We start from the raw sequence: 41,357 nt of genomic DNA on the forward strand, positions 1-41,357 counted from the left end.
CATTTTCATCGCCCCCTCCTACAAGGAAACCTTTTTTCTTCTTATTTGTCAAGCCTTCGATGAACCATCTCATAGCTTCCGGGAATTCTCAGGTCATTTATTGTCATTTGTCGTCATTTATCGTCATTTAAATGACGGCGAAGCCAAATGACATAATGACTACAAATGACGGCTGATCTATGGACGGCGGACAATTGGCCATAGATGCTACACTTAAGGGGAATAAAAGCGTCGTAAATAAATGCAGGAGCAAGATAATGATGAACGGATTTGGTCTTCTGATTAAACCGAGCTCTGCCGAGTGCAACATGAACTGCCTTTACTGTTTCTACCACGGCCGGCCTACCGATCCTTATGCCGGTAGAAAGGGACGTAGGATGAGCGATGAGGTGCTCAGGGAGATGATCAAACAGTACATGAACATGGTCGATATGGCCTCCCTCAGCTGGCAGGGCGGTGAGCCGCTGTTGATGGGGCTGGATTTCTTTCAGGCTGCCGTCAATTACGAGATAAAGTTCGGCAGGTCGGGACAGATCGTCGGGAACAGCGTCCAGACAAACGGCGTGCTTATAAACGCCGAATGGGCGAGATTCTTCAACAGATATAAATTCCTCATCGGACTGAGCCTGGACGGGCCGAAGGAAATCCACGATAGATTCAGGACGTATTACGACGGACGGGGAAGCTATGATGACGTGATGAGGGCGGCGGAGATCCTCAGAATGTACCGGGTCGAATTTAACGTGCTCGCTGTCGTAAACAGCTATAACGTCAAATACCCCGAGCTGCTCTTCGATTTCTTCGTCTCGGAAGGCTTTCAGTTCCTCCAGTTTATCCCCTGCACCGAAAGGGATCCCAGAACAGGTAAAATGACACCTTTTTCGGTGGGGCCGGAGGAGTACGGGGACTTCCTCTGCGCCCTGTTCGATAAATGGTACAACAACGGCAACCCGATCGTCTCCATCAGGCTATTCGACGGGATTCTCTCCTCCATGTTGGGCATGCCCCCCGGCATGTGCATGCTGGAGGATCACTGCGGCGATTATGTCGTGGTGGAATATAACGGGGATGTATATCCGTGCGATTTCTTCGTCCAGGAGGATATGTTCCTCGGCAACCTGCTCGAGACACCCCTGTCCCGGATAGTGGAGACGGATAAGTTCAAATGGTTCAGGAACCTTCGGAGGGGTGATTTCCCCGAGTGCAAGGTATGCAGGTGGAACGAGATATGTCATAACTCCTGTCCCAGATTTAGGTATGTCAACGGAGGATTCAACGAGAGAAGCTATCTGTGCGATGCGTTCAGAAGATTCTTTAAGCACAGCTATCGGAGGTTCAGGATATTGAGGGATAAGCTCAGACGCCGAGGGTTCTGAAGAGGATATCGAAGACCGGACGGTTATCAGTTCTGTAATAGATCCGCATCTCATATGTAACGATCTCTCCACCACTTTCCCGGCATTCTATCCTCACGGTGACCTCCGTCGAGCTCATAAGGGCGTCATATTGAAACACCTCAAACAGATCGAGCGATTTGGATGGCTCGATGACTACGGGTAAACTGTTGCGGGTCAGACTTGGAAAGATCCTGGCTAAGGGGGTCTCGTAGAGATGGGTGTATCTCCATCTTCTACCCACCTTCACCGCCAGTCTGCATCTGTTTATCGTGACGGGGCGCTGGTCGCTCGTGTTATAGGCCCGGAAGGAGATCAAAAACAGCGTATAACCGCCTCGGCTGAGGAAGCAATTCACGCTTTTTACAAGCGGCTCGATCCTTAGCGGGCTTTCACGCCCGATGTGCCTTTTCGATCTGGCCTCCAGAACCACCACAACCCATCTGGACAGGGCCAATCCGAAGGCCAGCAGGCTGAGGATGAAGCTCGCCAGAAGCACTTAGGAACGCCCTCTGCCGATGATCTTGCTCAGTTCTGACTCCGATATGACGGTTACCGAGATCTCCGTGCTTCGCACGGGTCTGCTCCGGGTTATCGAGTGATAGAAGAAGGGGATGACGAGGAACCACGCGAGGGTTACGATCAGAGCCGTCAGCGGCGCCATGACCTTCATGATCCTGAACTTCCACCTTGCCCTTGAGGCTTCGTACCGGACGGTGAATTTCTGGATTCGCCTCATGATCTTATCCCGCATCTCGGCGGGCGCCCTCACCTCACCCCAGGCTCTAAGCGCGAGGGAAGTCCGCTGAAGCTCGGCAACCTGCCGGGCACATTCGGGGCATCTCCTCAGATGAAATCTTATAAGCCCTATCTTCCAGATGGGTAGTTCCCTGTCGAGATATGCTGAGAGAAGCGGTTTGACCTGTTCGCATTTCAGGTTATATCCTGGCATTATACCCCTCCTCAAGCCCGTATCTCACCAGGATCTTGCGCAGGTTCTGACGCGCCCTGTGGATGATCGATTTAACGGCGCCGACCGAACATCCCAGCGCATAGGCTATCTCGTCGTACCTCAGCGACTCGTACTCCCTCATCACGATGGCCAGCCTTTGGTTTTCGGGAAGGCTCTGGATCGCGCGCTTGACCAACATCGCCCTCTCCTTCCTCTCGAAAAGCTCATCCGGCATCGGCGATGTATCTACAAATATATCGGCATTTCCTTCCGACTCGATGATCCGTTCCAGCGAGTCGGAGGGATGACGCCTTCTATATCTGAGCTCGTTCCGACACAGGTTCGCCGCTATCTTGAAGAGCCAGCTTTTGAACCTGTTTTTAGATCTATATCCCCTGGCGTTTTTGAAGACCTTGATAAAGGTCTCCTGACAGAGATCCTCTGCCCTGTGGTAATCGCCTATGGTATGGTAGATGAAGTTCATGACGGCGTCCTGATATCTGGAGACCAGGAGCTCAAAGGCGTTCACGTCGCCGTTTTTACATCGGAGCATCAGCTCCTCGTCGGAGCTTCTCATATCCCGTTACACCTCGCTATATCCGAACTTCCCCTCATGGGCTTTTTCCAGGAAGGACGCCAGAAGCCTGACTGAGGCGTCGATATCCCCCCAATGGGCCATCTCCACGGTTGTGTGGACGTATCTAGTGGGGATGGAGATGGTCGCAACCGGTATCCCCGCCCTTGCCCTCTGCATCGCTCCCGAATCCGTCCCACCCCTCGGCAATATCTCCATCTGGTATTTGATCCCGTTCTTCTCGGCTAAGTTCCTCAAGAACTGAACTAGGTTATAGTCCGAGATGCTGGAGGAGTCCATGATCTTTATGGCCGTGCCCTCTCCGAGCTTTGTCACCCTTTCGTGGGCGGGGCTTCCGGGCAGGTCGTTGGAGATCGTCACGTCCAGCGCTATCCCGACGTCCGGATCTATTCCGAAGGCGGAGGTCTGAGCTCCCCGCAGCCCCACCTCCTCCTGGACCGTCGCCACGGCGTAGATCTCGACCTCATGTCCTTCCAGGGCCTTCAGGGCCTGAAGCATGACGTAAAGCCCCAGCCTATCGTCAAACGCCTTGCCTGTGACGCATTCCCCGATGGCGATAACGCGTCTGTCCATCGTTATCGGGTCACCCACGCGGACATATCTCTCGACCCTTCTTTTGGGCATTCCCAGGTCGATATAATAATCGGTCACCTGGGGCGGTTTCTCGTCCTTCGGCTGAAGGTGTATCGGTTTACGTGCCAGCGTCATTATCCCGGGGAGATCCCTCTTGAATCCATGCACCACAACTCGCTGGTTCATCAGCGTCCTGGCGTCAAATCCTCCTACGGGGACGAACTTCAGGAATCCGTCATCGTCTATATGGTTAACCAGGAAGCCGATTTCATCCATGTGGGCGGCGATCATGACCTTTTTGGGATTGGATACGCCCTCAGGTCGTTTGATCCCTATGACATTTCCCATCTGATCGACCTTGACGAGGTCAACCAGATCCTTCATCCTCTCGATCACCAGCGCCCTGATCCTCTCCTCACGACCTGGCACGCCAGGCGTCTCACAGAGGTTTCTCAAAAGCCTAAAGCTTCGCCTTGGTTCTATCATATCCCCTTTCCTCCTCAGATCTCTATCATAGCTTTGATTATTCCCCCCTTACCTTCACCCGTTAACATCTCAAACGCCTCCGCGATCCTCTCCAGAGGGAAGAGATGGCTGATCATCGCCTCGGGATCGATCATTCCGGAGGCGGCGAGTCTGATGGCACGTTGATAGACGTTTTTCATCCGGCGGGCCATCTTTATCGTCAACCCTTTCCTCCGGGCTCTGGAAGCGGTGAGGACGATCCTGTCGTCGGACGGTATCCCGATGAAGACGGCCATGCCGCCGTTCTTACAGACATCGATGCACTGCTGGAAGGTCTCGGCCTCGCCGGCCGCCTCAAAGGCGACATCGACCCCCCTGCTGCCCGTCAGATCCATGATGAGCCGGACGGGATCTGATCCGGTGGGATCTATCACCACATCGGCGCCTAGCTTCTTAGCCATCTCGCGTCTTTCGGGAATCGGCTCGCTCAGGAAGATCCTGGACGCCCCGGACAGAGCGGCTATCTGAGCCGTGGCCAACCCTACAGGTCCACCCCCTATAACGGCCACCTCGTATCCGGGTTTCACCTTGCCCAGATCGACGGCATGGATCGCTACGCCGTACACCTCGAGCATCGCCCCCCCGGCCGTGCTGATCTCAGGAGGAAGTTTGAAAAGCAGGTGTTCGGGATGTACCAGCTTCTCCCTGAAAGCACCTTGTTGAGGAGGAGTGCCGAAGAAGCGGATGTTCAAACATAGGTTCGGATTGCCCTCAAGGCAGGCTTCACATCTACCACAATGTATAGCCGGATCTATAGCTACCCGATCCCCCGGCTTAAGGGAGCTAACACCCGATCCGATCTCAAGCACCACACCGGCGGGTTCATGTCCTATGATGAAAGGCCCTTCCGGGACGGCGTCTCCGATCTGACCTTCGGCGTAGTAATGGACGTCGGAGCCGCATATCCCGACGTATTCCACTTTCACCAACACGTCATCGGGATTTTGAACTTTCGGTTCCTCGATCTCCCCGACCCTGATATCCCCGGGTTTATAAAGCAGCGCCGCTCTCATCCTCTCACTTCCAATCCAGATAGAGGTGATCGTAATTCGTGTTTGTTATTCTAACCTGGTTGCTTCCGTCGGGGTTGACGATGAAGATCTCCAGGGATTTCCTGTCACCTGGACGAGCCGCATAGGCTATCTTAGTTCCATCGCCGTTCCACGTCGCGTATGCCGCTCTTCCGTTACTGACGTTGATCAGGTTTTTAAATCTCCCCCTGACCACCTCTGCGGTGCAGACATAACCTCTGGCCGAGAAGAGGATCCTCCTACCATCCGGCGCCCATTCGTAGATCTCATCGCAGGGGGGTTCATCCCTTCCCAACGCCCATCTGCCCGATGCGATCACGCCTTCGACATCCGCAAGGGCGAGCACGCCTGAGGTGATGAAGGCGATATATTTGTTATCCCAAGTCCAGAAGGGCCAGGCGGCATCTTTGGGAAGAGAGGGGATCAATCTCGGATGGGGATTAAGTATGCGTCCGTCCTCGTTCCAGTGGTTCCATCCCTTGGCCCATTCGCTGCTGCCCATTCTCTTTCGATCCTTTCCGTCTACGCTCACCACCCATCCCTCCAGCCGATCCACACTTCGTTTGGGTTTAACCGAGACGAGGATCTGATCGCTTTTGGGCGACCACCAGAAGTAGTTTATCCTCTCCTGCTTGCCGAGCAACCTTCTTTTGCCGGAGCCATCCCCCCTCATCACCCACAGTTCCTGGTTTCCATCAGGCCCGGAGATGTAGGCTATATATCGGCCGTCAGGTGACCATCTTGGGAAAATGCTGATGTTGTCGTCGGTGAGCTGACGAAGCTCCGTGCCGTCGGGGTTCATCGTGTATATATTCTGACTGAAGAACTCCCACCATCTTTTGGAAACCCCTGAAGGCCCCACGCCGCTGCTGTATATACCTATAGAGGCTTTGAACCCCTGGAGGCTATTGAGCGGTTTTCTGACAGTAAAGACCAGATCACCGCACAACGCCGTGGAAATAAACCACAGCGTCAAAAGTATAGCGAGCACGGCCCCCTTCAATTTGCCCCCTCCTTTTTCACCTGAGCTTTAATATCTCCCTCGGTTCCTCCTGAAGTATGGGCTTTTCGAGCTCAGTTATGGCATTGAAGACGGTCTTTATGAACTCGGCCACCTCATCCCCCGTTACCTCCTTCTTGCTCTGGATGAAGGCGACCGTCATATCACGCACGAGCTCGAACTTCTTATCCGTCAGCATTTTCCCCTCCCCTGGCCGTTCTAGGCAGAACGAACTGCCATATAAGCCTTTGAAACCTGGATTCATATATCAGATCATATCTGTCCATCATATCGGGTATGATCTTCTCCGCCCTGCGGCGCGTCTCGAGTGTCAATCTGATAGCCTCGGGCAGAGAGAGAGATCTATCATACATCAGCCTCTCTGCCGTTTGATCGACCAGATCTCGAAGTTTCCCTATCCTTTCATCATCGTTCATCCCACTATCTCCGTTCCGATTCCACTTTCGGTGAATATCTCCAGCAGGATCGAGTGAGGGATCCTGCCGTCGATTATGTGGGTCTTGGAGACCCCTCCTTTAAGGGCGATGAGACAGGCTTTCACCTTGGGTATCATCCCGCCCGCTATCACACCTTCCGCCTTCAGCCTCTCAACCTCATCCTCGTGGATAGTCGGTATCAGGGAGTTTTCGTCCTCTCTATCGGCCAATATTCCCCTAACGTCGGTGAGCAGTATCAGTTTTTCGGCTTTCAGGGCGGCAGCTATCTCTCCGGCGACGGTATCGGCGTTTATATTGTAGGTCTGTCCTCCCTCATCCACACCTATAGGTGCGATCACGGGGATAAACCCTCCGGATATGAGCGTGTCGATTATCCCGGGGTTTATCCTCACCACCTCCCCGACGAAGCCTATGTCCAGATCGGGTTTGGGCATGTGTTTTTTTGCCAGTATGAAGCTGGCGTCTTTTCCACATATTCCGACAGCTTTAGCGCCATGTTGGTTTATAAGGGAGACTATCTGCTTGTTGATCACCCCGGCGAGCACCATCTCTACGATCTCCATCGTCTCGCCGTCCGTCACCCTCAATCCGTTGACGAAGCGGGATTTCTTCCCGAGTTTTTCCATCGTCCGGCTTATCATAGGTCCTCCGCCGTGAACCAGTACGGGGTTCATCCCCACGAACTTCAGAAGCACGACATCCTGGATCACGCTCTCCCTCAACTCATCCTCGATCATAGCGCTGCCGCCGTATTTTATCACCATCGTGGTTCCGTAAAACCTTCTTATATACGGCAGAGCCTCTATGAGAACCTTCGCCTTGGATATGAGCTCATTCATCCACCGGATCTCCTTTTATATGCGGGGTTTTTAAGATCTATACGAAGCGTTTATCTTGATGTATTCGTCCGTCAGATCGCACGTCCAGATCGTGGCCTCCGCGTCGCCCGCGTTAAGGTTGACGGTTATTCTGAGGTTATTTTTCATGAACAATCTCTTAGCCCCCTCCTCGTCATAATCGGCCGCTACGCCGTTATCGACGATCAGTAGGTCGTCAAACCAGATCTGCACTTTTTCCGGATCGAACACCGCCCCGGAGTATCCGAGCGCCGCCGCTACCCGTCCCCAATTTGGGTCCATACCGTAGATGGCCGTTTTAACCAGCGGTGATTCCGCCACGGCGCGGGCGGCCATTTCGGCCTCCTTTTCATCTCGAGCTCCCTTTATCGTAACGGTCACGAACTTTGTGGCGCCCTCGCCGTCCTCAACTATCATCCTGGCGAGCTTTCCGGTGACGTAATCCAGCCCTTTCCTGAACTGATTGTAGGCCTCATCCCTCTCCTTAATCTGAGGATTTCCCGCCCCACCGGTCGCGAGGATAAGAACGGTATCGTTGGTGCTCATGTCTCCGTCCACGGTTATTCTGTTAAACGATAGATCAACCGATTCCTTAAGCGCACTCTGAAGCATCTCCGCCGTTATAGAGACATCGGTGGTCAGGAAGCAGAGCATAGTGGCCATATTGGGACGGATCATACCTGCTCCTTTTGCTATACCGCCGATCCTGACCTCCTTACCGGATACCATCAAGCTTACGGCACATTCCTTAGGCAGTTTATCGGTGGTCATGATCGCCCTCGCTGCGTTATGTCCTCCTTTTGGGCTGAGTGATTTAACGGCCTGTTTGATCCCCTTCCCTATCCTATCCATCGGCAGACGCACCCCTATAACCCCTGTTGAGGCGACCAGGACCATCTCCGGGGCGATCTTCAGCTCTTCGGCGGCTATCTGAGCCATTCTTCTTGCGTCCTCGAACCCCGCCTTACCGGTGCACGCATTGGCGTTTCCGCTGTTAGCCACTATCGCCTGAGCCCTGCCGGATTTAACCCTGGATTGTGTCAGCAGCACCGGCGGAGCTTTCATCAAATTCGTGGTGAAGACTCCGGCCGCTACGGCCGGCTCGCGACAGAAGATAAGCGCAAGGTCTTTCTCCCTCGATCCCTTGACTCCAGCCGAGACACCGCTTGCCAAAACCCCTTCCACGATTGTGATTGAACCCATTAGCTCCCTCATCCACTCTCCTCCCAAGATATCCTTGCTGCCCTCCTTCAACGTAATTACTATACATCAAAGGAGAACGAAAAATCAAGTGAAGCATAGCTCACCTCGGTTTCGGAGAATTGACTTCTCAATCTGTCGGTGATAAAATCAGATGTCGCAGGTTTAACACAACCGGAAAGGAGAGAAGGGATGCCGAAGGACAAAATACGTGTCGCCTTCATCGGATGTGGAGGAAACGCCCGCGGCCATGGGAGACGCATCGCCGCTCAGCCGGATGCCGAGGTCGTTGGGATCTGCGATGTCAGCGAGGCCGCGATACAGGCCTTCCGAGGGATCGACGGCGTGGGGGCCAAAGTGCCCGCTTTCACGGATCATAAGGAGATGCTCGCCACCGTCAAGCCGGATGCGGTGGTGATCAGCACCCCGCATACGCTTCACTTCCAACAGATCATGGATTCGCTCGACGCAGGATGCCACGTGCTGGTCGAAAAGCCGATGGTGTGCACGGTAGAGCACGCCCGCAAGGTGATCGCTAAGGTTGAGGAGACAGGTAAGCATCTGATGATAGGCTACCAGCGTCATTTCAGCCCCATATACATGTACTGCCGTGACGTCGTTCAGAGCGGTGAGCTCGGAAAAGTTCACTTCGTGGCGGCCCATCAATCTCAGAACTGGTATCGCAGTCAAAAAGGGAAATGGCGTCAGGACCCAGCCCTCAGCGGCGGCGGACAGCTCAACGACTCCGGCAGCCATCTGCTGGATATCCTCCTCTGGATTCTGGAAACACGGCCTGAGGAGGTCTTCGCGATGATGGACTGCCTCGATACACAGGTGGATATCCTGACGGCGATGACCATCAGGTTCGACACAGGTGCTCTGTGCAACATCAGCGTTGTCGGACACTCAGTCGGGCGCATGCATGAGGATATGACGATCTGGATGGAGAACGGAACGCTGTTCGTGCGAGACGGAAAGCTTTACAGGGAGGAACAGAACACAGGGATGGTGGAGGTAACCGGTGATCAGCTCCCCAAGGGTGGGGAGAAAGACAGGGCTTTTCTGGATCTAGTCCTCGGTAAGGCAGAGAACGCTGTGGATGCCACCAACGGACTTCGCGTTATCCAGCTCACCGAGGCGGCCTGGAAATCCGCTGAAACGGGTAAACCCGTCAGGCTGAAATAAATGGCTGAATTCGATCTTCTACCGGAAAGGATCAAAGGGGTCATCCTGAAGATGCTGAATCCGGGAGAGGGAGTGAGAATGTGCTTCATAGCTAAAGGCTCCCTTTCCGCGTCCAGGGATTTCATCGTGATAACCGATGCTCGGGTGTTCATAATCGACGAGAGAAGGATGGGAGGATGGGTATATGCCAACGTGAAAGGGGATATCCCGATATCCGATATAATTGGGATCGAGGTGAGAAGAAAGCTAAGGGACAAGGTGCTTGGGCAATCCAGCTTAAGCTTAAAGCTTGAAGGGCGTGAATATCTCATAGATAGAGCATCATCGCGGGAGGTGAAGAGAGCCCTCGAGATTATCACCTCGATTATGAGCGCACATCCCATGTGAAATTTGTTCACCTGTGACCTGTAATGCTCACTCTAGGTGGATGAGATTTCCTTCAATCTTTGGTCTTGATTTCAACGAAGAATTCCCTATTGAGCAGTAGATTCCAAAATTCCGCTATCTGCCGCGCTATCTTCCCATGAATCAACACTCCCATTTCCAAGTTTTCCGATAGCCCTGGGCCTGTTAGGTTAGCACTACCGATATAAGCGTATCGGCCATCAACAAGGCAGAATTTAGCATGTGATCCAAGCCGTCGTTCATCCTCTATATTAGTTCGGGGCTGAAACAACCGCAAACGCCCATGGGCTTTTTGACGCAAATAGCTCAACTCAAGCGCTCGCAGGCTGCTTCCAGTACTAACTATGTCAACATCAACACCTCTTCCTAGTGCTGCACGCAAAGCCTCTGCTAATGGCTCACTTTCAAGATTTTCATGTAATTGTATAAATGGTGATGCGATAACTATTTGATGCTGGGCCTGCGCAATCAGCTGAATGATCACGCCAAGTGTTGTACGTGCCCGAGCCCTGAAGGCAAGCTCTGGTCCATAGGGTTCCGGCACGGTAATAACAAACTCAACATTTGACGAGGTATCTTGATCGCCAAGCATACTTCACCTTACTATTGTAGGGATGGATCGAGATAACCTGCAATGGTTCTTCCCAACTCAGGATCATAACCTCCGAAGAGAAAAACACGCCCAAGATTTAAATTGAAAAACCTGCAGCTCGTTTCAGCCAAGTGAGTACAAGCATGGCAGCTTCCACCATGATCTCGGCAAACTGGATCATAGACACAGCGGTGTGTGTTACATACAGCATTAAGCCATTCAGTCAACGATTGTTCAAACAACGAGGTCAATGCACCGATCGTTGCGCCAAACCGATGATTGCAATAGAGTGCAAAGGTGAGAGCCCGTGGTAGGAGATATTCTGACAAGCTAGTACGATCCAGTCCGCAGAGCAGCGCTGCCTGTCGCAAACAGAGGTGGCTCAGAGTATGTAGCAAGCCAAACACTAACCGGGCATGAGGACGGTCACTTTTCAATGTCTCTCGCAGAGGTACGCCATGAAATAGTTGCACAAAGTAGGCTTGTCTAGCTAGATCTAAGTTTTCTCCATTAGGTAGGCTCGGGGGAAAATCGTTGTATTCAAGCCAGAGACATACACGCTCTGGATTAAGACGTAGCATTAGAGCGTCCGCTTGAACTTGATCTACGAAGATGGGAAATTTGCCATCGTAATCGGGGTCCGGAGGGAAAGGATTCAGATAGCACTGGTTTGGTGTATATTCAGCACGACTGTACCCGTATGTAGCTATAACTATAGGAAAGTCTGATATGAGTGTCAGACGTGATAATCCTATACGCTGAGCTATTTGCACAGCTGGTGGCGGAGGGGTTTGATCAAATAGCTCTTCAGGTTTGCTCATTTCCAGCGGCATAACCGCTTCCAGCATCTCTTGTCCAGCCTCTTTCCATATCGGAAACGAGACACCAGTTTGGCGTTCTAGATCTTGAGCGATCCTGTTAGGGGAAGACATTTGCTTTTCTTGCTGTCTCCGCTGGCGCAGAGCTTGTATTTCCGCTACCATTTGTTCGGCTGTCAATTCACCCCTTGCTTGGCGGCGGAAGAGTTCATCAAGATCATCCCCAGATAAACCAATGCTCCCAATCTCAGGACTTCCAAAGCCTTGGGGCCCAAAGTCCGATAGAGCTCGACTGGTTGCTTCTGGTAAACCGAGGAACTTCGCTGCAGCAATAGCCGGCCATTCTGGTATGTTGAAAAATGGATCTAGCTGGCGATGGGGAACGTTCAGCAAAACCGTAGTATGAGGATAGAAGGTCCGACCAGCACGATGGACGTCAATATCCATCCTACGCAGACTAGATTCATCATTTGGCCAGTGACACTCCCTACAGTATTCACCAAATACTGACTGTGTTGTATTGCATCGTCGGCAGATCCAGCGGAAGTTAGCAACGCGCTCGCTGCTTCGAGTATCCAAAGCCATGTAGTTGGTGGTATGGCACCGCTGGCAGGTAGGAGGACGTAAAGGTCGTAGAGCACCACAGCGGTGTATCTTGACGAAACGCAGCTGAATTAGCTTCCCCTGCTTACATACAGGGCAGACCCTTGGTGGTAAGACATCTCTATTACTGTAATCAAAAACTCGCCCACAAGACCGATTCTGACACCAGAACACCCTGGGAAACATCTCTGCCTGTACTCGCTTAGGTTCAATGAGAACAAAACGAGAGGGATCTTCCAGTACTTGATCTCGCAGTGCTGGCCGAAATTCTTGCCGCCAAGCTTGTGCTTCGTCGGCTACTTTGCGCAACACCACAGCGATATTGAGGTCGTCATTACGCTGGACACCTTGGATTTTCCTCACTCGAGCAATAGTTGCTACTCGCTCAAAATCGAAAGTCCTACCAGGAAGATAGTTGAAGATTATCTGCTGCTTGCCTCTGTTCATTACTCGTCCCATAAATACCCCCTTAATTAATGATGATCTTGCGTTGCCCATTGTGAACCCAAGCTATCTAGCTCGATTTCAATTGGCTCGTCCACATCTCGCAGGCTGCGCATCGGTTTAGGAATCAGGGCATCGGAGACGAAAGCATTTCCACTGCCTGCGCTTACAATTTGATCCAAAAACTGCTGCACTCGCAGTCTGATTTCCTTCTGGAATGCAGCCTCGTTAGGAGGGGGCTGTACACAATAGGCTTGTTCCAGAAGTGGAATAAAATCATCCGCTTGTAAGGTGCCTTCTGCAATCTTTTGCTTCACGAAGTCTAGCATATAGTAACGATTTGGATTACTCTCGTCGGAGCGATTAGCGATCAGTTGCAACAACACGCCCATAAACAACCCTGGCAGTGTACGGTTGATACTGAACTTCGACCAACGGTTGATAGCTACTGGCTCGACAAGTTGTCCTAGGAACTCATGGAACTTAGCAAAGTAGGCGTAGTGGCTTCGATCACGCTCTCGGGCAGGATGCAAGCAGGTAAAAACAATGCCGACATGCGCTCGGCCAACACGGCTCGATGCCTGGATATACTCAGCATTTTGACGCGGCATGCCGTAGAAGATCATAGCGTTGAAGCGATTCACGTCCACGCCATGGCTAACCATACTCGTTGCCAACACGGTATGTGGAGCTTGCTCATCTAAGGAGGATCGTTCTAATCTCTCTAAAATTTGCGCTACTTCATCCGTGCTTGTACTGCCGGTAAGCTCCGAGATTTCCAGTGGGCTCAGACCGTCCCGAACAAGATTAGGATTGATATCACCTTCGATGTCGGTACGGATAGAGTTAAGTTCGCGGTGCGCCAGGAAATAAGTCAGAGAGGTACTATAAAAATCTAGCAAAGTTTTCCATTCATCTGTAGCGGGTAGAAGAACACCGCCGTAAGGATTTGGTGCACAAGGGGATAAACGTTGCAGGTACTGTACTTCGCGGTGATAGTATTCGATGAGTTCAAGAATGGCATTAAAAATGGTCTTGTTATGGGGAAGAACCCCTACAAACAATCGTTGAGGATAGTTAAGTGTCTCTGCATAGAACGACTCTTTCAACGTTGGACCTGGACTGGGAAAGACCCGAGCCCGTGTTTGATCTCGACCGTATAGGTGTTCCACTTGTCGCTGAAAAGCTTCAATTGTAGCAGAGGAAGCGATGATCTTCAACGGTTCCTTCTGGCCGAACTCCTGACGGAGTCTTTGGACGAAAGTCTCGTAATGAGCATCAAACGTTCCTAATCCTTCCTTAAGTAGATGCAGCTCGTCTTGTACAAATAGAGTCGGTCCAGTTAAGCCCGGTGGAGTACCCACTTGCAACCTACTCCGATCAGTACAGTCCTTTTGACAGCACTTGCCTTTGTAATAGCCATGTATGATGCAGCGACCATCCACCTGTCCAAATATTTGTGCTAATTTACGCTGATTCCCTATACCAGCGAGTTTATCGATTGTGCTTACAATGACACAAGGTAGGTAGCGATAGATTTCGTTGTCTACAACGTAAACTGGGATTTCGCCATTGGGGAAAGCACACTGAGAATTCGTGCAACGATGAATGATGCGAATCTTCTGCGGATCGAATTCTACTCTCACAGTCGTTGTGTGACATGAAGGACAGCGGAAAACTCGCTTCCAATATTGACGAGCGCTAGGATCATTTGCCTGACTCCATGTTGAATCCGGAGGATCACCGGAACGAGGAGGAGTAATTTCGTTTGGTGTGGCTTCCTTACCAACGAAATAACCCACAGCAAAGCCATCCACGCCAGAGCTATTCAAACGAGGGTCAGATTGTTCTCGTCGAACTAGCTCGGCCACACCGATCACATCAGCTACGCGCTGAGTTTGCTGTAGGGTAAGCAATCGTAAAGGAAAACGCGTCCATGCTGTTACACCTGCTGACTTACCTCGCAAGCGATCGTAAAAGCAGTGAAAGGTGATCACAGCTAAGTAAGCTTCTGTTTTCCCACCACCGGTTGGGAAATGAATAATGTCTACCATTTCTCGTTCGGCGATATCGGGGCTATCTGGATGACGTAGTGAAACAATCCCAGGAATCTGGCTCACGAGGAAAACGATTTGAAACAGCCGCCAACTCTCTTTGGGTGGATAGCTCCGGCGGAAGGTCTCGTTGGTTAATTTAAAAGCTAAGCGTACGTCCTCATCGTTGCGAATCAGCTCAATCCCCCGTTGGAATCGACGGATTTCATCCTCAAACTGATGCCGATCTCGGTTAAATTCGCCGCCGAATTGTGTCTGCCATTGAGGATAAGAAGCGATATAACCTTGCCATGCTTTATCCCATTCTTCTAGATAGTTTTCCATTGCCTCCAGGATAGTATCAAGGGTCGGGATTGGATCTTCCACTAAATCCGCAAATCGAGCGATAGGTTCTGTCCTTGTGACATAGCGCATTTGGCGATAAATAGGAGTATGCGTAGTTTCAAAAGTTGGGGGATCATCGTTCGTTTTCTCTACAGCACAGTTGAACCCGCGCCCCCAGAGATTTCGATTGTAGCGGAAACCCCGAGGGGCTAATTCCAATTCAAAAGGCAACACCCTCCCCTTATCAAAGCTGAAGATTGCTTTTGTATCGAAGAGAAAGGCCTCAATGTTAGGAGAGTTCACCTTGCAAGGAGAGACGTTAATGAACTCTAGTGACAATATGTTCTCACTTTGTCCATAGGCGTTGCTTTCTCGCAGTTCTGATCTCACCTCCCACTTCCACTCCGGCACGACATCTGTTTGCAACGTTTGAAGAAAAGCTCTGTAATCTTCTTCAGAATCCAAAGCGGCTTCGGGTACCTTAATCTGTTCATAGGGGGAACGAGACGTGCGGATGCGTTCATTGTCACTCATTGCCGCTTGTTGAGCTCGTTTCATCTCTTCATCTAGAGCAGCTTGCAAACTTGAATCATCCACTGACCACCTCCCATCGGGATGGCAGCACAAAGTGACAACGCCTTGTGCTCTGCAAGGGATTTTGCGAAAGCGGATAAATAGTCGATCTCTAGGTCTGCGGGCGCGACGCCGATCGAGCGTAGATTCAGCAACTTCAGGAGATTCGATCTCTGCAAGTTCTTCTTCCTGCTCATCCTCAAGCATCAATTTGTTCGTTGCTAGGTTAGCCCCTGCTTGATTTAGATTTTCAGAGATATTGACGCTGCTATTCGATTCCAGCATGCTCTGTCGTTGATGCTCAATCTGTTGTTCAAAAGTGGGGAAAACCCGATAGTAACAGGCCCACTGAAGTTCGATCGAAATATTGAGCTTACCAGCCTCAGGGCGTACACGAAATTCTGCTCCAAACGCCACAGGAGCAAGCTTGTTGATGAGTTCACGCAAATGAGATGGCTGATTAAACACTCTCTGAGGCTCATTTTGCTTAGGACGCAAACTGCCTATAAAATAGACATCATGAGGATAGTTATACAAGCATTCCTGCTCGCTTCGCCCCATAGCTCTTTCACACACTTGCTGGATGAGATATTCTGCAAGCCGCCATTCTTCCTGGGGAGTCCAATTCTTATCGGTCATCGGTATCACTCCTTTCTAATTTACCTAAACGATTTCTCAGGAATGGCCCTCGTTCTATAGTTAATGACTCCACCGTTAGTATCAATATTGAGTCTCGAAAATCGCGCAATGATAAATCCAGATCCTCATCGATGATCTCTTCTAGTATTCCTGAATCAATTCCAGCGGCTTGGTGTTCCAGCCATCGATTTAGACGATTTGCCACTCCTCGATGGAGTCCTGCCAGTCGGTGAGCAGCATAGTGGATACGTTGGTAATATTGACGTACGAAATTCATATCCAGTATTTCAGCAAGGCGATACAAATCTTTTGGATCTTGAGGACATAAGGTTCGTCCTTCCAACCACAAACGTAATGTAACCGGAGAAGTTAAACGGCTACCACGATTCCGCAGTTCCTTCAGTAAATCATTTAAAGAGCGTCTTTTGCTACGCCACCGCTGGTGGTAAGCCATAGCAAAATCGTCTTGCCAGCGTTGAATGAGCGCTAGGTGAATTTCGATAGCCGGGTGCCGATGAACCCGGGAAATGATCAAATCATATAAACTTTGTCGCCTCTGGTCATGAAGAAAGAACACACGGTCACCGCGGCGTAATGCGCGAACATAGCGTTCTTCAAGCCGATTACCGTCCGAACCATTGATAATGACGTTAATGGTATCGTCAGGGGCAAGAAGGGTTTTCCATCCTCCATCAAAATTCACAGCTACTGCTTCCTCTACCCACGGTTTCTCTTCAATGCCTTCCTCGGTGGATTCATGGTTTTCTCCACTAGCTAAGCTTCTTTGTACTAAGGAAGCTTCTTCGTCTTCATCAAGGTCCTTTACTCCTAAAAGATTTTCCAGTTCTTCAACTGGATCAGCTTGCAACCAAAGGGACTTGGATGTTCTTCCATGAGCATGGGATTTCTTTCCGCGTTTTTCTTCAGATGCGATTATATCATCAGAAGGAATCAATTTGACACATGGTGAAGATGTAGGAATTTTCATAGGTGGTGAACGCTTAGAGAGACAGACGAGGACTTTCACTTGGCCGCTTGAGTCTCCTGATAGCGCTTCATCCCACCGAGCTATCCGCTTATCCAAGATAGGCTCTTGATAAGGGTAAATCAATACGTCCATCTTGCGATGGCGTAGAAGAGAGACTATCTGAGCTGATTGATGTTGGCTTGGTATGCCGACAAATAGAGGACGTAAGGATAACTCAAGAGGAATTTGCTGTTCATCGCCCGCGCTTCTCGAGGTGCGTAAACCCGAAAGACTCATGAAACCCACACGTAGATCGCGCAAGTCATCTTCTGAAATGTTGTACCTAGCTAATAGTGCGAAGCTAAACAATTGTTTTCGAGCTGAACTTGGAAAGACAATCGCCCGAAACTCATCTTCCGGAACATCTGAGACGCATAATTCGGTTAGAGCTGACCAAAGCGGTGGTTCTCTACCTCGGAGGTAATCATAAGCGGAATCCAAGCAAACATCAACTTCTTCCAACTTGGAAGCCAAGTTAGAATTCACATGATAGATCGATTGGATGAAGCGCCTCATCATGGTACGTAGTTGTGAAATTCTTTTTAGGCCCAATGATATTTAGCTTCACTCTCATAGATGTCTAAGGGAACATGAAGACTTTCCAATGTTCTCAAGTAACTCCATCCAACGTAAAGTGCATCTCGAGCTAAACGCCCAACAGCTATGCGTGAGGTATCTACTAAGTTATAGTAGGCATTCTGCAGGTGAGAGAGAAAGTTTCCATCTTTGACCAATATTGGCTGAACACATACGCTTGTAGTATGGTTAAAAATTTGCTCTAGAATATTACTACCATCTGGAGGATCCAAGGACGATAAGAGTTGATCTTGTTGGATATATGGCCATCGGAAGACCAAAGCTCCGGTTCGAAGGAAATCTTCTATGCAAAGGGAAAGTGGATTTTGACACCAAGCAATTACGGGGAGATTATGATCTCGAGTGAATTCCAGTAGAGGAGGCAACCAGTGAAGCTTAGATTTTTCTCCGCAATCAATGGCTATCCAATCTGGTTGGTGCTGTTTAATCACAGAAATGGGATCAACAGGGGAATATACACAGATGACCGTTGGCAGATTAGTTTCCTCGTGGAGTTGCTGAGATGCTTGATAAGTACCAGAACGAGTTCTGTAAACTTGGGGAAATACAGAGGCTAGATTTATTCTCCCAGCTTTGGTCTGTACTAAATGTTGCCTTATGCCTACTGTTGAGCCAAAATAAAGCACAAGTCCCCTACCGAATGCGCCACATATATTGCGATCCCCACCGATAGTATCAAGGGCGTACATAAGTAAACCGGTGGCGAATAATAGTGGTGGACGATGAGGACTAGCATTTGGAAGAACAATTAATAAGCGTTCACGTCGGTGCAAGGTAGCGCAGATCAACCGGGCGCTCCGTTCGTCTATGATGTCAGGGCTTCCCAAACTTGGGTCGATGTTTAAACGCCCTTCTTGCCACAGCCTTTGGAAGAAAAGCTCATTACTACGAGGAAGAACAAAGAAAGCCTCATCTAACCATTGATAGAATTCTTGATTTGATCCGTTAGAGTTTGAGGATCGGCTCAACCAGCTCCCTCCCCGCAAAGAAGTTGAAAGTAAATGATCGTGACGATGCTATTTCTCTGAAGATCAGGATACAGTGCTCGTAGGTTGCTCTGAAGCTCGGATAAAGATGAGAAGCCGTCGTTTCTCGCATCTTCAGCAGTGAGCTTCGAAAACCGCTTACGGATGATTTTGATGACTCTTACCGGCAGGTATTCTTCTCCGCATTGGAATAGCAGTAGATCTGATTGAAGAAACTTACGCCCCTTCCGTATCGTCGTCCGCTTGTCGCCGCGACGGACTGCGGAAAAGAATTCGGGCAGCAAACGAAGAGTGGGAACACCATTGGCAGCAGGACCATCACGTAGTTGTGACACCCTCTTGGTGAATTCCTGCCCATCCCAAATTCGGTGTTCCCAAGCACTAGTCAACTGAAGCACAAGATCGGGTTTAAGCGAGGTAAGAAACATTTCGCAGTGAGGAGCAGCTACAATTAAAGTCGCGCCAAATTGACGTGCGGTATGCTGTAGTTTCTCTGCTACGACATTAGCCGTTACGGGATCAAGATTCGCACAGAATTCATCAATCAGCCAAACATTACAGCGGTCCGAAAGTAGCTTGGCAAGCATCGCTCGATATTGTTGTCCTTTACTAAGTTCTTCAAAGCGCTTCAGATAAATAAACGCATCCGATAATCCCACAAGCCCCATAAGGTACAAAGCGGAACGAACATCTCGCTTATCCATCACTTCTATTAAGGCTTTGCGAGAGCGAATGGGTTGAAAAATTCCTGGTCTATAATTCTTTGGAAGCTGCAATTCGCCTTCTATCCGGAAAGCTTTTTTTTCCGTTTCTTTCTTGGACAGCAATTCAAGCAATGTCGTCTTCCCCGAACCCGAAGGACCAATGATCAAAACGATGCTTCCAGGTTTAATTTTCATTGAGAGATTGCGGATAACTATAGTCTTGATCGCATCGGGAGAGATTCCAAAAGCCTGCTGGATAGCGTGAGTTTGACGCGTCCTTCGAACTTGCGATTCAAATGTCAACGTGATGTTCTTCAATAGTATTGGATTTGTCAGAGGGTCAAGTGAGATCGAAGGAGGTGTATGTCCATTGGAAGGGGCAATCTCCTTAGCCCGTTTTCGCACAAAATTATCGGTTTCTTCGGTTAATCCCATCATGTAAGTCGGCTTAGGCAGGCTGACAATCTCATGGAAAAAGGCGAAATCACGAAGAACATTATCACGTGACAGTCTTTGCAAACGCCTTACAAGTTCTTCCTTGCTCAGCCCTTCCTGCTCCATAAGGCGTAATGCACGATCCAATCGTGCGACTTGTTGATCTACAATGCCACACGACTCCTCAGAGACGATTTCACCGCTTTTCACACGTTTGGCATTGCTAAGTAAGTAAGCCATATCCTTATGAACCCTCTTCAGATTGCCCTCTGTTTCTCCGATATAGACCATCCCGGCTTTCTCGACAAAAGGTACATATTTCAACATATCCGCGGAAATCTCCAAAAAGAGGGGTTTCCAACCGCTCACTTGCCATCGTTCCCGAGCAAACTGTGCTGCATGTTTGACCAAGATCTGACCTAACCCTAAGCCACGAAACTCCGGGTAAACCACACAACGGGCGATCCGTACGATAAGATGTATATATTTCCGCATTGTGGACTTTTTCCAAGCTTTCCACGCTATTCCGTCTAATCGAAACGATGTATTCAGAATCTCTGCACGTGCCTTATTCATGTAGAAAGGAGTAGCTAGTTCAATATATCCTAAAACTTCCGGATGTAGGGGGTGAAACGAGCGTACAATCAGACGAGCTGTGCGACCATAAATCGCTTTTCCTCGATAATGGGAATTCGAAAGAGATTGATAAGCTTCATATTCCTCAGGTTCTGTAATTTCCTTAATGAGGACTTCTACTACAGTGCTGCCAAGCTGTAGCTTTTCTGGATGTGCGTAAGGGGGAAGAAATTGCGCTTGGCCATTTCTACAGATAACCGATGCTTTTCCATCTCTGAACCGGACCCTATCGCCTTTAGTAACACACGCGGAACGGGGGACTGTTAACCATAAATCTTTAGGATAAAGCCGCAAACGTTTTACATGTCCATTCCAATTAACAGAGACAACGGCAAAGCAATCATTTTGGCTCTCGTTGCTTTGCATGCAATCTTCTCCTAAATACTGAGAGCATTTTGCCTCAAGACAAATTGAAGGGACTCAGCCTTGGTTGATGAGACCAACTTTTTGCTTTCGCTCTTATTCCCCTTGAGTGTAGTATCTATGGCCAATTGTCCGCTGTCCACCGTCCGCGGTCCGCAGCGGAATAACGGCGGACGGCGGACTGCCGACTGCGGACGGTAGCTTTAAAAATCTCTGCTACACTCAGCGATAATATGAGCGTTTGCTTTAGATTTAAGATTCAGGCGCAATTTCGACATTGAGGCCATGAAAAGCAAACTAGACAAAAGATTCTACAACACTTTGAGTATCCTCCTTTTTCTACCCGGCAGAACCGCTCTCTGGAATAAAGCCATCAGTTTCCTACCGAACTCATGTCCGAAGGTTAGCTAGATACTATTGCCCAGCTCCTTAACGCTGTATATTTTATACCTATCTCCTTCTCAAGTCAACTCTTGTCTTGAACCTCTACTTTCCCCCGCTTCGTCTGCGAGAAACACGAAATGAGCATAACGCTCCTCCTCTTGGATTTCAAGCCGCTCATCGTTCCTTCTCGACCTTCAGCTTCAGCTCGTATAGCTTGTTGAGAGCCTGGATAGGGGTCATATTGTTCAGATCCAGCTTCTTAAGCTCCTCTATGATCTCGTTCGGCTGAGGTGTAAAGAGCAGAAGCTGGAGGGAATCGTCCCTAAAGGAAGGCCTGGATCGCCTTTTGATCCTCGGTCGAGATGCCACGGCGGGTTTGTCTCCCCCTTCAACGCTTATGTTATGGCTTTCCAGGATTCCCAGTATTTCGTTGGCCCTCCCGATCACCTCCATCGGCAGACCTGCCAGTTTAGCCACGTGTATCCCGTAGCTCTTATCAGTTGCCCCCTCCACGACCTTCCTCAGGAAGACCACCCTCTCGCCATCATCGTGAACGGCGACGTTGTAGTTTTTGACGTTCTTGTAAGTCCCGGCCAGCTCGGTCAGCTCATGATAATGCGTGGCGAACAGGGTTTTCGCGCCGATGTGCTGCAGAATGTATTCGGCGACCGCCCAGGCGATGCTTATCCCGTCGAAAGTGCTTGTGCCCCGTCCTATCTCGTCGAGTATTATCAGGCTTTTCCGCGTGGCGTTATTGAGGATGTTGGCCGTCTCGTTCATCTCCACCAGAAAGGTGCTCTGGCCCGTCACGAGGCTATCAGAGGCGCCGACGCGGGTGAAGATCCTATCCACCACGCCTATTTTAGCCGCCGACGCGGGAACAAAAGATCCGATCTGCGCCATCAGACAGATCAGTGCGGTTTGTCTGAGGAAGGTCGACTTTCCCGACATGTTGGGCCCTGTGATTATGCACATCTGTCTGTCGGAGCAGTTCAGGTAGGTGTCGTTCGGGACGAATCCCTCGCGCGTGAAGAGCCTTTCCACGACGGGATGTCTCCCGTCTCGGATGATCACCTCGTCGCCCTCATCCACCTGAGGTCTTGCATAGTTATTCTTGGCGGCGATGTGGGCGAAGGTAGCCAGGACATCCAGCATGGCTATGGCGGCGGCGATCCTCTGAATCACCTCCGTCATCTCGGCTACCTTGCTCCTCACCTCGCAGAAGAGCTCATATTCGAGGTCATTTATCCGATCCTGAGCGTTTAGGATCTTGGCCTCCTGCTCCTTCAGATCGGGTGTGATGAACCTCTCGGCGTTAACAAGGGTCTGTTTTCGTATGTAATCCTCCGGGACGAGATGCAGGTTCGGCTTCGTCACCTCGATGTAGTATCCGAAAACCTTGTTGTATCCTATCCTCAGCGATGAGATCCCAGTTCGCTCCCTCTCTTTTTGTTGTAGGCCGGCTATCCATCCCTTGACGTCTCTGACGATCGCCCTCAGCTCGTCCAGCTCCGAGTTGTATCCGTCCTTGATGATTCCCCCTTCACGGATGGTGATGGGCGGGTCCTCATGTATGGCCCTATCGATCAAATCAACCACATCACTTACGTCCTCGAGCTGATCCCGAATCGTCTGGAGGAGCGATGAGTTGAGACCGCCGAGCTTTTCCTTGATCTGAGGTACCAGCTTAAGCGAATTTCGAAGGGCCAGAAGATCCCTGGCGTTTGCCGAGCCGAGACCCACTTTAGCGATCAATCTCTCGATATCCCTTATCTCCCTCAACAGCTCTCTCAGTTCGTCACGCAGGATGAGGTTCTCGAAGAGCTCCTGGACGGCGTCGAGCCTTGCGTTGATCTCATCGGCCCTCAAAAGCGGCCTGAGGATCATCTGGCGTAGTTTTCTCCCACCCATGGGGGTGACGGTCTCATCCAGGATCTCTATCAACGTCCCCTTGGTCGATCCGTCACGGATGGAGCGGATGAGTTCCAAATTCCTCTGCGTCTCGGTGTCCAGGATCATGAACTCCTCAAGCGAGTAGGTCTTGAGCGAGAGGATGTGCTGTAGCTGCTGCTTCTGTGTCTCCTTGAGATATTGAATCAGCGCCCCGGCAGCGGATATGGCGGCGGATTTTCCCTCACATCCGAACCCTTCCAGCGAGAGGACATCGAAATGGCTCAAGAGCTCCGATCGGGCCGTATCCACATCGAACTGCCACGAGGGAAGCGGGTTTACAACCGGTGATGTTTCAGACCTTACCCTTTCAATCGTCTCACTCTCGAATCCCTCAGGTATGAGGAGCTCTGAGGGTCTGAGCCGGGTTATCTCGGAGATAAGCTTATCCTCATCTTCCAGCTCCGTGACGTGGAACTCGCCTGTGGAGAGATCCACATGCGCCAGCCCGTAGATCTCTCCCACTCTGCATAACGCGACGAGATAGTTGTTCTCCTTATGCTCCAGCGCCTCCGGCTCGAAGATCGTGCCAGGGGTTACTATCCTGACGACCTCGCGCTTGACCACCCCTTTGGCCTTTTTGGGGTCCTCCACCTGCTCGCAGATCGCCACCTTATAACCCGCTTTGACCATTTTATAGAGATACGATTCGACGGCGTGATGAGGAACGCCCGCAAGCGGTACAGGCTTGCCGTTATCGTCCTTATCGCGCGATGTCAGGGCGATTCCCAGCACGCGCGAGGCGATTTTGGCGTCCTCGTAGAAGGTCTCGTAGAAGTCCCCGACCCTGTAAAACAGGATAGCGTCCGGGTATTGGCTCTTTATTCGTCTGTACTGCTCCATCAGCGTCAGTTTTTTCGCCATCTATATCACCCTCAACCCGTGCCTCTCGACGAAATCCTTAAAGTCGCTTTTCTCCAGCGCTATGACGTCCACATCCCTGTTTAAGACCCTTTCAAGCTCACATCCCAGCTCCCACACATCCCCTTTGAATCCCTTAACCGCCACGTCGATATCCGAAAATTCGTAAAACTTTCCCTCGCGCAGTAGGGATCCTATAAGGTAGACCGCCTCCACATCCACGCCTTGGAAGTATCCTTTGAGGGCGGCTATCGTTCCCCTCAAGGTCTCCTTCCTGAGGTTCTCCCTCAGGAGGAAATCCTTCTCCTTTCTATGTCGTATAAGCTGCCTTCCCAGCTCAAATTTCCCTCTCCTCATAGCTCAGATCCTTTACGAATTCAAGAAAGCGATTTAAGTCCTCGCGGAGAACCTCGAAGTCTTCCCTAAACATCTTCTGAAGCTTTTCTATCTCCTCCCTATCCAGCTCATAGTCATAGGCATGTCTGATAAAATGTCTGAACCTCCTCAATCTGTCAAGGAATCGGAACGCTCTTTCGTCAATAACGGCCATTCGTATCTCAGGAACTTCGGTGTTCATCCTGACCAAAAGCTCGCGGTGAAACCTGGTAGGGTCTTCGACCCTATTTTCAAACACTCTGGCTATCTCCTTGAAGAGGTCCTCCAGGGCCGTGTAGAATTGCTGGGCCTTTAATGCGAAGACATAGAGATTCTCGTATTTCGCCAGATCGAGCTCAGCGACATCACCGTAGAGCCTTTCCAGTATCTCAAGTTGTCTGGAGAAGAAGCCCTCCAAGAGCTTCAGATCCTCGAGTTTCACACCTTACCCCTTGGCATCTATACATCGATTTGAAGTATAGCAAAGCGGGGTTATCAGGTCAACTCTAAATCTGTCCTCTCAGCTTGGCGTCGACCCTTTCCTCAAGGGCTCTCAGAAGCCTTCTCAGCTCCTCGTCCACCTCCTGATCGGTCAATGTCCTTTCAGGTGAGACGAAATCTATGGTATAGGCCAAGCTTTTGAGGCCCTCCGGTATCCTATCCCCTTCATACAGGTCGAAGAGCCTGACGGAGCTAACGAGCGGGCTGAAAGAACGTATGATCTCAGTGACCTCCTCGGAAGGCAGATCGCTGCGCACAAGGAGCGCTATGTCCCTTGTGAGCTTTGGGAACTGAGGGATAGGGATGAACCTACGGGACAGATCCGAAGCCTCGCACAGCAGATCAAAGTCAAGCTCAAACAGGTACACCCTTTGCGGTATATCCCATCGTTCAAGCACATCCGGATGAACCTCGCCTAAGATCCCCACTTTCTCCCCGCCGACGATCAGATCTGCCGATCTCCCGGGATGCAGGAAGGGCTCTCCGGATCTGATGAACCTCGCCTCCTTCACGCCGAAACCGTCCAACAGTTCCTCGACGATCCCCTTCAGATCGAAGAAGTCGGGCTCTCGTTCAGGATCGCACCATGTCCCGGCGGACATAGTGCCGCTCAACACCCCGCCCAGCATCTCTCTCTCCAGGGGCAGTTCCTCCGGATGATCGGGTTTGGGCCAGAAGGTTCGAGCCAGCTCGAAGAGCTTGACCTGTCTGACCTGATGTCTGATGTTCCACGAGACGTTCTCCAACAGGCTGGGCACGAGGGTTGTGCGCATAACGGACTGCTCCCTGCTGAGCGGGTTACGGAGATTCACCGTCCTTCTGCGGGGATCGTCCTCTGGAAGGAGGATCATATCGAACCAACCCGGATCGTAAAAGGAGTAATTCACGGCCTCGCTCAATCCGGAGCCCAGCATGACCTTTCGGGCTATATTCCGCAACCTCTCCCTCAGGTTCGGTTCGGCCTCCGGGACCTCCCCAAACGGCATGAAGGTGGGTATTTTGTCGTATCCGTAGATCCTGGCCACCTCCTCTATGAGATCGACCTCCCGTTCTATGTCCGGCCTGAAGCTGGGCGCCTCCACGCTGATCGTCCCGTCCGGTTCCCTAACGGTCTTGAATTTAAGCCTCCGGAATATATCCTCCATCTCCTCGGTCGATATCTCCGTGCCGAGCAGATAGTTGCATCTCTGAGGTCTGAATTTGATGTGGAACTGCGTTCTCTTTTTGGGATATGCGTCCGCCATCCCGCGGCATATCATCCCACCGGCGATCTCCACCATCAGTTGAGCCGCTCTCGCCGATGCGGTCACCAGCCCTTCGATATCCGTGCCCCTCTCGAATCTATGTGATGCCTCGGTATGCATGCCGAGCGCCTTAGAGGTTTTGCGTATGCTGACAGGGTTGAAATATGCGCTTTCGAGCAGCACCTCTGTAGTCCGATCGGTCACCTCGCTATCCTCTCCGCCCATGATCCCGGCGAGGGCCACGGGTTTCCGGGCATCGGCTATGACGAGCATATCCGACCTGAGCTTTCTGAGCTCCCCGTCCAGTGTGACCAGCTCCTCGCCATCTTTTGCCCTACGGACGACGATCCTGTTTTCCTCCAGCTTCCTATAATCGAAGGCATGTAACGGATGGCCGAGCTCCATGAGGACGTAGTTGGTGATATCCACGACGTTGTTTATGGGCCTTAAGCCCACGGCGTTAAGCCTCCATCTCATCCACCAGGGCGAGGGGGCTATCTTGACGTCCAGGATCACCCTGGCGGTATATCTGGGACATAGATCGGGATCCTCGATGAGAACGGAGGTTACCTCCTCCACAGGCGGTCCCTGTTCGATGAGGTTTATCTCTATGGGGCGAAGCGGGTTTCCGGTGATGGCTGAGATCTCGCGGGCGATCCCATATACGCTGAGGCAATCCGGCCTGTTGGGGGTGAGATCGAACTCAATCACCACCGTAGGCAGGTTCAGCGCCTCGTTCAACCTCATTCCGACGGGGAGTCCTTCAGGAAGCTCCATCAATCCTGAGGCCTCCTCCGATAACCCCAGCTCCCTTTCGGAGCAGAGCATGCCGTACGATTCCACTCCTCTGATTTTCGCCACCTTGAGCGTCATGCCGATCGGGAGATTAGAGCCGATCAGTGCCATCGGGGCGAGCATTCCCTTTCTGACGTTCGGCGCGCCACAGACCACCTGAAGTTTTTGTGCTCCCACATCCACATGACAGATCTTTAATTTGTCGGCGTTGGGATGCCTTTCGATCGAGATCACCTTTCCGATGACGACCCTATCGTCTATCCCCTCGCCGATTCTCTCTATAGCATCGACCTCAAGCCCGGCCATGGTAAGCCTATCGGCCAGCTCCTCAGGTGTGAGGTCGAAATCCACGAACTCTTTGAGCCAATCAAGGGTAACTCGCATTTTGAACCTCCGATATTATCTACGTTCAAGCTGCCAGTTCGACCAGAGATTTGCTGAGCAATGAGCTCAAATCCTCAATCCCATAACGCTCAGATAGTTCTTTGAATACCGATTTCATATCGACTGAAGAGGGATCCAATATCTCAATCGCCAGTAGCCGTCCCTGTTTGTCTAGATCAAGAAATATTTCCTGTTCCTCCGTATACTCCACCGTTTTCGCTATTTCCCCTTCTCTCAGTCGGAAATATAGAGCTTTTGCCTCTTCATCAATTTCAAGGATGATATGCATTTTTATCTCACCTGCCATGCTGTAATAATTTTGATTACTTGTTTCTCCTCCTTATACACAACCCCAAGAGTTCTCACGCCGAGTTTTCGCTCTGCTCGGCGACATCCCTTTGATCGAGCTTTCCTTTCCCTATCAGGTTTTTCAATTACTTTAACGGTTTGCTCTTCTGTTATATGGCGTTCCAACATACGTCTTCGAGCGTGAAACGTGAATTCTACTCTCTTTTTTCCGATATACAACTTTAATCCCCTGTCGTGTCACTGGAATTGTTCGAGAAACCTCATGTCGTTTTCAAAAAGCAACCTGATATCGTTTATGCCGTATCGAAGCATGGCGATCCGTTCCACGCCCATCCCGAAGGCGAATCCGGTAATTCTCTCAGGGTCATAGCCTACTGCCTTGAACACCTCCGGATCGACTGAGCCGGAGCCGAGTATCTCCATCCATCCCGTTCCCTTACACGTGCGACATCCCTTTCCACCGCAGATGATGCAGGAGATATCCACCTCCGCTGACGGTTCGGTGAAGGGAAAGAAGCTGGGGCGAAATCTGAGCCTGGTCTCAGGGCCGAACATCTGGTGGGCGAATGAGGTTAAAACTCCCTTCAGCTCGGCAAAAGTTACACGCTCGTCCACCATCAATCCTTCAACCTGGTGGAACATCGGACTGTGTGAGATATCGGCATCCCGTCTGTAGACCCTGCCGGGGGCTATGATCCGAATGGGCGGTTTGCGCTTCTCCATAACCCTGATCTGGACGGGAGATGTCTGTGTTCTGAGGAGGACTCTGTCGGTTATGTAGAACGTATCCTGCATGTCGCGGGCGGGATGATGTTCAGGGGTGTTAAGCGCCTCGAAGTTATGGTATTCATCCTCCACTTCGGGTCCCTCAACCACCTGGAATCCCATTCCGAGGAATATCTCCTTGATCCTCTCCAGCGTCTGTGTGATCGGGTGCTCGACGCCGAGAGGGGGTCTCCTTCCGGGGAGGGTTATATCCACCTTTTCGGCAGCGAGTTTCCGTTCCCTCTCCTCCCGTATCAGCCTCTCCCTTGTCTCCTCCAGAGCCTCGTTTATAGTGGATCTGACCTGATTTGCTAGCCTACCGATAATCGGCCTCTGATCGGGAGGCAGCTTTGACATGCCTTTAAGCAGGTTGGTCAATTTGCCCTTGCGCCCGAGGTATGAGACCCTTATAGCTTCGAGTTCATCGAGGGTTTTAGCCGTTTTGAGTTTACCTATGATCTCCGTCTCAATCTCCCTGAGTTCCTTTTCCATCTGCGTTTCCTCCATGCTTTATAACAAAAAAGGCTTGCGTTTTCCATCCTCAGCCTACTTTGGCCGGGGACGAAAGCGCAAGCCTTCAAATACGCTTCCGCGGTACCACCCCGGTTGACAGATCCCCTTGGGATCTGCCCACTCATCCTTCCCGGTAACGGCGGGGAACCGTCCAGGCCTACTCGCCCTGGATGGGTTTCAGCCTGGAAGCTCCGGAGCGAAATTCAGCCGGCGGCCCCGAAGGGATGCTTTCAGCCGGTGACATCCCCTCTCTGTTCGGGGTTTACGCGGGCCTACTTATCTCCTTCACTGCCTTTGTCGGTATATTCTGTCTGTTGGGATGGGATCTCATTATCCCATCCCGCCCGAAGAGATACGCCAGAAAGGCGTGTATCGAACCCGTTCTTTTGAAAATCTCCCAGTGACCTCCTCTCATCTCCAAAGGAGATGAGCTTCCTCCCTCATCGAAGCGGCTTACATCGGAGGAACGAGGAGAAAGGAAATCCGTTGCACGTTCAACGTTTAACGTTGTAACGTTTTCCACTCCTGGTTCCTCGTTCCTTAACCTTTGCAGAGGCCCTCTCCTCCAGAGGCTTAACTTCGGACCGGTCCGGCCCTAGGGTTTTATACCAAAGGTATTATACCACAACCTTAACCTTTACCTCAACCTGTATAGAGTGGGCTTTCCTGGCGGAATTCCTTCCATCAGATCTCAGGAGGCGGCGAGCTGTGATTTAGCCGTTTCAACCAGCTTAGCGAAGGCATCGGAGTCGTTGATGGCGACATCGGCCAGCATTTTCCTATCGAGCTCCACCCCGGCAAGCTTCAAGCCGTGCATGAATCTACTGTATGAGAGCCCATATGGTCTCACGGCGGCGTTGATCCTGACGATCCACAGCCGCCTGAAATCCCGCTTGCGTAATCTCCTGTGCTCGTAGGAGTGCTGCCAGGCTTTATGTACGGCCTCCGTCGCCGTACGTATCAGGTTCTTTCTGCCACCTCTGAATCCCTTAGCGTACTTGAGGATTTTCCTCTTTCGCTTTCGAGCGGTTACCCCTCTCTTTACCCTCGGCATCTTTCGCTACTCTCCTTTCGCACCGGTGATTTTATCCATACGGCAGAAGTCTCTTTATCCTCTTTTCGTCAGCCGGATCGACCAGATCGCTTCGTCGAAGCCTTCTCTTACGCTTCGCGGTTTTGTTGAGGAAGAGGTGTCCTGCGTATGCCTTATACCTTTTGATCTTTCCGGAGCTGGTGACCTTGAACCTCTTCCTAGCGCTTCTGTTGCTTTTCATCTTCGGCATCTTCGTCATCCCCCTTTTCCGTCATCTCCGGATTGGGCACGAGCAGGATGCTCATCATCCTTCCGTCCATCCTGGGATACTGTTCGATACTTCCCACATGGGAGAGGTCGGCTGCGAATTTCTCAAGCATCTTCCGCCCTAAATCGGCGTGTACCACCTCTCTGCCTCTGAAGATTATGGAGATCTTGACCCTTTTGCCCGACCGAAGGAATTTCTCGGCATGGCGGAGTTTGAACTGGTAATCGTGGTCGGCTATGTCGTATTTGAACCTTATCTCCTTGAGCTCGGCGGTTTTCTGATGTTTTTTGGCCTCACGCGCTCGCTTCTTCTGCTCGTACATGTACTTGCCGTAATCCATTATCTTGCAAACGGGAGGCGATGCCTTGGGCGCCACCTCCACCAGATCCAGCCCTTTCTGCTGGGCTATCCTCATCCCCTCTTTGGGGGTCATTATCCCAAGCTGTTTGCCGTTTTCGTCGATGACCCGTATCTTTCTCACACGGATCTGCCAGTTAACCCTCGGCTCTATCTTACGCACCTCCAGATAGATTTTCCACAATTAAATCATACAAGTTAAGGGGAGTAAAAGTCAAGGGTAAGTGGCTTTGCTCTCGATCTCCTCTTTGATCTTCCGGATGAAATCCTCAACTTTCATCCCACCGAGATCCTCACCCCTTCGGGTTCTAACGGCCACCGTTCCGCTATCCTTCTCCCTGGCGCCGACGATCAGCATATAAGGGATCTTTTCCAGTTGGGCCTCCCTTACCTTGTAACCGAGCTTCTCTCCCCGGATATCATTATCGGCTCTCAACCCCGCCTCCTTTAACCTTCTGGTGATCTGAAGAGCGTAATCCTCCTGATCTCTTGTGATGTTCATCACCCTCACCTGGACCGGAGCGAGCCAGATCGGAAACGCCCCGGCATAGTGCTCGATCAACACGCCGAAGAACCGTTCCAAGGAACCCAGGAGCGCCCTGTGAACCATGTACGGCCGATGTTCCCTGCCGTCCTCCCCCACATAACTGAGATCGAACCGTTCCGGCAGGTTGAAGTCGAACTGTATCGTGGAACACTGCCATGATCTTCCGATGGCGTCCTTGATCTTTATGTCTATCTTAGGACCATAAAATGCTCCTCCTCCCTCATCCACTTCAAAGGAAAGCCCCTCAGCTTCGAGCGCATTGCGGAGCGAGTTCTGCGCCTGCTCCCATCTTTCGGGCTCGCCGACCGCCTTTTCGGGCTTGGTCGAGAGATAAACCTCGAACTGATCGAACCCGAAGGAGCGCAACATCTCAAGCGAAAACCGCAGCACGCGCAGTATCTCCTCCTCTATCTGTTCGGGAGTGCAGAAGATATGGGCGTCATCCTGAGTGAACCCCCTCACCCTCATCAATCCATGCAGCACACCGCCTCTTTCGTACCGATAGACCGTTCCAAGCTCAGCCCATCTCAGGGGTAGGTCGCGATACGATCTGATCCTAGTCTTATAAATCATTATGTGAAACGGGCAATTCATCGGTTTGAGGTAGTAGTCCTGTCCGTCCACGTCCATAGGAGAATACATATTCTCGCTGAAGAAATCGAGATGTCCGGAGGTCTTCCAGAGCCATGATCTCCCGATATGTGGGGTATAGACGAACTCGTATCCACCTTTGATGTGTTGATCACGCCAGAAATCCTCGATGATCTTTCTTATCATCGCCCCCTTAGGATGCCAGTATACCAGCCCTGCTCCGGCCACCTCGTGGAAGGAGAACAGATCCAACTGTCTGCCGAGCCTGCGGTGATCCCGTCTCTCGGCCTCCTCTATCCTTCTGAGGTGCGCGTCCAGGTCGGATTTTCTCTCGTAGGCGGTTCCGTAGATCCGCTGGAGCATCTTCCTACTTTCGTCTCCCCTCCAGTATGCCCCCGCGGCGCTAAGGAGCTTGACCACCTTCAGTTTGCCCGTGCTGGGGAGGTGCGGTCCCCTGCACAGATCCACGAATTTATCGTGCTCATAAAGCGAGACGATCTCGTCCTCCATCTCATTAAGCAGTTCGACCTTGTAGATCTCCCCCATCTCCTCGAACAGCCTTATCGCCTCATCCTTCGTAACCTCCCTGCGTTTGAAGGGATAATCAGCCTTGATGATCTGACGCATTCTCTCCTCGATCCTTTCCAGGTCATCCGGCGTAAAGGGTTTCGGCACGTCGAAGTCATAGTAGAAACCATCCTCTATCGCCGGGCCTATGCCGAGTTTCGCCTCGGGGAAGAGCTCTTTGACCGCCTGCGCCATGACGTGTGAGGCCGAGTGCCGATACACTCGTCGCCCCTCCTCATCACGGAAGGTCAAGATACGGACCTCGGCGTCGGATGTGATCGGTCGGGTTAAATCCACAAGCTCTCCGTTAACCAGGGCTGCCAGCGCCGCTTTGGCGAGACCCGGACCGATATCCGAAGCTATCTCTAGCGGGGTTATACCCTTCGGATACTCCTTAGACGAACCGTCCGGAAAGGAGATCTTCACCGTATCCACATCGATTCACCTTAGAAGCGAGATAAAAAAATAGAGCCCTTAACAGGCTCCAAAGTCCTGGGCATTCATATAATAAAAGAAAAATGGTGGGCGGTACAGGACTTGAACCTGTGACCCCTTGCATGTCAAGCAAGTACTCTGACCAGCTGAGCTAACCGCCCACCTCGAAGAATAATGGAGGCGACGACCGGACTCGAACCGGTGATAGCGGCTTTGCAGGCCGCGGCCTTACCTCTTGGCTACGTCGCCTCAAGAATGGAGCGGAAGACGGGATTCGAACCCGCGACCTTCTGCATGGCAAGCAGAAGCTCTACCACTGAGCTACTTCCGCCCAAGACATATTAAAGTTTAGCAAAAAGCGATGTTTTTGTCAACCTAACATTCACAGAGGGACCTTACTTGAGCGAGCGCGGATCCGCGGATCCTAATAGCCTTGATATCCATATAAAAGGTAAGGTAGAATATTCCTCGGACGATCTTAAGCCGGGAGGAGTGGGAATGAGAAGGTGGTTCCTGATGTTATTATCCCTCTGCACCCTATTCTACGCCTTCGGGGCGGATCGGCTCAACGTGGTCGTAACCATCCCCCCGCTTGGAAGTCTGACGCGTGAACTGGTGGGTGATAAAGGTGAGGTGATCGTGCTGCTTCCCCCAGGCGCCAGTCCGCACGTCTACGAGCCGACGGCCGATAAGATGAAGCTCATCGCACGCGCTGATCTCTTCGTCGAAAACGGCGCCGGACTGGAGATGTGGGCTGAGAAGATGTTGAAGGGAAGCTCAAATAGAAAACTCGTTCTCGTCGAGGCCTCAAAGGGGATAAAACTCATCGGCGCTAAGGCCGGACATGAGGGTAAACGGACCAGAGGCGGCAACCCACACGTCTGGCTCGATCCCATCCTGGCCAAAAAGATGGCACATAACATCGAAAAGGGACTGGAGCAGGTCGATCCCGAAAACAAAGCCTACTACAGGGAGAATCTCAGGAAACTGCAGGCCAAGCTGGACGCCCTGGATAGGGAGATCAGAAGGCGGATAGGAGGGATAAGGGATAAGCGGGCGGTGGTGTTCCATCCGGCCTGGGATTACTTCGCCAGGAGATATGGAATTCAGATCGTGGGCGTGGTGGAGAAAAGCCCCGGAAAATCTCCAACGCCCCGAGATATAGCGACGATAATCAGGGAGATCAAGAGATATAAAGTAAAGGTGATCTTCATAGAGCCGCAGTTCAATCCGAAGGTGGCGGAGATGATCGCCCATGAGGCGAACGTCAAATTGGCCACCCTTGATCCACTGGGGAGCTCGAAGGAGGATTACTTCAAGCTGATGAGGCGAAACCTCAAGGCGATCGAGGAGGTGTTCAGATGAGCGAGAGGGTCGTCGAGTTGAAGGATGTATGGGTCAGGTTCGATGGGATATCCGTGCTGGAAGGGGTTAACCTGGAGGTCGAGGAGGGGGATTTCATGGGTATCGTCGGCCCAAACGGAGCGGGCAAAACGACGCTGCTCAGGATCATCGTCGGTTTGATCAGGCCGGATGAGGGTTACGTGAGGGTCTTCGGCAGGGAACCGCGGAAGCTGGGGGAACTCAGAAGCCTGGTGGGATACATACCGCAGAGGCACGAGGCGGAGCGGTTCTTCCCGATAACCGTCTATGAGGTCGTCGCCCTGGGGAGAATTCATCGGAGACGATGGGCCCGGAGGCTAAGCGGAGATGACAGGAGGAAAATCGAGGAGGCGCTCAGAGAGATGGGGATGCTGGAACATGCTGGCAAACTCTTCGGAGAACTCTCAGGTGGGCAACAGCAAAGGGTGCTTTTGGCCCGCGCGCTCGCCCAGGAGCCCAGGCTGCTCATCCTGGATGAGCCCACCTCTGGCATAGACCAACCCTCACAGGAGAACTTCTACTCGCTGCTGTCAAGACTACATGATATGGGGATGACCATCATCATGGTCTCACACGATATAGGCGCCATCACGGATCACGTGACGAAGATCGCCTGCCTCAACCGCAAGCTTTACATGCACGGATGTCCCGCCGATGTGATGAAGAGCGAGAAGCTGAACCGGCTTTATGGGATGAACGTGTTCCTGCTTACACATGAGGGAAGAGAGGAGAGGAAATGAACCTGACTGAGATGCTCCAATACGGATTCATGCAGAGAGCGCTCATGGCCGGGGTGATCGTCGGAGCGTTGACGGCTGCCATAGGGACATATGTCGTTTTGAGAGGTATGGCCTTTTTGGGGGCGGGGATAAGCCATGCAGCTTTCGGAGGAGTGGCGTTGGGATATTACCTCGGACTCAACCCCTCAGCGGTGGCGATCATCTTCTGCGTCCTCGTCTCATGGGCGATAGCCGTGATCGGAAGGCTCACAAGGCTGAAGAGCGATGTGCCGATAGGCGTTTTTTTCGCCGCGACGATGTCCTTCGGCGCCATAATCATCAACCTGATAAAGGAGTACAACGTGGACCTGTTCGGATACCTCTTCGGCAATATACTGGCGGTCAGCAAAGTTGATCTGATCATAACCGCCTCGCTCGGAGTGATCCTGATGTTTCTGATACTCATCTTCTACCATCAGTTCCTCTATATCACCTTCGACTCGCAGATGGCAAGGGTTTCCGGGATACCGGTCGTCGCGATGGATATGCTGCTTTTGAGCATGATCTCCGTCGCGATCGTCATATCGATTAAAGTCGTGGGGATAATCCTGGTTTCAGCCCTTCTGGTGGCTCCGTCCGCCACGGTGATGGGGTGGGTGAGAAACTTCAAGGCGTTAATGGCATTTTCGATCCTCGCCGGAGTGCTTTCATCATTGGGTGGGATCGTGATCTCCTATTACCTGAACACGCCCAGCGGTGCGACGATAGTCCTGCTATTAACCCTCACTTTCCTTATATCATCGATACTTTTAAAGATCAAAAAGGGGTAGGAAATCTATTCCCCTCTCTCAGCGATCTCTATGCCGAATTCATCGAAGATCGTTTCGCCCTCGCTTTCCCCGACGACAGGTCTCACCTGAAGCTTCTGAATTTCATCGACGAGCGATCTGACCCCCTTCTCAATCGAGATCAAAAGGGCCGTTGTTTCACCCAAAGCCATCAAAATGAGGGATAGGATAATCCACGCCGCCGCTTTAAGGGCGGTCGAAAATCCGGCGATTATGCCGTCACGCAGAATCGAATAGATGATCGAGGCGAGGCCGAATCCGACGGAGAGGATCAGGAGGATCATCCCCGCCACGAAGGACCACCAGCCCAGTTTCGCTAAGAGTGAAAACCTTTCATCTCGCGTCATCGTATTAGTTAGAAAGGTCGAGGGTCAAGAGTCTCTTCTTAGGGGTTTTCAACGTTTTTCGCCGGCGCTGTAATTGTAGCGAGTAGCGAGTGGCGAATAGGGGAGAATCACCACTCGCTACTCGCCATTCGCCGTTCTCCTTGTGCCTGCCGGATTTGGGGGCACGCGCAGGGGCGAGCCCCTACCACGCCTGATTATACCAAATCATTGAAAAGCCCTTAGTCTCTTTTTTGTCTCTTGACCCTTGACCATCTTAACCTCAACCTAAACCTTAACCTGTTTTCGCATCCCCTTACACTCAGCGATAATATGAGCGATCTGCTTTATTCCACCTTCTCCACCCTGCCGGTTTCAAGCGACTTGCTCGCTGCCATCTGGAGCTTATGCGTCTGTAAGGCATCCGAGTATGGCGATTTTATCTTCGACGGATCGCCCGATTTAACGGCATCTATGAAGGTTCTATCCTCGGCCTGATAGGCGTTGATCCTGGACTCGATCCTTTCCTCGACCCTATGCTGGAGGTCTCCGCGTCTTATAAGTCTCGCCGCGCCGCCGGTTATCTCCACCACTATATCCCTGCAGATCACATCCAGCTCGACCTTATATCCCTGGGAGAGGCAACAGGCGGAGGTGATGTTCGCTATGGCGCCGTTTCTGAACTTGACGTTGATCACGCTCATGTCATCCACGTCGTAGTCGGGGATATCGGTCATGCTGCCGCTGGCCGCGAACATCTGGACGTATTCGGCGTCGCTTCCGATCATATAGCGGGCCAGATCTATGATATGGGTCGTCTGCTCCACATGTTGACCTCCGGAGAGCTTCCTCTGTCTCCACCAGTATGTCCCCGGCAATCCACCCATCCAGTATCCCAGAGCTCCCAGGACGAGCTTATCTGAAAGGAAGGATTTGGCCGCCTCGGCGGAGTTGGTATAGCGCCAGTGATACCCCACGGCCGTGATTATGCCGCTTTTACGCACGGCCTCATCTATCTTCAACGCCGTCTCCAGATCGGCGGCTATGGGCTTTTCGACGAAAAATGGGATGCCCTTCTCGCAGGCGATCATCTCCTGCTCGCCATGGGCGAAGGGAGGGGTGCAGATGTAGAGGGCGTCGAACTTCTCCCTATCGAACATCACCTTGAAATCGGTATACGGCTTTCCGCCGAACCGATCGGCGGCCGATTTCGCCCTGTTCTCATCCACATCGCACATGGCAACGAACTCAACGTCGGAAAACCCGCTGAGGTTGTTGAGATGCGCATGCGCTATGCCGCCGACACCTATGAAGGCGACTTTGACTTTATCCATTTTATACCTCCTGATTGATTAGTTGGGGACGGTTCATATCCTGGATGAATTAAGGTGACACTTTCACTCTTCTGATCTCGTAAGGCGGGGTTTCCAACCCTGCCGAAAACGGCGGCATTGAAAATGCCGCCCTATGAAAGTGTAACCATAAAGTGACGTGAACCATCCCTTATTCTAAGAACAAACTATGCGATAATTTTTTTTGGGTGTCGCGGTATATTACGATTCTGCTTGTATATCCTATGACGTACAAGCAGACATTACCATCTACGACTTCTAAACCACCTATTCCTGACTCAATATCTATAAAAGGATAGGTTCTCAGGAATACACCATCACTGGTAAAGACATTTACTCCTTCTTCCCCTATAGCGTATATTTTGTCTTCATATAAAGCGAGATAACTGGAATGCGGATTGTCGATTTCTTGGGACACTTTCCTGGTGATCAAATCGCATATAAGAATTTTACCTTGGGCTGAATCGGAAAGAAAAAGCTTACCATTTCTAATCCGCAGATCTTTCAAGGTTCGATTCGGAAACTGCCAAATATCTACTAATCGAAGTTCGAAATCAAAAATCTTAACAGTGTCAAGGTCAGTAACGTAAACTCTATCCTTGTATATCTCAATCCCCGAGGCTTGATTAAGCTTTTGATCGGAATATTTTGTTTTAACTTTAACTTGTCGAGACTTTGAGGTTCTGTTGGAAATAACCTTAAAGACTGATATCCCTTCAGCCTTTATCAAGTGGTGAGGGCAAATAACAAAGAGATCTCCTTTATCGGATATAGCTCCACCAAGGGGGCGCTGATAAAAATCAAAGCTTTTTGAAACCCAGAATTTCCCTTTTAATATTATCTTAGGAACTCCCCAAATACCGCCGATGTTTTCAACCATCTCTAAGTAATTGGCATCCGTAGAGTAAAGACGCCCAAAGCGATCTGAGGTCATCCCTCGAGGATAGTAGCCGTGGACTTTTATCTGAACCACATCAACTCCCCAAGCTTCTATATGAAGGATTCCCTTCAGTTTTTTGCTCACGGGAAAACTGTGTTTACCCGGCTTATAAAAAGTCCAATCCTGCAGCGTTACTCTTTGACCGTTTAGTTCTTCAATATAGGAATACACAATAGCTGGGAACGGAAGGAAATATTCGACAACATAGTAGGCCGATTGTTCTGGGTAAAGGATCTTAGGATTGAGCGATGATGTGGCGCATGAAGACATTACCATTGGAAGAACCAATACGATAAGAAATCCGATCATAATTTTTAACCGCGTCGCTGATAAGCAAGTTTGCGAAAACCTTTTGAATTTTTCACCCTCCCCTGGCCCCTCCCATCGAGGGAGGGGAATTTTAGGCTCCTCCCCTTCGGTGGGGGAGGTTAAGTGGGAGTGATCAAAAATCCAAAGCCTATTTTCAAACTCTCTTATCAGTATATTCATGTCAATAGCTAAACGAGATCTACTCATTACCCACGGTGTTCTTCTGTGATCTTAGCAACGTCCCCTTCGGTTAAACCAGAAATCTTTTTCCTTAGCCAAGTTAATCGCCCATTCATCAAACTCTAATTTGGCTATATATTCCGATGAAGGCGTGAAGGGCCTTATCCTTCACGCCCTTACTTAGAACGGTCTACAACCACTGTTTCATATACTGAACGGTTTTGGGAAGCTCGACATGTGGATCGCCGGGCACACCGCACTCAAGCGCCATATACCCTTCGAAGCCCACCTCCTTCAGGGCCTCGAAGCCCGATTTGAAATCGGTATGCCCATATCCGGGAAGCAACCTCGTGCTATCGGCCAGATGCACGTGTTTTATGTAATCGCCCGCCTCGCGGATGCTATCGGCTATGACGGGCTCCTCGATGTTCATATGGAAGAAATCGGCCATTATCCTCACGTAGGGCTTATCCACGGCTTCGCAGATCTCCACAGCATCACGCAGCCTTTTAAGCAGGTGTGTTTCGTACCTGTTGAGAGGTTCGAGCAGCACATATGCCCCTACCTCGGCGGCGTAATCTCCGATCTCCTTCATCTGCATGATCAGGAGCTCTTTCTCGAGCTGGACGGCGGATTTATAGGGGGAGAGGTCGTTTATCCTCGGCCCGCCGAATATCGGCACCACTATCAATCCGACGGCTCCGATGTTGGCGGCCACCTTCAGGAGCTTCTTTATGTCGTTCACAGCCCTATCCCGCTCGGATCTGTTCGGATCGAGCAGACATCCGCCGTAACCGGCGCAGATCGTGCTCGGTTTAACCTGGTGGTTCTCGGTGGCCCTGATTATCTCCTCCTGTCTGTTCTCGAGGCCCGAACCCCAGAACTCGATCCCTTCAAAGCCGAATTTGGCGGCGTTATCCAGTTTTTCGGCCAGATCTCTTCCGGGGATAAGCCCTTCCTGGACCGCAAGTTTCATGGTTTCCTCCTCTTGTAGAAGGTTAAAACGGTATCGCCGTATCTCTCCTCCCTGATGCGGGTGAGGTTCTCCGTTTCCTCCGGGAGGAAAGACCTGAAAGGACGTTCGGCGATGACCATGGCATCATCGCTGAGGATCTGAGACCCGTCGAGCTTTCTGAGCGCCTTCTCCAGCAGGAATGAGCCATAAGGAGGATCGAGAAAGACAAGATCGAACTTCAACCCCATGTTCTCCATTGCCTTAAACGCCCTGAGAGCATCCTTCTGGAAGATGTGAACCGATTCATCTCCGAAGGGAAGACCACACAAGCGGAGATTTTCGCGGATGGCCTTGACACATCTGGGGTTTTTCTCGACGAAGAGGACGAACCCTGCCCCTCGGCTCAGAGCCTCTATTCCGACGGAACCCACCCCGGCAAAGAGATCGAGAAAGAAGCTTCCCGGCACGATATCCCTTATGATGGCGAAGAGGGATTCCCTGACCCTATCGGAGGTATATCTGACGGACCCCGATCGAACCGTGACAAGCCTCCTACCCTTGAACCTGCCGGCGATGACGCGCATGGCTAGACACCTCATCATGAAAGCGACTCTATTTTAACATCAACCTCAGCCTCAGTCAATAGTGGGATCGATAGGAGGGGTTACATCAAAATAGCTATGACCAGCAGAATCGATTGAAATCTTCATTTCCCCCTTAGGTTTTCATTCCTCTTTGACTTGTCCCATTCTCCTCTTCAGCTCTTCATCCTTTAGGTAAGCCTCGCTGAAGGAGATGCCATATCTCATCTCAAACTCCTCCTTAACTCTCTTCTGCTCCGCTATTAGCTCATCGATAATGGATGAGATCTCATCATGTCTCCTTTTCAGACCGTCGAACTCCCTCTTCAACGCATCTATCTCCTCCCTCGTTCCTGCCTCCTTCATATCGTGAAGTATGATCTCCTCCATCCTTCGGTTGATCTTGAAGTTCTCCCTCAGAAGAGGGGATAGTTGAGCTTCTATAGCCATATATGCCTTACGAGCTTCTTTATAAGCGATCAACATCTCATCCGTTTCATCTTGTCTTTCCAATAGTTTCTCCTTATCTTCGGGTTGCTCCAATAGATCTTCGGGTTGATAGGACGACGAGGTTTTTTCTGGTTTCCGTTTCTCAAGATTTTCCGGCCCTCGAGCTTCCCCCTCATCCTTCACCTCCATATCCAGTAGGGCGTTAAACTCCTCGAATGTGAGTTCATCTTCCTCCCGGCTGATAGGAGAGCCGCTTCCTCCGGGCTTTCCTCCCGTCGATATCGCCTTTAAGGGTTGGGATTCTGAAACGGAGTTTCCCACCTTTAACTCACTTGATGGCCTACTCCCCCAGTATCTTAGGAGTGAAGTTCCCCCCAATTTTTGGACAGAGGATTAAGGTGGAATCAGAGGGAAGGAATCAGCTAAAATTGAAGGGAGCATCAGCTCCCCACCACCTCATATCAGAGG

Annotated in this window: 39 protein-coding genes, 3 tRNA genes and 1 other annotated feature; of the genes, 6 read left to right on the forward strand and 36 right to left on the reverse strand. The window is 51.1% G+C overall.

What is annotated here, in order from left to right:
• Positions 1 to 260 precede the first annotated feature (260 nt).
• Positions 261 to 1,376: an anaerobic sulfatase maturase gene (locus tag J7M22_07575; GenBank protein MCD6506473.1), complete on the forward strand. Its 1,116-nt coding sequence runs from the start codon at positions 261 to 263 to the stop codon at positions 1,374 to 1,376.
• Here J7M22_07575 and J7M22_07580 read toward each other — a convergent pair.
• The 10 genes from J7M22_07580 to argJ are packed head-to-tail and all read right to left on the reverse strand — an operon-like array spanning position 1,357 to position 8,600.
• Positions 1,357 to 1,893: a hypothetical protein gene (locus J7M22_07580; GenBank protein ID MCD6506474.1), complete on the reverse strand. Its 537-nt coding sequence runs from the start codon at positions 1,891 to 1,893 to the stop codon at positions 1,357 to 1,359. The genes J7M22_07575 and J7M22_07580 overlap by 20 nt on opposite strands.
• Positions 1,894 to 2,346 (reverse strand): zf-HC2 domain-containing protein, encoded by a 453-nt coding sequence (locus tag J7M22_07585; protein ID MCD6506475.1) that lies wholly within the window; start codon positions 2,344 to 2,346, stop codon positions 1,894 to 1,896. It lies immediately after the preceding gene.
• Positions 2,333 to 2,923 (reverse strand): sigma-70 family RNA polymerase sigma factor, encoded by a 591-nt coding sequence (locus J7M22_07590; protein MCD6506476.1) that lies wholly within the window; start codon positions 2,921 to 2,923, stop codon positions 2,333 to 2,335. The genes J7M22_07585 and J7M22_07590 overlap by 14 nt, the downstream gene beginning before the upstream one ends.
• Positions 2,924 to 2,929: 6 nt before the next feature.
• Complete coding sequence (locus J7M22_07595; GenBank protein ID MCD6506477.1) at positions 2,930 to 4,000, reverse strand: M42 family metallopeptidase; 1,071 nt, start codon at positions 3,998 to 4,000, stop codon at positions 2,930 to 2,932.
• Between the two features lie 14 nt (positions 4,001 to 4,014).
• The gene (locus J7M22_07600) at positions 4,015 to 5,052 is read right to left on the reverse strand and encodes an NAD(P)-dependent alcohol dehydrogenase (GenBank protein ID MCD6506478.1); all 1,038 of its coding nucleotides are present in this window, start codon (positions 5,050 to 5,052) and stop codon (positions 4,015 to 4,017) included.
• 4 nt (positions 5,053 to 5,056) lie between these two features.
• A complete protein-coding gene (locus J7M22_07605; GenBank protein ID MCD6506479.1) occupies positions 5,057 to 6,073 on the reverse strand; it encodes a PD40 domain-containing protein in 1,017 nt (338 codons plus the stop codon).
• A gap of 16 nt (positions 6,074 to 6,089) precedes the next feature.
• Positions 6,090 to 6,269, reverse strand: a complete 180-nt coding sequence (locus tag J7M22_07610) for a hypothetical protein (GenBank protein ID MCD6506480.1) — start codon at positions 6,267 to 6,269, stop codon at positions 6,090 to 6,092.
• Positions 6,256 to 6,507 (reverse strand): hypothetical protein, encoded by a 252-nt coding sequence (locus J7M22_07615; GenBank protein ID MCD6506481.1) that lies wholly within the window; start codon positions 6,505 to 6,507, stop codon positions 6,256 to 6,258. The genes J7M22_07610 and J7M22_07615 overlap by 14 nt, the downstream gene beginning before the upstream one ends.
• Positions 6,504 to 7,367 carry an acetylglutamate kinase gene (argB, locus tag J7M22_07620; protein MCD6506482.1) on the reverse strand — a complete coding sequence of 288 codons (864 nt, stop codon included), beginning with the start codon at positions 7,365 to 7,367 and terminating at the stop codon, positions 6,504 to 6,506. The genes J7M22_07615 and argB overlap by 4 nt, the downstream gene beginning before the upstream one ends.
• Before the next feature lie 30 nt (positions 7,368 to 7,397).
• A complete protein-coding gene (gene argJ / locus J7M22_07625; protein ID MCD6506483.1) occupies positions 7,398 to 8,600 on the reverse strand; it encodes a bifunctional glutamate N-acetyltransferase/amino-acid acetyltransferase ArgJ in 1,203 nt (400 codons plus the stop codon).
• A gap of 177 nt (positions 8,601 to 8,777) precedes the next feature.
• On the opposite strand from argJ, the gene J7M22_07630 reads away from it, so the two are divergent.
• Positions 8,778 to 9,770, forward strand: a complete 993-nt coding sequence (locus J7M22_07630) for a Gfo/Idh/MocA family oxidoreductase (GenBank protein ID MCD6506484.1) — start codon at positions 8,778 to 8,780, stop codon at positions 9,768 to 9,770.
• Entirely contained in the window at positions 9,771 to 10,157 is a 387-nt protein-coding gene (locus tag J7M22_07635) for a hypothetical protein (protein MCD6506485.1), read from the forward strand.
• 52 nt (positions 10,158 to 10,209) lie between these two features.
• Here J7M22_07635 and J7M22_07640 read toward each other — a convergent pair whose 3' ends face one another.
• From J7M22_07640 to J7M22_07735, 20 genes are all read right to left on the reverse strand, one after another.
• Positions 10,210 to 10,767 (reverse strand): phospholipase D family protein, encoded by a 558-nt coding sequence (locus J7M22_07640; GenBank protein MCD6506486.1) that lies wholly within the window; start codon positions 10,765 to 10,767, stop codon positions 10,210 to 10,212.
• Positions 10,768 to 10,778: 11 nt separating this feature from the next.
• Complete coding sequence (locus tag J7M22_07645) at positions 10,779 to 12,686, reverse strand: hypothetical protein (GenBank protein ID MCD6506487.1); 1,908 nt, start codon at positions 12,684 to 12,686, stop codon at positions 10,779 to 10,781.
• On the reverse strand, positions 12,662 to 16,222 hold the full coding sequence (locus J7M22_07650) for a hypothetical protein (GenBank protein MCD6506488.1): 3,561 nt from the start codon (positions 16,220 to 16,222) through the stop codon (positions 12,662 to 12,664). The genes J7M22_07645 and J7M22_07650 overlap by 25 nt, the downstream gene beginning before the upstream one ends.
• Positions 16,212 to 17,723 carry a DrmE family protein gene (locus J7M22_07655; GenBank protein MCD6506489.1) on the reverse strand — a complete coding sequence of 504 codons (1,512 nt, stop codon included), beginning with the start codon at positions 17,721 to 17,723 and terminating at the stop codon, positions 16,212 to 16,214. Before J7M22_07655 ends, J7M22_07650 begins: the two co-directional genes overlap by 11 nt.
• Before the next feature lie 68 nt (positions 17,724 to 17,791).
• On the reverse strand, positions 17,792 to 18,814 hold the full coding sequence (locus tag J7M22_07660) for a hypothetical protein (GenBank protein MCD6506490.1): 1,023 nt from the start codon (positions 18,812 to 18,814) through the stop codon (positions 17,792 to 17,794).
• Positions 18,811 to 20,973, reverse strand: coding sequence for a GNAT family N-acetyltransferase (locus J7M22_07665; GenBank protein MCD6506491.1), 2,163 nt, complete (start codon positions 20,971 to 20,973; stop codon positions 18,811 to 18,813). The genes J7M22_07660 and J7M22_07665 overlap by 4 nt, the downstream gene beginning before the upstream one ends.
• A 555-nt stretch (positions 20,974 to 21,528) precedes the next feature.
• A complete protein-coding gene (mutS, locus tag J7M22_07670; GenBank protein ID MCD6506492.1) occupies positions 21,529 to 24,168 on the reverse strand; it encodes a DNA mismatch repair protein MutS in 2,640 nt (879 codons plus the stop codon).
• On the reverse strand, positions 24,169 to 24,522 hold the full coding sequence (locus tag J7M22_07675; protein MCD6506493.1) for a hypothetical protein: 354 nt from the start codon (positions 24,520 to 24,522) through the stop codon (positions 24,169 to 24,171). It lies immediately after the preceding gene.
• Complete coding sequence (locus tag J7M22_07680; GenBank protein ID MCD6506494.1) at positions 24,503 to 24,982, reverse strand: hypothetical protein; 480 nt, start codon at positions 24,980 to 24,982, stop codon at positions 24,503 to 24,505. The genes J7M22_07675 and J7M22_07680 overlap by 20 nt, the downstream gene beginning before the upstream one ends.
• Positions 24,983 to 25,046: 64 nt before the next feature.
• Positions 25,047 to 27,464, reverse strand: coding sequence for a phenylalanine--tRNA ligase subunit beta (locus tag J7M22_07685; protein MCD6506495.1), 2,418 nt, complete (start codon positions 27,462 to 27,464; stop codon positions 25,047 to 25,049).
• Positions 27,465 to 27,489: 25 nt separating this feature from the next.
• Positions 27,490 to 27,753, reverse strand: a complete 264-nt coding sequence (locus tag J7M22_07690) for a DUF2283 domain-containing protein (protein ID MCD6506496.1) — start codon at positions 27,751 to 27,753, stop codon at positions 27,490 to 27,492.
• 2 nt (positions 27,754 to 27,755) lie between these two features.
• Complete coding sequence (locus tag J7M22_07695; protein ID MCD6506497.1) at positions 27,756 to 27,992, reverse strand: DUF4258 domain-containing protein; 237 nt, start codon at positions 27,990 to 27,992, stop codon at positions 27,756 to 27,758.
• Positions 27,993 to 28,010: 18 nt separating this feature from the next.
• Positions 28,011 to 29,030 carry a phenylalanine--tRNA ligase subunit alpha gene (pheS, locus tag J7M22_07700; protein MCD6506498.1) on the reverse strand — a complete coding sequence of 340 codons (1,020 nt, stop codon included), beginning with the start codon at positions 29,028 to 29,030 and terminating at the stop codon, positions 28,011 to 28,013.
• Between the two features lie 62 nt (positions 29,031 to 29,092).
• Positions 29,093 to 29,349, reverse strand: a binding site (T-box leader).
• Positions 29,350 to 29,742: 393 nt separating this feature from the next.
• Positions 29,743 to 30,105 (reverse strand): 50S ribosomal protein L20, encoded by a 363-nt coding sequence (rplT, locus tag J7M22_07705; GenBank protein ID MCD6506499.1) that lies wholly within the window; start codon positions 30,103 to 30,105, stop codon positions 29,743 to 29,745.
• A 31-nt stretch (positions 30,106 to 30,136) separates the two neighbouring features.
• Positions 30,137 to 30,334 carry a 50S ribosomal protein L35 gene (gene rpmI, locus J7M22_07710; protein MCD6506500.1) on the reverse strand — a complete coding sequence of 66 codons (198 nt, stop codon included), beginning with the start codon at positions 30,332 to 30,334 and terminating at the stop codon, positions 30,137 to 30,139.
• A complete protein-coding gene (gene infC, locus J7M22_07715; GenBank protein ID MCD6506501.1) occupies positions 30,303 to 30,878 on the reverse strand; it encodes a translation initiation factor IF-3 in 576 nt (191 codons plus the stop codon). The genes rpmI and infC overlap by 32 nt, the downstream gene beginning before the upstream one ends.
• 45 nt (positions 30,879 to 30,923) lie before the next feature.
• Complete coding sequence (thrS, locus tag J7M22_07720; GenBank protein ID MCD6506502.1) at positions 30,924 to 32,855, reverse strand: threonine--tRNA ligase; 1,932 nt, start codon at positions 32,853 to 32,855, stop codon at positions 30,924 to 30,926.
• 78 nt (positions 32,856 to 32,933) lie between these two features.
• Positions 32,934 to 33,010 (reverse strand) — tRNA-Val (locus tag J7M22_07725).
• 14 nt (positions 33,011 to 33,024) lie between these two features.
• Positions 33,025 to 33,098: transfer RNA gene (locus tag J7M22_07730), tRNA-Cys, on the reverse strand.
• 7 nt (positions 33,099 to 33,105) lie between these two features.
• Positions 33,106 to 33,180 (reverse strand) — tRNA-Gly (locus J7M22_07735).
• Positions 33,181 to 33,347: 167 nt separating this feature from the next.
• Between J7M22_07735 and J7M22_07740 the strand changes: the two genes are divergently transcribed.
• The 3 genes from J7M22_07740 to J7M22_07750 are packed head-to-tail and all read left to right on the forward strand — an operon-like array spanning position 33,348 to position 35,781.
• Entirely contained in the window at positions 33,348 to 34,214 is an 867-nt protein-coding gene (locus J7M22_07740; GenBank protein ID MCD6506503.1) for a zinc ABC transporter substrate-binding protein, read from the forward strand.
• Positions 34,211 to 34,972, forward strand: a complete 762-nt coding sequence (locus tag J7M22_07745) for an ABC transporter ATP-binding protein (protein ID MCD6506504.1) — start codon at positions 34,211 to 34,213, stop codon at positions 34,970 to 34,972. Before J7M22_07740 ends, J7M22_07745 begins: the two co-directional genes overlap by 4 nt.
• The gene (locus tag J7M22_07750; GenBank protein MCD6506505.1) at positions 34,969 to 35,781 is read left to right on the forward strand and encodes a metal ABC transporter permease; all 813 of its coding nucleotides are present in this window, start codon (positions 34,969 to 34,971) and stop codon (positions 35,779 to 35,781) included. Before J7M22_07745 ends, J7M22_07750 begins: the two co-directional genes overlap by 4 nt.
• 5 nt (positions 35,782 to 35,786) lie before the next feature.
• Here J7M22_07750 and J7M22_07755 read toward each other — a convergent pair whose 3' ends face one another.
• From J7M22_07755 to J7M22_07780, 6 genes are all read right to left on the reverse strand, one after another.
• Positions 35,787 to 36,092 (reverse strand): hypothetical protein, encoded by a 306-nt coding sequence (locus J7M22_07755; protein MCD6506506.1) that lies wholly within the window; start codon positions 36,090 to 36,092, stop codon positions 35,787 to 35,789.
• Between the two features lie 377 nt (positions 36,093 to 36,469).
• Positions 36,470 to 37,456, reverse strand: coding sequence for a Gfo/Idh/MocA family oxidoreductase (locus J7M22_07760; protein ID MCD6506507.1), 987 nt, complete (start codon positions 37,454 to 37,456; stop codon positions 36,470 to 36,472).
• A gap of 169 nt (positions 37,457 to 37,625) precedes the next feature.
• Positions 37,626 to 38,723, reverse strand: a complete 1,098-nt coding sequence (locus tag J7M22_07765; GenBank protein ID MCD6506508.1) for a hypothetical protein — start codon at positions 38,721 to 38,723, stop codon at positions 37,626 to 37,628.
• A gap of 370 nt (positions 38,724 to 39,093) precedes the next feature.
• Positions 39,094 to 39,879 (reverse strand): sugar phosphate isomerase/epimerase, encoded by a 786-nt coding sequence (locus tag J7M22_07770; GenBank protein ID MCD6506509.1) that lies wholly within the window; start codon positions 39,877 to 39,879, stop codon positions 39,094 to 39,096.
• Positions 39,876 to 40,442, reverse strand: a complete 567-nt coding sequence (gene rsmD / locus J7M22_07775; protein MCD6506510.1) for a 16S rRNA (guanine(966)-N(2))-methyltransferase RsmD — start codon at positions 40,440 to 40,442, stop codon at positions 39,876 to 39,878. The genes J7M22_07770 and rsmD overlap by 4 nt, the downstream gene beginning before the upstream one ends.
• Before the next feature lie 141 nt (positions 40,443 to 40,583).
• A complete protein-coding gene (locus tag J7M22_07780; GenBank protein MCD6506511.1) occupies positions 40,584 to 41,210 on the reverse strand; it encodes a hypothetical protein in 627 nt (208 codons plus the stop codon).
• Positions 41,211 to 41,357: the final 147 nt, after the last annotated feature.

It is taken from the genome of Candidatus Poribacteria bacterium, assembly GCA_021162805.1.
Lineage (GTDB): Bacteria > Poribacteria > WGA-4E > B28-G17 > B28-G17 > JAGGXZ01.

What these genes read in the sequence shown, in the direction of transcription:
- J7M22_07575 (MCD6506473.1), top strand. Translation starts at nt 261, where the DNA reads ATGAACGGATTTGGTCTTCTGATTAAACCGAGCTCTGCCGAGTGCAAC.
- J7M22_07585 (MCD6506475.1), bottom strand. Translation starts at nt 2,346, where the DNA reads ATGCCAGGATATAACCTGAAATGCGAACAGGTCAAACCGCTTCTCTCA.
- J7M22_07590 (MCD6506476.1), bottom strand. Translation starts at nt 2,923, where the DNA reads ATGAGAAGCTCCGACGAGGAGCTGATGCTCCGATGTAAAAACGGCGAC.
- J7M22_07595 (MCD6506477.1), bottom strand. Translation starts at nt 4,000, where the DNA reads ATGATAGAACCAAGGCGAAGCTTTAGGCTTTTGAGAAACCTCTGTGAG.
- J7M22_07600 (MCD6506478.1), bottom strand. Translation starts at nt 5,052, where the DNA reads ATGAGAGCGGCGCTGCTTTATAAACCCGGGGATATCAGGGTCGGGGAG.
- J7M22_07610 (MCD6506480.1), bottom strand. Translation starts at nt 6,269, where the DNA reads ATGCTGACGGATAAGAAGTTCGAGCTCGTGCGTGATATGACGGTCGCC.
- J7M22_07615 (MCD6506481.1), bottom strand. Translation starts at nt 6,507, where the DNA reads ATGAACGATGATGAAAGGATAGGGAAACTTCGAGATCTGGTCGATCAA.
- argB (MCD6506482.1), bottom strand. Translation starts at nt 7,367, where the DNA reads ATGAATGAGCTCATATCCAAGGCGAAGGTTCTCATAGAGGCTCTGCCG.
- argJ (MCD6506483.1), bottom strand. Translation starts at nt 8,600, where the DNA reads ATGAGGGAGCTAATGGGTTCAATCACAATCGTGGAAGGGGTTTTGGCA.
- J7M22_07630 (MCD6506484.1), top strand. Translation starts at nt 8,778, where the DNA reads ATGCCGAAGGACAAAATACGTGTCGCCTTCATCGGATGTGGAGGAAAC.
- J7M22_07635 (MCD6506485.1), top strand. Translation starts at nt 9,771, where the DNA reads ATGGCTGAATTCGATCTTCTACCGGAAAGGATCAAAGGGGTCATCCTG.
- J7M22_07640 (MCD6506486.1), bottom strand. Translation starts at nt 10,767, where the DNA reads ATGCTTGGCGATCAAGATACCTCGTCAAATGTTGAGTTTGTTATTACC.
- J7M22_07645 (MCD6506487.1), bottom strand. Translation starts at nt 12,686, where the DNA reads ATGGGCAACGCAAGATCATCATTAATTAAGGGGGTATTTATGGGACGA.
- J7M22_07650 (MCD6506488.1), bottom strand. Translation starts at nt 16,222, where the DNA reads ATGACCGATAAGAATTGGACTCCCCAGGAAGAATGGCGGCTTGCAGAA.
- J7M22_07665 (MCD6506491.1), bottom strand. Translation starts at nt 20,973, where the DNA reads ATGCAAAGCAACGAGAGCCAAAATGATTGCTTTGCCGTTGTCTCTGTT.
- mutS (MCD6506492.1), bottom strand. Translation starts at nt 24,168, where the DNA reads ATGGCGAAAAAACTGACGCTGATGGAGCAGTACAGACGAATAAAGAGC.
- J7M22_07675 (MCD6506493.1), bottom strand. Translation starts at nt 24,522, where the DNA reads ATGAGGAGAGGGAAATTTGAGCTGGGAAGGCAGCTTATACGACATAGA.
- J7M22_07685 (MCD6506495.1), bottom strand. Translation starts at nt 27,464, where the DNA reads ATGCGAGTTACCCTTGATTGGCTCAAAGAGTTCGTGGATTTCGACCTC.
- J7M22_07690 (MCD6506496.1), bottom strand. Translation starts at nt 27,753, where the DNA reads ATGCATATCATCCTTGAAATTGATGAAGAGGCAAAAGCTCTATATTTC.
- pheS (MCD6506498.1), bottom strand. Translation starts at nt 29,030, where the DNA reads ATGGAAAAGGAACTCAGGGAGATTGAGACGGAGATCATAGGTAAACTC.
- rplT (MCD6506499.1), bottom strand. Translation starts at nt 30,105, where the DNA reads ATGCCGAGGGTAAAGAGAGGGGTAACCGCTCGAAAGCGAAAGAGGAAA.
- rpmI (MCD6506500.1), bottom strand. Translation starts at nt 30,334, where the DNA reads ATGCCGAAGATGAAAAGCAACAGAAGCGCTAGGAAGAGGTTCAAGGTC.
- J7M22_07740 (MCD6506503.1), top strand. Translation starts at nt 33,348, where the DNA reads ATGAGAAGGTGGTTCCTGATGTTATTATCCCTCTGCACCCTATTCTAC.
- J7M22_07745 (MCD6506504.1), top strand. Translation starts at nt 34,211, where the DNA reads ATGAGCGAGAGGGTCGTCGAGTTGAAGGATGTATGGGTCAGGTTCGAT.
- J7M22_07750 (MCD6506505.1), top strand. Translation starts at nt 34,969, where the DNA reads ATGAACCTGACTGAGATGCTCCAATACGGATTCATGCAGAGAGCGCTC.
- J7M22_07760 (MCD6506507.1), bottom strand. Translation starts at nt 37,456, where the DNA reads ATGGATAAAGTCAAAGTCGCCTTCATAGGTGTCGGCGGCATAGCGCAT.
- J7M22_07765 (MCD6506508.1), bottom strand. Translation starts at nt 38,723, where the DNA reads ATGATCGGATTTCTTATCGTATTGGTTCTTCCAATGGTAATGTCTTCA.
- J7M22_07770 (MCD6506509.1), bottom strand. Translation starts at nt 39,879, where the DNA reads ATGAAACTTGCGGTCCAGGAAGGGCTTATCCCCGGAAGAGATCTGGCC.
- rsmD (MCD6506510.1), bottom strand. Translation starts at nt 40,442, where the DNA reads ATGCGCGTCATCGCCGGCAGGTTCAAGGGTAGGAGGCTTGTCACGGTT.